Source organism: Sporosarcina sp. NCCP-2716, assembly GCF_023707985.1.
Taxonomy (GTDB): domain Bacteria; phylum Bacillota; class Bacilli; order Bacillales_A; family Planococcaceae; genus Sporosarcina.
On the sequence record NZ_BRCF01000005.1, the window covers coordinates 57672 to 115342 of the forward strand.

The 57671-nt window shown below is 53.7% G+C and carries 52 protein-coding genes and 1 riboswitch (2 of these 53 cut by a window edge); of the genes, 34 read left to right on the top strand and 18 right to left on the bottom strand.

The genetic code is table 11. The features are described 5' to 3' along the window. From NFU03_RS08850 to NFU03_RS08895, 10 genes are all read left to right on the top strand, one after another. On the top strand, positions 1–711 hold the 3' portion of the coding sequence (locus NFU03_RS08850) for an amidohydrolase (RefSeq protein ID WP_251637967.1). Its footprint begins 576 nt before the window's first position; 711 of the gene's 1287 nt are visible here — the last part of the coding sequence; its start codon lies beyond the left edge, outside the window; the stop codon is at positions 709–711. A 297-nt stretch (positions 712–1008) separates the two neighbouring features. Beyond that, positions 1009–1707, top strand: coding sequence for an MgtC/SapB family protein (locus tag NFU03_RS08855; protein WP_251637968.1), 699 nt, complete (start codon positions 1009–1011; stop codon positions 1705–1707). Between the two features lie 52 nt (positions 1708–1759). Next, positions 1760–3415, top strand: a complete 1656-nt coding sequence (locus NFU03_RS08860) for a glycerol-3-phosphate dehydrogenase/oxidase (RefSeq protein WP_251637969.1) — start codon at positions 1760–1762, stop codon at positions 3413–3415. Between the two features lie 34 nt (positions 3416–3449). After that, entirely contained in the window at positions 3450–3839 is a 390-nt protein-coding gene (locus tag NFU03_RS08865; RefSeq protein ID WP_251637970.1) for a DUF302 domain-containing protein, read from the top strand. Positions 3840–4080: 241 nt separating this feature from the next. Next, positions 4081–4377: a rhodanese-like domain-containing protein gene (locus NFU03_RS08870; RefSeq protein ID WP_251637971.1), complete on the top strand. Its 297-nt coding sequence runs from the start codon at positions 4081–4083 to the stop codon at positions 4375–4377. Between the two features lie 56 nt (positions 4378–4433). Next, a complete protein-coding gene (locus NFU03_RS08875) occupies positions 4434–4829 on the top strand; it encodes a DsrE/DsrF/DrsH-like family protein (protein ID WP_251637973.1) in 396 nt (131 codons plus the stop codon). A gap of 21 nt (positions 4830–4850) precedes the next feature. Next, complete coding sequence (locus NFU03_RS08880) at positions 4851–5972, top strand: MBL fold metallo-hydrolase (protein WP_251637975.1); 1122 nt, start codon at positions 4851–4853, stop codon at positions 5970–5972. A 28-nt stretch (positions 5973–6000) separates the two neighbouring features. After that, positions 6001–6228, top strand: a complete 228-nt coding sequence (locus NFU03_RS08885) for a sulfurtransferase TusA family protein (protein WP_251637978.1) — start codon at positions 6001–6003, stop codon at positions 6226–6228. Positions 6229–6289: 61 nt separating this feature from the next. Beyond that, positions 6290–7075 (top strand): sulfite exporter TauE/SafE family protein, encoded by a 786-nt coding sequence (locus NFU03_RS08890; protein ID WP_251637979.1) that lies wholly within the window; start codon positions 6290–6292, stop codon positions 7073–7075. A 55-nt stretch (positions 7076–7130) separates the two neighbouring features. Beyond that, entirely contained in the window at positions 7131–8009 is an 879-nt protein-coding gene (locus tag NFU03_RS08895; protein WP_251637981.1) for a DMT family transporter, read from the top strand. A gap of 65 nt (positions 8010–8074) precedes the next feature. Here the strand turns inward: NFU03_RS08895 and NFU03_RS08900 are convergent, their stop codons facing one another. Beyond that, complete coding sequence (locus NFU03_RS08900) at positions 8075–8362, bottom strand: hypothetical protein (protein WP_251637983.1); 288 nt, start codon at positions 8360–8362, stop codon at positions 8075–8077. 75 nt (positions 8363–8437) lie between these two features. Then, positions 8438–8536, bottom strand: a riboswitch (SAM riboswitch). A gap of 44 nt (positions 8537–8580) precedes the next feature. On the opposite strand from NFU03_RS08900, the gene NFU03_RS08905 reads away from it, so the two are divergent. The 5 genes from NFU03_RS08905 to NFU03_RS08925 all read left to right on the top strand — a co-directional run bounded on the left by NFU03_RS08905 (position 8581) and on the right by NFU03_RS08925 (position 13169). Next, positions 8581–8736, top strand: coding sequence for a hypothetical protein (locus NFU03_RS08905; RefSeq protein WP_251637985.1), 156 nt, complete (start codon positions 8581–8583; stop codon positions 8734–8736). Positions 8737–8846: 110 nt separating this feature from the next. Continuing rightward, positions 8847–10073 carry a DUF819 family protein gene (locus tag NFU03_RS08910; protein ID WP_251637986.1) on the top strand — a complete coding sequence of 409 codons (1227 nt, stop codon included), beginning with the start codon at positions 8847–8849 and terminating at the stop codon, positions 10071–10073. Between the two features lie 305 nt (positions 10074–10378). Then, complete coding sequence (locus NFU03_RS08915; protein WP_251637987.1) at positions 10379–10882, top strand: DUF1648 domain-containing protein; 504 nt, start codon at positions 10379–10381, stop codon at positions 10880–10882. Positions 10883–11134: 252 nt separating this feature from the next. Next, complete coding sequence (locus NFU03_RS08920) at positions 11135–11791, top strand: hypothetical protein (RefSeq protein WP_251637988.1); 657 nt, start codon at positions 11135–11137, stop codon at positions 11789–11791. Between the two features lie 178 nt (positions 11792–11969). Next, positions 11970–13169: an MFS transporter gene (locus tag NFU03_RS08925; RefSeq protein ID WP_309296265.1), complete on the top strand. Its 1200-nt coding sequence runs from the start codon at positions 11970–11972 to the stop codon at positions 13167–13169. A 224-nt stretch (positions 13170–13393) separates the two neighbouring features. On the opposite strand, the gene NFU03_RS08930 is transcribed toward NFU03_RS08925, so the two are convergent. Further along, entirely contained in the window at positions 13394–13657 is a 264-nt protein-coding gene (locus tag NFU03_RS08930) for an excalibur calcium-binding domain-containing protein (protein ID WP_251637989.1), read from the bottom strand. Positions 13658–13985: 328 nt separating this feature from the next. Here NFU03_RS08930 and NFU03_RS08935 point away from each other — a divergent pair, with 328 nt between their 5' ends. From NFU03_RS08935 to NFU03_RS08950, 4 genes are all read left to right on the top strand, one after another. Then, the gene (locus NFU03_RS08935) at positions 13986–14861 is read left to right on the top strand and encodes a MurR/RpiR family transcriptional regulator (RefSeq protein ID WP_251637990.1); all 876 of its coding nucleotides are present in this window, start codon (positions 13986–13988) and stop codon (positions 14859–14861) included. Between the two features lie 112 nt (positions 14862–14973). Next, entirely contained in the window at positions 14974–15867 is an 894-nt protein-coding gene (gene murQ / locus NFU03_RS08940; protein WP_251637991.1) for an N-acetylmuramic acid 6-phosphate etherase, read from the top strand. Between the two features lie 54 nt (positions 15868–15921). Next, the gene (locus NFU03_RS08945; protein ID WP_251637993.1) at positions 15922–17301 is read left to right on the top strand and encodes a PTS transporter subunit EIIC; all 1380 of its coding nucleotides are present in this window, start codon (positions 15922–15924) and stop codon (positions 17299–17301) included. Positions 17302–17379: 78 nt separating this feature from the next. Then, positions 17380–18450, top strand: coding sequence for a DUF871 domain-containing protein (locus NFU03_RS08950; protein ID WP_251637995.1), 1071 nt, complete (start codon positions 17380–17382; stop codon positions 18448–18450). Positions 18451–18501: 51 nt separating this feature from the next. On the opposite strand, the gene NFU03_RS08955 is transcribed toward NFU03_RS08950, so the two are convergent. Then, on the bottom strand, positions 18502–18840 hold the full coding sequence (locus NFU03_RS08955; RefSeq protein ID WP_251637997.1) for a DUF378 domain-containing protein: 339 nt from the start codon (positions 18838–18840) through the stop codon (positions 18502–18504). A 109-nt stretch (positions 18841–18949) separates the two neighbouring features. Continuing rightward, positions 18950–19453: a competence protein ComK gene (locus NFU03_RS08960; protein ID WP_251637999.1), complete on the bottom strand. Its 504-nt coding sequence runs from the start codon at positions 19451–19453 to the stop codon at positions 18950–18952. Between the two features lie 169 nt (positions 19454–19622). Between NFU03_RS08960 and NFU03_RS08965 the strand changes: the two genes are divergently transcribed. After that, entirely contained in the window at positions 19623–20069 is a 447-nt protein-coding gene (locus NFU03_RS08965; RefSeq protein WP_251638000.1) for a DUF4385 domain-containing protein, read from the top strand. Between the two features lie 80 nt (positions 20070–20149). Continuing rightward, entirely contained in the window at positions 20150–21052 is a 903-nt protein-coding gene (locus tag NFU03_RS08970) for a diacylglycerol/lipid kinase family protein (RefSeq protein WP_251638001.1), read from the top strand. 324 nt (positions 21053–21376) lie between these two features. Here the strand turns inward: NFU03_RS08970 and glpK are convergent, their stop codons facing one another. The 5 genes from glpK to NFU03_RS09000 form a co-directional block, all read right to left on the bottom strand. Next, positions 21377–22870 (bottom strand): glycerol kinase GlpK, encoded by a 1494-nt coding sequence (gene glpK, locus NFU03_RS08975; RefSeq protein WP_251638002.1) that lies wholly within the window; start codon positions 22868–22870, stop codon positions 21377–21379. Between the two features lie 138 nt (positions 22871–23008). Further along, the gene (locus NFU03_RS08980) at positions 23009–24112 is read right to left on the bottom strand and encodes a YsnF/AvaK domain-containing protein (protein WP_251638003.1); all 1104 of its coding nucleotides are present in this window, start codon (positions 24110–24112) and stop codon (positions 23009–23011) included. Positions 24113–24382: 270 nt separating this feature from the next. After that, complete coding sequence (locus NFU03_RS15730) at positions 24383–25291, bottom strand: methyl-accepting chemotaxis protein (protein ID WP_285835436.1); 909 nt, start codon at positions 25289–25291, stop codon at positions 24383–24385. A gap of 197 nt (positions 25292–25488) precedes the next feature. Beyond that, positions 25489–26244: a YflT domain-containing protein gene (locus NFU03_RS08995; protein ID WP_251638004.1), complete on the bottom strand. Its 756-nt coding sequence runs from the start codon at positions 26242–26244 to the stop codon at positions 25489–25491. A gap of 157 nt (positions 26245–26401) precedes the next feature. Then, complete coding sequence (locus NFU03_RS09000) at positions 26402–27634, bottom strand: polysaccharide deacetylase family protein (protein ID WP_251638005.1); 1233 nt, start codon at positions 27632–27634, stop codon at positions 26402–26404. Positions 27635–27873: 239 nt separating this feature from the next. Here NFU03_RS09000 and NFU03_RS09005 point away from each other — a divergent pair, with 239 nt between their 5' ends. The 5 genes from NFU03_RS09005 to NFU03_RS09025 all read left to right on the top strand — a co-directional run bounded on the left by NFU03_RS09005 (position 27874) and on the right by NFU03_RS09025 (position 33804). Then, positions 27874–29274 carry an MBOAT family O-acyltransferase gene (locus tag NFU03_RS09005; protein WP_251638007.1) on the top strand — a complete coding sequence of 467 codons (1401 nt, stop codon included), beginning with the start codon at positions 27874–27876 and terminating at the stop codon, positions 29272–29274. Between the two features lie 20 nt (positions 29275–29294). Beyond that, a complete protein-coding gene (locus NFU03_RS09010) occupies positions 29295–30392 on the top strand; it encodes a hypothetical protein (RefSeq protein WP_251638008.1) in 1098 nt (365 codons plus the stop codon). A 111-nt stretch (positions 30393–30503) separates the two neighbouring features. Next, positions 30504–31910 carry a sensor domain-containing diguanylate cyclase gene (locus NFU03_RS09015; protein WP_251638009.1) on the top strand — a complete coding sequence of 469 codons (1407 nt, stop codon included), beginning with the start codon at positions 30504–30506 and terminating at the stop codon, positions 31908–31910. Positions 31911–32085: 175 nt separating this feature from the next. After that, complete coding sequence (locus NFU03_RS09020) at positions 32086–33159, top strand: hypothetical protein (RefSeq protein ID WP_251638010.1); 1074 nt, start codon at positions 32086–32088, stop codon at positions 33157–33159. Positions 33160–33177: 18 nt separating this feature from the next. Beyond that, positions 33178–33804, top strand: coding sequence for a class D sortase (locus tag NFU03_RS09025; RefSeq protein ID WP_251638011.1), 627 nt, complete (start codon positions 33178–33180; stop codon positions 33802–33804). Positions 33805–33856: 52 nt separating this feature from the next. On the opposite strand, the gene NFU03_RS09030 is transcribed toward NFU03_RS09025, so the two are convergent. Further along, on the bottom strand, positions 33857–35284 hold the full coding sequence (locus NFU03_RS09030; protein ID WP_251638012.1) for a trypsin-like peptidase domain-containing protein: 1428 nt from the start codon (positions 35282–35284) through the stop codon (positions 33857–33859). A gap of 296 nt (positions 35285–35580) precedes the next feature. Here NFU03_RS09030 and NFU03_RS09035 point away from each other — a divergent pair, with 296 nt between their 5' ends. The 4 genes from NFU03_RS09035 (at position 35581) to NFU03_RS09050 (ending at position 41478) form a co-directional block, all read left to right on the top strand. Next, the gene (locus NFU03_RS09035) at positions 35581–36888 is read left to right on the top strand and encodes a hypothetical protein (protein WP_251638013.1); all 1308 of its coding nucleotides are present in this window, start codon (positions 35581–35583) and stop codon (positions 36886–36888) included. 31 nt (positions 36889–36919) lie between these two features. Beyond that, on the top strand, positions 36920–39013 hold the full coding sequence (locus tag NFU03_RS09040) for an ICP22 family protein (protein ID WP_251638015.1): 2094 nt from the start codon (positions 36920–36922) through the stop codon (positions 39011–39013). Positions 39014–39240: 227 nt separating this feature from the next. Continuing rightward, the gene (locus NFU03_RS09045) at positions 39241–40317 is read left to right on the top strand and encodes an S-layer homology domain-containing protein (protein ID WP_251638017.1); all 1077 of its coding nucleotides are present in this window, start codon (positions 39241–39243) and stop codon (positions 40315–40317) included. A gap of 93 nt (positions 40318–40410) precedes the next feature. Further along, entirely contained in the window at positions 40411–41478 is a 1068-nt protein-coding gene (locus NFU03_RS09050) for an S-layer homology domain-containing protein (protein WP_251638019.1), read from the top strand. 336 nt (positions 41479–41814) lie between these two features. Here NFU03_RS09050 and NFU03_RS09055 read toward each other — a convergent pair whose 3' ends face one another. The 3 genes from NFU03_RS09055 to NFU03_RS09065 all read right to left on the bottom strand — a co-directional run bounded on the left by NFU03_RS09055 (position 41815) and on the right by NFU03_RS09065 (position 47223). After that, positions 41815–43674 (bottom strand): LTA synthase family protein, encoded by a 1860-nt coding sequence (locus tag NFU03_RS09055; protein WP_251638021.1) that lies wholly within the window; start codon positions 43672–43674, stop codon positions 41815–41817. 117 nt (positions 43675–43791) lie between these two features. Next, entirely contained in the window at positions 43792–46305 is a 2514-nt protein-coding gene (locus NFU03_RS09060; RefSeq protein WP_251638024.1) for a phosphodiester glycosidase family protein, read from the bottom strand. Between the two features lie 297 nt (positions 46306–46602). After that, positions 46603–47223 (bottom strand): S-layer homology domain-containing protein, encoded by a 621-nt coding sequence (locus NFU03_RS09065; protein WP_251638025.1) that lies wholly within the window; start codon positions 47221–47223, stop codon positions 46603–46605. 170 nt (positions 47224–47393) lie between these two features. Between NFU03_RS09065 and galU the strand changes: the two genes are divergently transcribed. Further along, positions 47394–48278, top strand: a complete 885-nt coding sequence (gene galU, locus NFU03_RS09070; RefSeq protein WP_251638027.1) for a UTP--glucose-1-phosphate uridylyltransferase GalU — start codon at positions 47394–47396, stop codon at positions 48276–48278. Between the two features lie 41 nt (positions 48279–48319). On the opposite strand, the gene NFU03_RS09075 is transcribed toward galU, so the two are convergent. The 4 genes from NFU03_RS09075 to NFU03_RS09090 are packed head-to-tail and all read right to left on the bottom strand — an operon-like array spanning position 48320 to position 51682. Next, positions 48320–48661: an EamA family transporter gene (locus tag NFU03_RS09075; RefSeq protein ID WP_251638029.1), complete on the bottom strand. Its 342-nt coding sequence runs from the start codon at positions 48659–48661 to the stop codon at positions 48320–48322. Continuing rightward, positions 48651–48995: a DMT family transporter gene (locus tag NFU03_RS09080; RefSeq protein ID WP_251638031.1), complete on the bottom strand. Its 345-nt coding sequence runs from the start codon at positions 48993–48995 to the stop codon at positions 48651–48653. Before NFU03_RS09080 ends, NFU03_RS09075 begins: the two co-directional genes overlap by 11 nt. Beyond that, positions 48988–50745 carry a DUF6020 family protein gene (locus NFU03_RS09085; RefSeq protein ID WP_251638033.1) on the bottom strand — a complete coding sequence of 586 codons (1758 nt, stop codon included), beginning with the start codon at positions 50743–50745 and terminating at the stop codon, positions 48988–48990. The genes NFU03_RS09080 and NFU03_RS09085 overlap by 8 nt, the downstream gene beginning before the upstream one ends. 4 nt (positions 50746–50749) lie before the next feature. Further along, the gene (locus NFU03_RS09090; protein WP_251638035.1) at positions 50750–51682 is read right to left on the bottom strand and encodes a glycosyltransferase family 2 protein; all 933 of its coding nucleotides are present in this window, start codon (positions 51680–51682) and stop codon (positions 50750–50752) included. Between the two features lie 216 nt (positions 51683–51898). On the opposite strand from NFU03_RS09090, the gene NFU03_RS09095 reads away from it, so the two are divergent. Both NFU03_RS09095 and NFU03_RS09100 read left to right on the top strand, forming a co-directional pair. Beyond that, complete coding sequence (locus NFU03_RS09095; RefSeq protein WP_251638037.1) at positions 51899–53623, top strand: phospho-sugar mutase; 1725 nt, start codon at positions 51899–51901, stop codon at positions 53621–53623. Positions 53624–53854: 231 nt separating this feature from the next. After that, the gene (locus tag NFU03_RS09100) at positions 53855–56389 is read left to right on the top strand and encodes an S-layer homology domain-containing protein (RefSeq protein WP_251638039.1); all 2535 of its coding nucleotides are present in this window, start codon (positions 53855–53857) and stop codon (positions 56387–56389) included. Positions 56390–56740: 351 nt separating this feature from the next. On the opposite strand, the gene NFU03_RS09105 is transcribed toward NFU03_RS09100, so the two are convergent. Continuing rightward, the gene (locus NFU03_RS09105; protein WP_251638040.1) at positions 56741–57226 is read right to left on the bottom strand and encodes a YflT domain-containing protein; all 486 of its coding nucleotides are present in this window, start codon (positions 57224–57226) and stop codon (positions 56741–56743) included. Positions 57227–57429: 203 nt separating this feature from the next. Between NFU03_RS09105 and NFU03_RS09110 the strand changes: the two genes are divergently transcribed. Then, positions 57430–57671 carry the 5' portion of a MarR family winged helix-turn-helix transcriptional regulator gene (locus tag NFU03_RS09110; protein WP_251638042.1) on the top strand. It continues 220 nt past the right edge of the window, so only the first 242 of its 462 coding nucleotides appear in the window; it begins with the start codon at positions 57430–57432; its stop codon lies off the right edge, out of view.

Below are 57671 nucleotides of genomic sequence, written 5' to 3' on the forward strand. Positions count from 1 at the left end.
GACGATGCCGACTTCTTCATCGCATCGCACGTCGGAACAGGGGTCCCGCACGGCGAATTCGTCGCTGCGGCGAACGGTTTCATGGCGACGACGAAGATGGACGTCACGTTCCGAGGCCGGGCATCACATGCGGGCGCCCAGCCGGAAGAAGGGAGGAATGCCCTGCTCGCAGCCGCCAACGCCGTCGTCAACCTGCATGCGATTTCGCGGCATTCCGGAGGCACCTCCCGCGTGAACGTCGGTGAGCTGCATGGCGGCTCAGGACGCAACGTCATTGCGGATTCCGCTTCCCTGAAGCTCGAAACGCGCGGAGAGACTTCAGAAGTGAACGGCTACATGCGCGAACAGGCGGAAGCCGTCATCCGCGGTGCTGCGATGATGGCAGGTGCTGACTGCACGATCAACGTTGTCGGCGAAGCGATCAGCTGTAAATGCTCTGAAGGGCTCGCCGCCATGCTTGGCGCCGTCGCCGGGGAATCCCCGGGCATCCGCAGAGTGCACAAAGCCGATAATGCATCCGCCGGCTCCGAAGACGCGACATACTTCATGGAGCGGGTGAAGGAAAAGGGCGGCCAGGCGACGTACTGCATCTTCGGTACGGAACTCGCGGCCGGTCACCATAACGAACGGTTCGATATCCACGAAGACACGCTGCTCACCGCGGTGAATGTCCTCTACGGAACCGCGCTCGCGCTGAACGGCCGAGACTGAAGCATCCCCGGCCGGGCGCCGGGGATTTTTTCGGTGCCTGCCTTTTTTCCGGTACCTGTGCGTCACACAACTTGGAAACTATTCGGAATCGTGTCCGTTTGCCGATTAACTCCGCCAACTGGCCGATAACCGCTGCGATCTGGCCGATTTATCACCACAACTGGCCGATTTCCCGCGAAATCCCCCTACGCACCAGCCGAACTCCCTTCCATCCATGCTCTTTCTGGCGTCTGCGGGCATTGTTCAAGTACACTGGAAATATAGTAATGAAAGAACACGTGATCAGGAGGTGTGTCGATGGATTTTTGGCTGGAAGTGGAAATGCTGACGAAACTGAGCATATCAGCAGTGCTTGGTTTAATCATCGGGCTGGAACGGGAATTGAAAAGGAAACCGCTCGGACTGAAAACGAGCCTCGTCATCAGCATTGTCAGCTGCCTGTTGACCATCGTGTCGATCGAATCCGCGTATTCATTCCCGGACAGCGCGAGCGGCGTCAAAATCCAGATGGACCCGCTCCGTCTCGCGGCACAGATCGTCTCGGGCATCGGGTTCCTCGGCGCCGGTGTGATCTTGCGGCGCGGCAACGAACAGATCTCCGGGCTGACAACAGCGGCGATGATCTGGGGAGCGGCGGGAATCGGGATCGCTGTCGGCGCCGGCTTTTTCGCAGAAGCGATCTTCGGCGTGCTGCTGCTCATCCTGAGTGTCGAACTCGTCCCCCATTTCGTCATCAAGTACGGACCGAAACGGCTGCGCCGGGAAGAGATGATCCTGCGCATCAAGGTCGTCGACGAAGCCAGTATCGAATTGGTGCTCGCTGAATTGAAAGAGCAGCGCTTCTATATTTTCCAATCACGCATCAAAGACTTGGACACCGAGCACATGCTCCTGCTGGAGATCAAAGCCCGGGTGCCGGCGAACCGCCCGATCCCCGAAGTCTACAAAGCGATCAAACAGATCAACCATGTTCATACCGTGGAAGTCATCGGATGACGGCAGACCGTCTGGCAAACCGATGAATCGGCTATAAAGGAGAGACTAGACGATGACCTCATTTTCTAATGAAGACCGGGAACGCCTGCTCAACCGAATATCAGGGACCTCATATGACCTCGTCATTATCGGAGGGGGCATCACCGGAACCGGCATCGCGCTTGACGCCGCTTCCCGCGGATTGAAGACGCTGCTAGTCGAGATGCAGGATTTCGCAGCGGGCACGTCCAGCCGCTCGACGAAACTCGTGCATGGCGGGCTCAGATATCTAAAGCAATTCGAAGTGAAACTGGTTGCGGAAGTCGGCAGGGAGCGTGCGATCGTCTATCGGAACGCGCCGCACGTCACCCACCCGGAATGGATGCTGCTGCCGTTCTACAAAGACGGGACATTCGGCCAGCTGTCCACCGCGGCCGGCCTGCAGCTCTACGATTTCCTGGCCGGCGTGAAAAAATCGGAACGGCGTACGATGCTCTCAAGGGAAGAAGTGATCGAGCACGAACCGCTGCTGAACCGGGACGGTCTGGTCGGCGGCGGGGAGTATGTCGAATACCGGACGGACGATGCCCGGCTGACGATGGAAGTTGCCAAAAAAGCGCGTGAGCAGGGGGCCGATCTGCTGAATTATACAAAAGTCACCGGCTTCCTGCGGAATGAACGCGGCCCGCTGAACGGCGTGGCGCTGACGGACGTACTGACCGGCAGGCAGTACGAAACGGGCGGCACGGTGATCGTCAACGCCGCCGGGCCGTGGGTCGAACAGGTGATGAAACTCGAACCGACCGCAGGGACAGGAAGCCGGCTGCTGCTGACGAAAGGGGTACATCTCGTATTCGACAGGTCGGTGCTGCCGCTGCATCAGCCGATCTACTTCGACGCGCCGGACGGCAGGATGATCTTCGCCATCCCCCGCAATGAAAAAACGTATGTCGGCACGACGGATACGGTGTTCGATGAAGACATCAAGCACCCCGGCGTGACGCTTGAGGACAAGCAGTATCTGCTGCGGGCGATCACAAAAATGTTCCCGGAAGCGTTCATCGGCATGCGCGATATCGAGTCGACATGGTCGGGCGTCCGGCCGCTCATCCGGCAGGAAGGCAAGGGGCCATCGGAGATCTCACGGAAAGACGAAGTGTGGGAATCGGACAGCGGCCTCCTGTCGATCGCGGGCGGCAAACTGACAGGCTACCGGAAGATGGCGCAGGAGATCACCGACATGGTCGTGCGGAAGCTGAAGCCATACGGCATCGAAGCGGGCCCATGCATAACGAAGGATCTCCCGCTGTCCGGCGGCGATTTCAGCCGTCCGAGTGAGTACCCGGCGTACGTCGAGGACCGGGCACACGAACTGACGAAACTCGGCCTGTCCTACCAGGATGGGCTCAATATCGCTTCCATGTATGGCACGAATACGAACCAGGTCGCGGAACTCATCAGCCGCGTCAAACCGTCAGCGGATCTCCCGCTCGCGATCCGGCTGACGCTGCAGTATGCGATCGACTTCGAGATGGCGATGACGCCGTCCGATTACTTCATCCGCCGGACAGGCGCCCTGTTCTTCGACATCCGGTGGGCGGAACGATGGAAAGAAAAGGTCACAGACTACATGGCGGATGAATTCAAGTGGACGGCAGAACAGAAGGAACGGCACGCACGCGACCTGGATACAGCGATCGCAGAAGCGAAAGGCACCGTGTCCGGCTGAAGGGGACATCAGGCTGATTAAGGAGGGAGTAATCATGGATACGTATGTGAAAACGACGGATAAAACGAGGGAAGAAGCGGTCGGAGCGCTGGAAGCTGCATTGAAAGAAGCGAAATTCGGTGTCCTCTGGAACTTTGACATGAGCGCGACGCTGGAGTCAAAAGGGATCCAGCCGCCGGCGCCGTACACCATACTCGAAGTGTGCAAACCGTCCATTGCCGAACAGGTGCTGAGCGAGGAACTGACGGCCGGTTCGTTCCTGCCGTGCAAGATCGCCGTGTTCGAGAAGGACGGGCGCGCCACGATCAGCATGCCGCTGCCGACGAAACTGCTGGCAGGGTTCGGCAATCAGCGGATGGACCAGATCGCTGCAGAAGCGGAGCAGCAGCTGAAAGCGTGCATAGACCAGGTCGCTGGCTCATAAGCGGATGGATGACAAACGCATCATAATACTATGGAAAACGCCATGCACTGACGGGTCCGCCCCGATGTCTGGCGTTTTTTTAATGTCGAGGGACATGCGGCTCCATCGCCTTGAGAATCGATGGAGCAGTCCAGTTGACAGATAGGAATCCGCCATGTAATATACGTAGCAGGGTATACAAACCCGTTTTATTTTTAATTAAAATTATACCCCTAAGGGTAATTTTGAAAGGATGATCTCCATGAAAGAGATTTCTGCGGAAGAAGTGGCACAGCTAGTGGCAGACAAGGTGGCTCCAGCGATCATCGACGTACGCGAAACAGAGGAACTGGAAAGCGGCAGGATCCCGGGAGTCATCCATATCCCGCTAGGCCTGCTCGAGTTCCGTCTGCAGGATTTGGACAAGAAGACCCCTTACATCGTCGTCTGCCGTTCCGGCGGCAGAAGCGGCAGGGCGGTCCAGCTGCTGGAAGAGCGCGGTTACACGGCGACCAATATGATCGGCGGCATGCTCGAGTGGACAGGCCCCGTCGAATGACGCTGGCCATCTTTATCAAATAAAAACAAAACAGCTTAGGGAATGAGGAAACCAACATGACAAACCGAACAGCGATCATCGCATCGAACGGCGGTATTTTCGACGCCTACAAAGTCTTCAACATTGCGACAGCTGCCGCAGCAAGTGAACACGAAGTGGCGATCTTCTTCACATTCGAAGGGCTGAACCTGATCCACCGAGAAGCGTCGCAGCAATTGCCGCTGCCTGAAGGGAAAGAGCATTTTGCAGAAGGATTCCGCCAAGCGAACGTCCCGGCTATTCCGGAGTTGATCGGCATGGCGCAGGAACTCGGCGTGCAGTTCATCGCCTGTCAGATGACGATGGACGTGATGGGACTTGCGGAAACCGATTTCGTCGATGGCATCAGCGTCGGCGGAGCTGTCACGTTCCTCGAATTCGCGAAGGAAGCGGACGTCACGCTGACGTTTTAACCAATAGGAAGGAGCATGGACATGACAGTACGGATCATGACACCCGCAGAAGCGGCACAATACAGTATTGATAAGAAACCGCTGTTCATCCTCGATGTGCGGACGGAAGACGCATTTGCGGATTGGAAGCTGGAAGGCGGCTCATTCAGCTACTTGAACGTCCCGTATTTCGACCTGCTGGACGGGGTCGAAGGAATCGCGGATCAGCTGCCGGACGACCGGGACATCCTCGTCGTCTGTGCAAAGGAAGGATCGTCCGAAATGGTGGCGGACATGCTGTCGGAAGCCGGCATCGGCGCGGCCTATCTTAAAGGCGGTATGCAGGCGTGGAGTGACTATTTGCGGCCTGTGAAGATTGCGGAACTCGAAAGCGGCGGTGAATTATACCAGTTCGTCCGGCTCGGCAAAGGATGCCTGTCGTACATGGTGATCGATCAGGGACAGGCTGCAGTCATCGATGCGACGCGGATGGCGGATGTGTTCCTTGCGTTCGCAGCTGAAAAAGAGGCCGTCATCACGCATGTTTTCGACACTCACCTGCACGCCGATCATATATCCGGCGGACGAGCGATCGCGGCTGCGGCCGGCGCGGCGTATTATTTGCCGGCCCGGGATGCGGCGGAAGTCGTGTTCCCGTTCCGCGATTTGACGGACGGTCTTCGCGTCACGATTGGCAAGACGGGCGTCGAAGCGCTGTCGTCGCCAGGCCATACGAGCGGTTCCACGTCGTTCATCGTCGGCGACCGCTATTTGCTGACAGGCGATATCCTGTTCATCGACTCGATCGGCCGGCCGGACCTCGCCGGACTGGCGGAAGACTGGGCGGGGGACTTGCGGAAGACGCTGTACTCTCGCTACGGTGCGCTTTCCGGTAATCTGACCGTGCTGCCGGCTCACTTCATGGAGATGGACGAAGTGAATGAGGACGGCAGTGTCGCAGCACCGCTCAAGACGCTGTTTGCGCAAAACCATGGACTTAACGTCGCGGATGAAACCGAATTCCGGTCCCTCGTCACGGAAAACCTGCCGCCACAGCCGAACGCGTACCAGGAGATCCGCAAGACGAACATGGGCATCCTGACGCCCGCTGCGGACGAACAGTCTGAAATGGAAATCGGCCCGAACCGCTGTGCCGTCAAGTGAATTCATTGGATAAAAGGAGAGAGTTGAAATGAAAGCAGATCACTATTTGGACGCAATCGGCCTGTCATGCCCGATGCCGATCGTCAAAACAAGAAATGCGATGAAAGAAGCGGAAACAGGAGAGATCCTGGAAGTGAAAACGACGGACAAAGGGGCGAAAGCCGACCTGACCGCGTGGGCGAAGTCCGGCGGCCATGAGCTGCTGGAGCAGACGGAAGACGAAGGGGTCTTCACGTTCTTCATCCGCAAAGGGTGATTGAAATGAAGGAAGAAGGGGGCGGCGACGTCTCCTTTTTTCATGGAAAGGGGGATCTGGCATGAGTTTCGGGTTCATCATCGTGCTGTTCGTCATCGGGATTGCCGGGTCGTTCCTGTCCGGCATGGCCGGAATCGGCGGCGCTATCGTCAAATTCCCGATGCTGCTGTTCATCCCGCCGCTGTTCGGGCTGACGGCGCTGACCGCGCATGAAGTGAGCGGCATCAGTGCCGTGGAAATCTTCTTTGCGTCGATTGCCGGCGTGTTCGCCTACCGGAAAACAGGGCTGCTCCACAAACGGCTCATCCTCTACATGGGCGGCGGGGTGCTCGCGGGCAGCTTCATCGGCGGGCTTGTGTCCGGCTGGCTGGCGGAAGAGACGGTGAGTCTGGTCTACGGCGTGCTCGCTGTGGTTGCGGCCGTCCTGCTGTTCATCCCCCGGAAAAAGACGGAGGATCGTCCGGCGGATGAAGTCACGTTCAACCGGTGGCTTGCCGCGGGACTTGCATTTGCCGTTGGCATCGCGTCGGGCATCGTCGGCGCAGGCGGGGCGTTCATCCTCGTGCCGATCATGCTGACCGTACTCGCGATCCCGACACGGATCACCGTGGCTTCCTCGCTTGCGATCACATTCATCTCCTCGATCGGCTCAGCCGCCGGGAAGATTGCGACCGGCCAAGTGCTGTGGGGACCGGTCATCGTGCTCATCGTCGCTGCGCTGATTGCAGCCCCGCTCGGCGCAAAAGCCGGGCGGCGCGTGAATCCGTCGGTGCTTAAGTGGATCCTCGCCGTGCTGATCCTTGCGACTGCGGTCAACATCTGGAGCGATCTGCTGTTCGCGAAATAGCGCAGGTTGTATGCTAAACTGGTAAGCAGATCGTTTTTTCAGACCGGAGGCTACTATGACAAACCGCAACAAAGGGATTTACCTGCTGCTCGCATCAGCACTCGGATTCTCGCTTATGACGGCATTCGTCAAATTGGCGGGCGACGTGCCGACAATGCAGAAAACCATTTTCAGGAACGGCGTCTCGATGATCATCGCGTTCTTTTTCGTCATGCATTACAAAGAGAGCCTATTCGGCAAACGGGAGAACCAGGGCCTGCTTCTGCTGCGTTCGGCACTCGGGGCTGTCGGCATCATTCTGTTCTTCTACGCGATCGATCACCTCGTGCTGGCGGATGCGGATATGCTGAACAAAATGAGTCCGTTTTTCACGATTTTATTCGCGGCGGTCTTCCTGAAGGAGAACGTCAAACCATTTCAGCTGTATAGTATTCTGGCAGCATTCCTCGGCACGCTGTTCATCATCAAACCGTCCTTTTCACTCGATATCGTACCGTATGCTGCAGGTATTTTATCCGCTGTGTTCGCAGGCGGCGCCTACACCGTGCTCCGGGCACTCGGCGACCGGGAACGGTATTACACCGTCGTTTTCTATTTTTCAGCGTTCACGACGGTCATCCTGCTGCCGTTTGTCGTACTGACCTACGCGCCGATGACGATGCAGCAGACGGTCTATCTGCTGCTGGCGGGCGTCTTCGCAACCGTAGGGCAGTTCGGCATCACGCTCGCGTATAAGTTCGCGCCGGCAAAAGAGATCTCGGTGTTTAACTACTCGACGGTCATCTTTTCGGCGGTCCTGGGCTTCATGCTACTCGGACAGATTCCGGATCGGTACAGTTTCATCGGCTATATCATTATATTCGGCGCATCATTTTACATGTTCATGAGGAATCGGCGAGGCGAGGAAGTGCCCGCGGAACTCTCGAAAAAGTAATGGTTACGTGCAAATAAAACCCCCATTTCCGCGGAGTCTATCCGTGGGAGTGGGGGTTTCGTCGGTTATTCGGTAAATTGGCGGGCGTCCGGTCCGAAGACGTCCGTCAGCAGAGCCTGTTTCCGCTGTTCGATCTGCCGCAGCAGCTCATCCGCCTGCCGCAGCAGTTCGGCAATTTCCGCCAATTCTTTGCGGAGCGCCTTCTTCGACAGCAGGTCGCCTTGATCGAAATAATCGATTTCCGCCTGGACACGGGCAAGCGTCTGGTGGCGTGCCATCGCTCCCGCTGAACTTGCCGGTTTGCGCGCCAGTGTCTTTTCCTTTTCAGCATACAGCTGTTCAATCGTTTGCATTTCATTCACTCCTCTAAAAATTGGCGAACAAAAAACTCTTCCCCCGAAAGAGAAGAGCTGCAGCGTGCAGTTTTCTCCTCATCGGCCAGGTTTCCCTGTTGGCAGCAGCACCTTGCGAAGCGCAGGTTGCTGAGACGTCATCGGGCCAAGTCCCTCGGTCTCTCTGGATAAGAAAAGAGTCGTTCATTCAGTTAGGACCAGTGTAGCACGGATATGGGATGGCGGCAATGGGAGGGGAGGTTGACCGCGCCAGCGAAATCGGCCAGATCGGCATGGGAATCGGCCAAATTCGGGTAGTTATCGGCCAGATGGCGAGTGATATCGGCCAAATGCCGCCAACAATCGGCCAAACTGCCGAATTTATCGACAGATGAAATATATTGAAAGTAATATCAGAACTATACCGTGCACAGGCACCGGTTTTCGTATGTTAGAATATTCACAGAGTGCTGGCAGGTCCATTACAGAGAAGGAGGAGAAAAAAATGAGCCATTCACTCATCCAGCCGGATGATACACTGACATTGTGGGGAATTATCGTCGTCTGGGCGTCGGTCAGTATCTATCTGGAACAGCGCTACAGCTGGGCGTCGAAAGTATCAGGTGCCATCATTGCATTGGTCGGTGCGATTTTTTTATCCAACACAGGCATCATTCCGACCGAATCCCCCGTGTACGATGCAGTCTGGGCAGTGATCATTCCGCTGGCCATCCCGCTGCTGCTGTTCCATGTAAACATTAAGAAGATCTGGACAGAAAGCGGCAAGCTCCTGGTGTTATTTTTGATCAGTTCGGTCGGTACGGTGGCCGGAACGATCATCAGTTTCTTTCTGTTGAAAGAGCATATCCCGTATTTGGATAAAATCGGCGGCATGATCAGTGCTTCCTATGTCGGCGGGGGTGTCAACTTTGCGGCGATGGCTGGCAAGTTTGAAGCACCGGGCGACTTGGTGTCCGCCACAGTGGTCGCGGATAATCTGATGATGGCGGTGTATTTCATCATCCTCATGCTGGTTCCGACAATCGGGTTTTTCCGAAAACGGTACACCACCCCGCATGTCGATCAAGTGGAAAGCGGCTCCGCTTCAGAAGACGGGAAGACACTTGCAGAAGGGTTTTGGAAACGGAAAGATGTCTCCCTTAAGGATATTGCGATGGCGGTCGGGACTGCTTTTTTCCTTGTCATCGTGTCGTTCAAATTGGCGGATTTCATCGGGAGCTTGATACCTTCGGGCGAGGAGGCATCCGGTCTCTTAAATGTAGCCCATGCCCTGTTCGGTGATCGTTATTTGGTGCTGACAACCATTACTTTCGTTGTCCTGGCGCTGTTTCCATCCTATTTCGAGCGCATCAACGGCAGCCAGGAATTCGGGACGTTCCTCATCTATCTGTTCTTCGTCGTCATCGGAATTCCGGCGTCCATCCCGCTCATCGTCCAGAATGCGCCGCTGCTCCTTGTGTTCGTATTCATAATCGTAATGGTGAATATGATTGTTTCCCTGGTAGGGGGAAAACTGATGAAAGCGAATTTGGAAGATATTTTGCTGGCAAGCAACGCCAATATTGGCGGTCCGACGACGGCTGCAGCGCTGGCGATCGCCAAAGGATGGAAAGATTTGATCGGTCCGATTCTCGTCGTCGGCACGCTCGGCTACATAATTGGCAACTATATTGGCACGATGCTCGGCCTCTGGTTCGCTTCATTGATCTGACAAAGGAAACGCTTCGCCGTCGTGCGGAGCGTTTTTTGACGACAAGGAAGAGGTCGATGAAGAGAGGCATCTTGAGTTTATGAGCGCTTTTCGAAGTTTATGAGCGATTCTGCGAGTTTATGAGCGCTTTTCGAGATTTATGAGCGAATCTGCGGATTTATGAGCGCTTTTCGGGATTTATGAGCGGAAACCAGGATTTATGATCAATTTGTACGTATCACGCCCAGGCACGGATCGAATGAAACTTTTTGTCCGACATTCCGTAGAATGAAGAAAGAACAAACGGGCCGGGGAGGCAGATTTGCATGATGGGCACAAAAAGATTCGACGTGGAAACGGAAAAAACGATGCGCGACAGGGTATGCGACTGGATCGGCCTGCTGCTGTTCGCCCTGTCGATCGGTTATACGGTCTTCTATTGGAATGCGCTTCCGGATGAAGTGCCGATCCATTTCAATGGATCGGGCGAGGTGGACGGATATGGATCGAAATGGGTGCTCTTGCTCATGCCGATGATCGGTGTCGGCATGCTCGCACTGCTCGGTTTTCTCGAGCGGCATCCCGAATGGCATAATTATCCGCATCGGCTGAACGAAGAGAATGCACGGCAATTTTATACCCATAGCCGGACGATGCTGAACAGGGTGAAGAACATTACGTTGGTGTTGTTCGCGCAGATCCAGGTCGATATCGTCCGCGTACCGCTCGGTGCACGCGATGGTCTCAGTACATGGAGCACAGGGTTCCTCATCGCTTTGCTGCTGATTATTATCATCGCAGGGGCTATACGGCAGGTGAAGATTAAATGAAAACGACAGGTGTCGGTATGTAACGAATTCGGGTTGCGGAGAAAACACGTGAAGATACATAGTAAGCAGAGACGCCAATTCACTTTTGAATTGGCGTATGTGCTTTGCAATTCAAAGGTAGCGACACTTAAAATACATAGGAGATAGAAAGAATAGGTTGTTCAAGCTAACATAGCTTCATAAGAAATCGATTTGCGCCGCTAACAGTCTGAATTGTTTGGTATAATAGAAACGCAAAGCGAGGTGTGTATTGTGGTTGAAAGTCAAATTGAATACTATGAAAGAGAATCGAGAACTTTTAATCCTATTCAGCACGTTGCGAGACGTCTTCAGGATATGGAAAGTAAATCGGACTATGGAGCAATGGTGGCTTCCAAGTGGAAAGAAATCGTGAACCAGACGCTTCAGAATGAAGTGTATCCGGTAGTTCATCCAATTGGGCAAGAGACTTTCTCGTTATACGCAGAATTTCCCACTGGGGTATTTGAATATGCGCTAGATATAGATGGTGCTACTTCTCTCATAAAAGAAGAAAGTAGGAAACCGAAATGTTTTATGCCTACTGAAATTATATCTTCTGTCGAAGAAGGTAATATTAATAAAGACGTACGTACTATAAAGACCAATCATAAGAATCCTATAATGGTGCTTCAAAGTCTGTATATTACCGGTGGCCAGCCGTATTGCATAAATGGAAATCATCGAATATTCGAAGCGCACAGACATAATGAGAGGCAAGTTGAAGTATACGTGTTTAATGAACTTGAATTCATTCCGTTTTTCTATGATATGTGGAGCAAAGCCATCTACTTTTTAGAAATGGATTATTACCATGTGATGCACAACGAAACGAACGTTTTACACGATGAATATACGGCGTATGCTTATAAATTTACTAGTCAATTGTAATGGAACCTCCAGTTCATTCAAACACTTTTACGACTGCCGTCATTTAAAGACAAAAAAATGAAAAACCCTCATCCCCCTACGGTTTTTCTGAAACGAAAAGGAGCTAAAATAGATGATTAGTCCAATTTAAAAATCCCCCTGATAATCAATAAATTTAAGTAAACCAGGGGGAATTAAATTGAATAAAAACTTTTCATTACTAGTAATCGGGCAGTCACTAGCAAATATCGGTGATGTGCTGTATATGGTGAGCATTATCAGTATGATTTTTACATTAACGGGATCTGCCACTGTCGCATCGTTAGTTCCGTTCACTGTGACGACTTCGATGTTTTTGTCGACTGTTTTGACGCCTCTTTTAGTCGGTAGAGTTAACTTGAAGTGGTTATTGTCTGGCTCTCAACTTGGAAAGACAGGGTTGATCCTTGGTTTGGGATTATTGGTCGTCGGAATTTCAGAATCGAATTATTATGTGGTGTTTATCATCATCGCTGGGATCGCACTTCTTGACGGTTGCGCCAATCCGATTAGACAAACGTTGATTCCGCATTATGTCGAGTCCCAGAAGCTGCTAAGAGCAAACGGGATAGCAGAATCAATTACGCAGTTCATCCAAACGGTTATGTGGTTTGTGGGCAGTTTGTTTTTAGTCATTATGAGCCCGCAACAGGTTATTTGGCTTGTTGTTTTGCTATTCGCATTGTCGAGTATGCTATTAACGCTGCTTTCAAATGTAGAACAACCAGCTGAGGAACATGAAAGTATGCTCTCCCAACTGAAAGAGGGGTGGCACACCGTATTCAAAACTCCCGTCTTACGAAAAATCGCCTTGATGGAAATCATGGAAACACTGGCGGGAACGGTTTGGATAGCAGCCATTTTATACGTCTTTGTCAGTGATGCATTACAGGCGGACGAAAAATGGTGGGGTTTTGTGAATGGCTCTTTCTTTTTAGGATTAGTCGCTGGAAGTATGTATTGTATAAAGAACTCCGATACGATTGAAAGCAGGATCGGCAACGTACTGTTTATAGGTGCCTTGTCTAGCTGTTTGATAAACATTTTTTTCAGTATAACGAGCAATCCGTTTCTCGCATTAGGTCTGTCGTTTGGTTTCGGATTATTTGAACAAATACGAGGGATACCGATGCAAACAGTCATTCAAACGAGTGTGGCAAAAGGAAAGTTGTCCACTGTTTATACGTCTCTAGGAGCAATTTCCACCGGAATATTTGGCATAGGTTCCGTTGTTATGGGAGTGCTGGCTGATTTGCTTGGGGTAAGAAGTGTTTTTCTGTTTTCGGGGTTGCTTCTTGCGATTGTTACGTTGCTTGTATTTAGGAACAAGCTTTTATTTATTCGAAATACAGCACAATAAAATAATTAGGCGATAGAAAAATTTCTTCTTTAATAAATGATGAATTGTTGCGGATAGTGAGTAGAGTTGAACAAACTCCTATCGTAGAATTGGTGTGAATTCCCAGTAATCAAGTGGTTTATTGAGAAATAAAAATGCCCTGGCATAATCGCCTGGGCATTTTTTCTTGTATTTATTCCGCATTACACAACGAGGTGCCTGCTTCCTTTTAAAAAGGGCGGACCTTACCGCTCACACGCAATCCCGTCTTTGTCACGATCCAAGTTACTGTTCATGTTATAAAGGGCTGCGTTCGGTGTCGGCGCATATTTCGTTTTGCCGCCTTTGTTGCGGACCTTGGCGTCTTTTGCCACGCCGCCTTTGTAAGCCTTATTGAGCGCCGTGCAATTTTTATATTTTACAGGGGCAGCATCTGCCGTATGGACAGGGATCAGTGCAACACCGAGAGCCAGGACAACAGCGGAAAGCAGGGCAATGGTTCGTTTCATTCTACTCACTCCATTCATTCTTTTTTCCTAGTATACAAGGATTAGGAAATGATGGGAAGTCTTTTTTTGTAGAAACGCCTGCTGAATGCGAAAAGTGGAAACGATTCTGAATCATTTCCGTTTGCCGATTAACTTCACGGAATGGCCGATAACTCGTCCCATTTGGCCGATTCATCTGATGAACTGGCCGATTCAGCAGGCCATCTGGCCGATTACGCCCGCCATTCGTCCGATTCCACCCGTCTCCACCTATCTCCTGCCCGCGGACACCATACCATCACCCATCATCCAAAATACACATTGTCAAAAGGACGCGGGATGCTTCATAATGGAAACAACTGAACTATTGGCAGGAGATGAGGACATGCTGGGGCAGATCAGACGGCAGCTGAGCCGGTTTTCGAAAACGGAACGTAAAATAGCGGAATATGTGCTGAATCACGCGGAACTGATTCCGACGATGACGACGAAAGAACTGGCGGCCAAAGCTGACGTGAGTGAAGCGTCCGTTGTCCGGTTCACGAAATCGGTAGGAATCGGCAGTTTCAAAGCGTTCAAGATCCTGCTCGCACAGGAACTGGTCAACCAGGAGGAATACATCACCGATTTCTCGATCACCCAGAAAAAGGACACGCCGTACGAGCTGTTCCAGAAGGTAGTCCACGTGAACCGCGGGGCGATCGACTTGCTGCTCGCTTCCATCGAGAAGAAGGAATTGGAAAAGGCAGTGAAGACCTTGCAGAATGCACGGCGCATCTTGTTTTACGGCGTCGGCGGATCTGCCGTTGCTGCGATGGATGCCCACTTCAAGTTCACGAAACTTGGTTACCAGGTGGAATACCATGCAGATTTCCACTATATGCTGTCCGTCATTCCGTTCCTGAGTGAAAATGACGTGTTCGTCGCAATCAGCATGTCCGGAGAGACGAAAGACGTGTTAGAGTTGGCGCGCTTCGCCAAGCAGCAGGGAGCCGTACTTATCGCCATCACCAATCTGAATAAATCGCCGCTGTGCAAAGAGGCGGATATCCAGCTCGCGACGCCGAACGTGGAGAAGGACTTCCGTGTCGGAAGCATCACGTCGCGCATGACGCAATTGACCGTCATCGACGCCCTCTATATCAGTCTTGTGAACCAGATGGGGGAAGGGATTATCGACCGATACCAGAATGCCCGGGAACAGGCCGTCAAATTGAGAAGATAATAATTTTTGAATAAAATGAAACTAAGTTTCATATATTCTAGATAATCTATTGACTTGTAATTTCCGTGAGGCGTACAATGGAGTGGACAATCGATAAAAGGGGAGTGATCAGGTGCTGGAAAAACTGGGTACGGAGAAACGGAATCCGGACACGACGCAGCTGGATAAAATGGCTGTGGCCGATGTGCTGGAGGCTATGAACAAAGAAGATGCTTCCGTGACGGAAGTCATACATAACCAGCTCGGCAGCATCGAAAAGACAGTGGAAGCTGTCGTGGATTCATTTGAAAAAGAAGGGCGCCTCATCTATATCGGCGCAGGCACGAGCGGCCGTCTTGGGATTCTGGATGCCGTCGAATGTGTGCCGACGTTCGGCGTATCACCGGATATGGTGGTCGGACTGATTGCAGGTGGATTGAAAGCGTTTACGAAAGCAGTCGAAGGTGCGGAAGACGATCCGGAGCTCGGTAAGCAGGATCTGAAGGACATCGGACTGAACAGCAATGATACCGTCATCGGCATTGCAGCAAGCGGCCGGACGCCTTACGTCATCGGAGCATTGAAGTACGCACAGCAGACGGCGGGGCATACGATCAGCATCAGTAACAACGAAAACTCGGAAATCAGCCGCTTTGCGGATATCGCGATCGAACTTGCGACCGGGCCGGAAGTGCTGACAGGGTCGACCCGCCTGAAAGCGGGGAGCGCACAGAAGATGGTGCTCAACATGATTTCGACAGCTGCGATGATCGGTATCGGGAAGGCGTACGAGAACCTGATGATCGACGTCCAGGCGACGAACGAGAAACTGCAGATCCGTTCAAAACGGATCGTCATGGAGGCGACAGGTGCCGACGCGGACACTGCGGAAGCGGCGTACGAAGCGTCCGGACATCACGTGAAAACAGCGGTCGTCATGATCCTCGCTGACTGCACAAAAGAGGAAGCGGATGAACGGATCCGGAAGACAAAAGGATTTGTACGAAAAGCGATGGAGAAGGCATAAGGGGATTTTCCAAGCACTACATTGAATATAGGGAGAGAAAGGGAGGGTGCACGAATGAGAAAAGAGCAGCAAATGGCGAATGGCATACTGGAGCATGTCGGCGGACGGGACAATATCCGCAAGATCGCTCACTGTATGACCCGCCTTCGTCTGACATTGAAGGACGACAGCAAGGCGAACATCGAAGCACTGAAGAAAGTGGACGGCGTCATGGGGGTTGTCGTCGACGAAACACTGCAGGTCGTCATCGGACCGGGCACAGTCAACCGGGTGGCGGATGAAATGAGCCAGATCACCGGTCTTGGCATCGGGGAAGAATCCGAGCCAGAATACGACAGTCTGACATTTGAAGAGAAAGCGGCACTCGACCGCGAACGCATGAAGGCGAAGAACCGCACGCCGTTCAAGAACTTCCTGCGACGCATCGGGAACATCTTCATCCCGCTGATTCCTGGCCTCGTCGCTTCGGGGATCATCAACGGGGCAGCGAACTTCGCGAAAAACGCAGGCGTCGACCCGGCGCAGACATGGATGCAGATCCTGCTGCTTCTCGGAACGAGCGTATTTACGTACTTGGCAGTCATCGTCGGCTGGAACACGGCGAAGGAATTCGGCGGCACACCGGTGCTCGGTGCGATTGCCGGAATGTTCCTCTTCAATCCGTTCCTTGCTGAAATCACCATTTACGGTGAACCGCTCGTCGTCGGACGCGGAGGCCTGTTCGGGGTCATTTTCGCCGCCTGGCTCATGACGTTCGTCGAAAAACGGGTGCGGAAGATCATGCCGGCTGCGGTCGACATCATCTTCACACCGCTATTTACGGTACTCATCGTCGGGTTCTTCTCTCTGTATGCAGTCGTGCCGGTCGCAGGGTTACTTGCGGATGGAATCACGAAAGGCCTTACGGCAGTTCTTGACGTCGGCGGTGTCTTTGCGGGGGCTGTCCTTGCCGGATTCTTCCTGCCGCTCGTAATGGTCGGACTGCACCACGGTCTGACACCGATCCACTTGGAACTCATCAACACGTACGGCAACACAGCGCTGCTGACGATCCTTGCAATGGCAGGGGCCGGGCAGGTCGGCGCAGCGATGGCGATCTTCGTCAAGACGAAAAACCGCCGTCTCCGCAACATCATCAAAGGAGCGTTGCCGGTCGGATTCCTCGGTATCGGTGAACCGTTATTGTACGGGGTCACCCTGCCGCTCGGCCGTCCGTTCATCACCGCTTGTATGGGTGCGGCGCTCGGCGGCGCATTCCAGGCGGTCATGCACACAGCAGCCACGGGAATCGGAGTATCTGGTATTTCACTGATCCCGCTGATCGCTGACGGCAAGTACCTGTTCTATTTCCTCGGATTGCTCATCGCTTACGGCGGCGGCTTCCTGTTCACGTACTTGTTCGGCTTCAAGGAAGAAATGGCACGCGATATTTAACAGGGTTGAGCATCCATCTCCAAGGGAATTGGAGATGGATGCTTCTATTTTTATCAGATGAAAACGGAGGAGATACATATGATCGGATTGTCCGTCTATCTGGGGACGAAACCATTCACAGAGCACGAAACGCGTATCCGGGACATGCATGCGGCGGGATTCCGCTCCATCTTCACATCACTCCATATACCGGAGAACGAATCATCCGCCTATAAGGAAGAAGTCCAAAAGCTCGGTCGGCTTGCACAGGAACTCGGCATGGAACTCATGGTGGACGTCAGCCCGTCCGCGCTCGAAACACTCGGTCTCACTTGGGATAAGGCAGGAGAACTGACAGACTGGGGGATCAGCGGACTGCGTCTCGATTATGGCATCGCACCGGAGACAATCGCCGCGCTGTCGCAGATTATGCGGATCGCATTGAATGCGAGCACTGTCACCCACGAGGAGCTCGATGCCATGAAAGCCGCCGGACTGCGTCTCGAATCGGCGGAAGCATGGCATAATTTCTACCCGCGTCCCGAAACAGGACTCGGAAAGAAAGAGTTCACCAAGCGAAATGAATGGCTCCGCGATGAAGGCCTGCGCGTCATGGCATTTGCACCGGGCGATGGCGACTTGCGCGGCCCGCTGTTCGAGTCCTTGCCGACATTGGAGAAACACCGTGGGCAGTCCCCATTTGCCGCCTGCCTGGAACTGCTGGACGAGTGCGGTGTGGAGAAAGTACTCATCGGCGATCCCGGCCTGAGTGATGCGTCACTCAAACAATTCAAAGCGTATTCAGAAGGCATTATCCCGCTCCGGGCAATCCGGACAGCTGAAGCCGATACGGAAGCGGCAAAACGGGCGGAAACCGTGCATACAAACCGCCCGGACAGCGCACGCGACGTCATCCGCTCGACGGAATCCCGGCACGCCGCAATCGCTTCAGGGCTGTCCGTCCCGGCAGGCTGGTACGGACGCCGCCGCACCGGCACGATCACCGTCGACAACGAATTGTATTTGCGGTATCAGGGCGAACTGCAAGTGACGAAAAAAGACTTGCCGGCGGACGAGCGTGTCAACGTCCTCGGACATTTGGTGGAAGAGGATATACCGCTACTGCCGTTCATCGGCGGGAACCAGAAGTTTTCAATTGAATGGACGTAAAGCGAACTCCCCCAGCATACGTGCCGGGGGAGTTCGTCTGTTAACGGTTCCTCAACGACCGCTGTCGTCGTCCGTTTCCCTGCGTCGTCTGCCGGCAGGATCCGAAAAGTCCGGTTCTTCCCCGAATTCCGTCCGGAGGTTCGGATTCGTATACAGATCCGGATCCGGTTCGCTGTCCGCCACGTAAGCTTCGTCTTCATCTGTACGGAACAGAAGGCCTAAACTGATGATGCCGCTGATGCCGACGAGCGTGTACACGACTCTGGCCAAAAGCGAGTCCTGACCGCCGAACAGCGTAGCGACCAAGTCGAACTGGAACAGGCCGATCAGTCCCCAGTTCAGCGCGCCGATGATGACGAGTGCCAATGCAATCCGTGAAATTGTTCCCATGAGGTCCACTCCTTTTCGAAATTAGGAAGGCTTCCGCTAGTTAGAAAACGATCCATCCTTACTATTTGTCAAAAAGTGAATTTCATACATGGGAACCGATCAGCGCGCCTCACCGCCTCGCAGTACGGTGAGCGTGATGTATGGACTGTTCAAAATACAGGTCTTTCTGCTGCTGGGCAGAATGGCTGAGAAGCGTCATGAGCCGACCGTGCTGCAGGCGGATGGATTGGGCGGAAGTGGGCACGGTCAGTTCTATTCCAGATGAAAACCTCAAGATCGTCTCCTTTTTTCCGGCGGCCTCCGCTTCGAAATAATGGTTGAACACCCAAGTGCATGTCTGGTGCCTCGAAGAACTTGTCGGGAAGACGCCGACGTCGGCGGACAAAAGGAACGGCACTTTCTGCCTCGATTGCAAGACGATCCGGGCTTCCTGCTGGCGGGCCAGTTTTGTCGAACCGTTCCGAAGACAGGCGACGTTCAGCAGCTCGATCGGGGGTTTAGCCGACAAGTACGTCCCATGTGTCGTCACGACCATCGAGCGGCTGCCCTCTTCATCCTCATATCCAAGCAGAGCAAGCGCCTCGCTGTCCAGCAAATAACTGTCACACATCATTGCAACCCAACTCCTCACCTATGTAGTACTTCCATCATACAGCACTTGAAAATATTTGAATAGATAGAAAAATGAATACGCTTGAAAGCTGTCCGTCCTCTGTGCACAGTTTCACCTATATCACCGAGGGGTAATTCATTGGATAAAAGATGAAAGGTGCGGATCGCGTATGCCGTTCGATTATGAACTCGATTACAGTCAGCTGGATCTCCGCAAAAATCCGGAATTGTACCGGGTCGGAAAAGGGGAACAGGGCGTCTTGCTGGTGGAACCGTACAAAGGTGAAATCCTGCCTTATTGGCGATTCAAGACACCCGATATCGCTGCAGAATCCGCTCAGAAAATATATGACCTGTTCGAGGACTACCGTAAGGCAGATGATTTCGTCGGCATGGACATGGCGCGGAAGTTCATCCAGATGGGCTACACACGGGCGAGACGGTACACGAATCACAAAGGAGGAAGGAAATACAACGAAGACGGTACTGAGAAAGAACGGGAAATCGATCCCGTCAAAGCGGAATCCGCCGCTGTGTTCAAAGGCTGGTGGGATAAAATCCGTGCGGATGAAGATTACTTGCGAAGAAAAAAAGCGCATCAGAAAAAGTATGGATGAGAAGGGGAGAAGCGGCCGGAAAGGTGCATAATACAACAATAAGTGACGACAAAACCGATTCCATCCCTAGGAGGGAGACCATGTATAAGTTTCAGAATGCCCTGCTGCTGTATAACGTGAATGCAGGCGAAGAGGGGGCAGACGAAAAACTGTCCGCTGTTGTGCCGGAGCTGGCAAAGTTCATAAAAGAATTGACGATCATCAGGCCGGACGACCAGATGGAGGCGCGAGCCATCTGCAGGCGGGCAGGACGATACGAATTGTTCATCGTCATGGGCGGGGACGGGACAGTCCACCAGTGCCTTGACGTCATTGCCCAGCTTGAGGAACGGCCGCTGCTGGCTATTTTGCCGGGCGGAACTTCGAATGACTTCTCCCGGACCGTCGGCATGCCCCAGGATTTACAAAAAGCAGCAGAGTCGCTGGCAACCGGTGACATTGTTGAAACAGACATCGGCAAAGCAGGAAATCAGCATTTCGTAAACTTTTGGTCAATCGGTCTCGCTGCTTTGACTTCCCAAAATGTGGACAGCGGGCAGAAAAAAAGTTTCGGGCCGCTCAGCTATATGGCGAGTGCGTTGAGAACGCTGAAAGAGGCTGAAACTTTCTCTTATACGGTCGAGACGCAGGACGGTCAGCTGAAGGGGGAAGCCATTGCCCTGTTTGTGATGAACGGAACGTCACTTGCAACAGCTCCCATTCCGGTTGCAGATATTAGTCCGTACGATGGAAAGCTGGATCTTCTCATCTTCAAAGCGACGAACGCCGCTGCCCTCCTTGAACTCCTGTCGCTCCGGCGGGAAGGCGCAAACAGCGATCAGCTGAAAACAATCGATTATCTTCAAGCCGACTCCCTGAGAATCGAAGCGGATGCCCTCAAGCAAGTCGACATGGACGGGGAACTATATGAATTCCTCACGGGTGAAATCCGAGTCCTCGCGAGACACCTCAGGCTGCTTGTCCCATCCGGCCAGGAGGACTGACATGTCCATCCGAATTGCGAGGAAGCAAAGGAAATGATCATAACTCACAATTACTGTCCCTGAACTGCTTGATTGCGCTCACCAATCGTACGAAGATGCTCAGAAATAAGGAAAAACGCTCATAAATCACAGGAACCGCTCATAAAAGTGGAAAAACGCTCATAAACAAGGAAAACCGCTCATAAAAATGAAAAACCGCTCATAAATCGGTGAAACCGCTCATAAACTGCATGAAACCGCTCATAAATCACAAAACCGCTCATAAAACCTGCTCACTAAAAACACGCACCGGCCGCCCGGTGCGTGTTTTCATACGTTTGACCCTCAAACAAACGCCTGCGCCGCCTTCACGGCTTTCTGCCAGCCGCCGTACAGCTCATCGCGTTCTTCCGCCGGCATGCCCGGCAGGAATTCCTGATCGAGCTGCCAGCGTTCCGAGATCTGGGAGCAGTCTTTCCAGAACCCGACGGCGAGTCCGGCGAGATAAGCGGCGCCGAGTGCGGTCGTTTCATTGATCGATGGACGCTCGACAGGTACATCGAGCAGATCCGCCTGGAATTGCATGAGGAAATCATTCGCCACGGCGCCTCCGTCGACGCGCAGTGATTTCAGGGAGATGCCGGAGTCCGCTTCCATCGCATCGAGCACATCCTTCGTCTGGTAGGCGAGGGATTCAAGCGTCGCGCGGATGAAGTGCTCCTTCGACGTACCGCGCGTCAGCCCGAAGACTGCACCGCGCACTTCGCTGTCCCAGTGCGGCGTCCCGAGACCGACGAAGGCCGGGACGACATAGACGCCGTCCGATGACGTCACCCGCGCTGCATAGGCTTCGCTCTGTTCGGAGCTGCGGATCATCCGCAGCCCGTCGCGCAGCCACTGGATGGCGGAACCGGCGACGAAAATGCTTCCTTCGAGCGCGTAATTGACCTTGCCGTCCAAGCCCCAGGCGATCGTCGTCAGCAGCCCGTTGTCGGACTCGACCGCCTCCTCGCCGGTATTCATGAGCATGAAGCAGCCGGTGCCGTACGTATTCTTCACCATGCCCTGCTCGAAACACGCCTGCCCGAACAGCGCCGCCTGCTGGTCGCCTGCGATGCCGGCAATCGGCACGGCTCGGCCGAAGAACTTGCTCGGCTCCGTATGTGCATATATTTCGGATGACGGCCGGACGTCCGGAAGCATCGTGCGGGGGACATCGAGCAGCTCCAGCAATTCGTCATCCCACTTTAGCTCGTGGATGTTGTAAAGCAGCGTGCGGGACGCATTCGAGTAGTCGGTGATATGGGCAGCACCACCGGATAGCTTCCAGACAAGCCACGTGTCGATCGTACCGAACAGCAGCTCGCCGCGCGCCGCCTTTTCCCGGGCGCCTTCCACATGATCGAGGATCCATTTCACTTTCGTTCCCGAAAAATATGGATCGATCAGCAGGCCGGTCTTCTTGCGGATCATCTCAGCGTGGCCATCCGCCTTCAGCTGATCGCATATGTCCGCGGTCTGGCGCGACTGCCAGACGATCGCATGGTAGATCGGATTGCCGGTCTCCTTATCCCAGACTACAGTCGTCTCCCGCTGGTTGGTGATCCCGATGCCGGCGATCTGGTCGGGTGTGAGATTTTTCTCGGATAAGACGCCCGCAATGACGGACAGGATCGAACTCCATATTTCAGTCGCATTGTGCTCCACCCAGCCGGATTTCGGGAAGTACTGGCGGAATTCCTGCTGTGCAGTGAAGACGGCTTCACCTTGTTCATTGAACAGAATGGCTCGTGAACTGGTCGTTCCCTGATCAAGCGCTAGCATATAGCTCTCTTTCATGTGCTAACCTCCATTCTCCGCGGTATGCCGGAAGCGTCCGCAGACACGTTTTTTTCCAGTGTAGCACAGGCCGGTCATGACAGCCTGCCGCAGAATCGCAATAAAAAACCCCTGTTCAGCGTGAACAGGGGAGGGGGATTACCATTTTCCGTCAGTCTTGTCAGTGCGCTTGCCGTCAAGGGAATCACGGACATCGACCGAATCGGTTTCGCCTGTGCGGTTCACTTCGACTTCTTCGCGTTTCAATGTTTCGTCAACACGCTCGGTATCCGTGACAGTCTTCTTGTTGATGACCAATTCTTCAGTCACGACCGGTCTCTTCGTCACTTCCACACGCTCTTCCGTGACAGGGACGCGGATTGTCTCTTCGTCGAACGTTACACCGTCAGCTGCTGAAACGCCTCCAGTGCGTGCTGTCTGATCAGTAACAGGGCGTCGTTCGATCGTCACTTCTTCGTGTTCGACCGGGATGTCGGTTTTCACGCGTTCTTCGACGACGTTCTTTTCAAGTTCGACTTCACCGGTTTGGACTCTCTGCTTGTCGAATTCCAACTTTTCTTCATGGAGATCGACTGTTTCAGGCATTGACTCAGTCGTTTTGTTGTAAGCCCCTTCGCCGTGCAGGCGCTCTGTCCGGACGTCACCTGTTCCGGCGCCGGCCGTCTTGTCGTAGTCTCCGTGAAGATGGTTGGCTGATCCGGTGTCAGTGCCGAATCCGCCTGCTGCTGTATCGGACAGGGACGGATCGCTGAGCGGTGTCGTTTCCGGAGGCATGGCGTCTGCTGTTTCGCCTGGTGCAAAGATATTTGCCCCGAGGTTCGGATCAGATGCAGCATCCGTACCTGTCACCCCGCCTGCGACTCCTGCTGAGGTGCCGTAGCGGCCGGTGTTCTTACGGTGCAATTCACCTGCTTCGCCTTCGTCCACGTAGAGGACCATGCCGCCGTTCTCCAATTCACGTGTGTACCGCTCTTTTTCCGCCTCGCTCAGTCCGAGGTCGCCGAGCATATGGTGTACATGGTTTTCTCCGGACATGAAGTTCATGAACTTGTCCATCCAGTTGCCATCCGTCGTCTTCACTTCTGCATCTGTGCGGCTTCGTACCATCTGGACATCTCTGTCGTCCTTCGCGATGACGTAAATATTGTCGTCTGGTGTTCCTGATGCTTTCAATTCCTTGATTTTTGCATAAAGCTCATCTTCTGTGTGGTAAGTTCCTACAAATCGCTTGTCTTCATTCATGGGTAGTTTCCTCCTCTGATTTAACTTGCTGTTTTTGTTGAATTGCTGCTATACGGATTGAATACCCGGGGGATAGCAAATGAAAACATGAGATTGTGAAATGTGGGGAATCGTAACGGAACTGTAACAGAAGAAAGAGAGACAGCGCCGTTTGGGGATTGCCTGCCGCAACAGGAGGTAGGGGAGGGCCGTCCTCCTATAAGGATGATGAATTCGTAAATGGAAAGGGAACACGAGCCCTTAGTGAGGCACGTGTTCCCTGGTATGTCCTTATACGATTTCCGAAACTCTCAGTGATTGGTGCTCGAGTGCAGAAGCGGAAGTGGAGAGGGCGGTGAATTCGTCCATCATCGATTCGACTTCACGTTTGCACTCGTCGATGCTTTTCTGCGCCCGCACGGTGCCGTGGCTGATCAGTGCCACTTCCTTCGTGATCGAGTCGATGCCGTCACGGACTTCAACGATGGAGGCTTCCACATTGGAGGATAGTTTGCGGACCTCTTTTGCAACGACATCGAAACCTCTGCCGTGCTCGCCGGCCCGCGCAGCCTCGATTGCCGCATTCAGCGCAAGCAGATTCGTCTGTGCGGCGATCGCCCGGATCGTCTTGACGATGCCCTGGATATCGTCGGTATGCTGCTGGAGCAGCGCCAGCGTATCGGTGTTTTCGTGGGATACTGCGGAAATGTCTTCGATCCGGTCAAGCAGCTGCTGGTTGCTCGTGCGCCCGACATCCGCTTTTCCGGTAAGTGCCTGCGCCATTTCATTCAGCTCTGAAACGACTTCCAGAGCGAGATCCTGGCGCCTCGTAATATCCGTCGCCACTTTCGATACGCCGAGCACTGACCGGCCGTCTTCGCTGAAGACAGGCATGTAGGTCGCTTCAAGCCATATCGCATCCCCGTTCTTCGCTTTCCGTCTTACTTTACCTGACGACGGCACGCCTTTCCTAAGTTCCTTCCATAGTTGTGCGTAGGCCGGGCTCACCGCATATTCGGGGTAGCAGAGCTGGTCGTGCTGCATGCCGATCAGCTCCTCTGTCCGGTAGCCGACAGCATCGGCAAAGTTCTTGTTCACGTAAGCGATGCGGCGGTCCAAATCGAACCGGATGATCGCCAGGTTGTCTTCCAGAGACTTGACGACCAATTCATCAGAGACATTCTCAGCAACAGCTTTCACGGCATTTCCTCCCGTTTTCCGATAATAGTTTCATAGTGATTGAGAGTTATTGTATCATATGGACTAAACTATAGGTAAAGAATTTTAAAATAAATCCTGTATCTGTAAGAAGGATGAGGCGAATTATGTACATTTTCCGGTGGTCAGCATGGAAAACCAGGCAGGGAATACATTTTCCCTTGCCTGGTTTTAGATTATCAGAGTTTTTTACTGTCGTCCGGACCTTCGCCGCGTTCATAGAAGAAGTCGCCGCGCATCGGCTGTTCCTCCAGTCCGGGATCCGTGTTCACGGATTCCTGGAACTCTTCACGGCGGCGCTGTTCGTCCGGATCCCTGCCGAGTTCGCCGGCGAAGTCCGTGATTTCCATCCCATTCGTCAACGTATCATCGGCCGCTGAACTGTATTCAGGATAGGCCATCCGCGTCTCTTCGGAATGGAGGCGTTCGGAGCGTCCCTGTTCAACGGCAGGGGTGGTGTCCCCGAACGCAGGCTGTTCCGACGGCCGGTTAACGCCGTCTCCGGGCGGTGCGACCCATGTCTCCGCCCCGTCTTTCGCCGGGTCGCCGTATACTTCGGTCACACCGCTGCGGACACCGGTTTCCTTGTGCCGTCCCGTTCCTCCTGTTTCCTCTTCCACATACAGCAGTATGCTGCCGTCATTGACATCCTGGTAGAACCCCGCGCGTTCGTTATCGCTGAAGCCGAGTTCGTCCATCAGGCTGCGCACCCGGTCTTCGCCGGTCATGAAGTCCATGAATTTATCGACGAGAGATTCGTGTGTCGTCTGGATTTCCGCGTCTGTCCGGCGCTGGAGCATCTTGACGTCATCCTCGCTTTTCGCGACGACGAAAATCTGGCTGTCATCGTACCCTTTCGTCTTCAGTTCCTGCACAGCAGACAGCAGCTCCGCCTCCGTCCCATACATTCCGATGAATCGTTTGCCTCTTTCCATAGGTGAACGCCTCCAATTGGTTTCCGCTTTGCTTTGATTACAGATGAAATACCCCCGAACGGCATGCCGGAAACCTGCTCTGCCTGCCGGATCGCCCGTCGTGAATGGAAGCACAAAAAGGCAGCCGCCCGCGAAGGACCGCTGCCTCTCTCCATATTCAGTAAGCGCCGTACAGTTTCTTCTCGAAATCCTTGAGTGAGTGGGCAGGGGAGATGCCCTGCCGTTTCAGTTCATACCGGTTGTCGCCGAGTTTGACGTTGCCCGGATTTGTCGTGAAGGCCATCCGGATACCGGAGGCGGCGATCGCGTTTTTGCTCACCGTGTTGAACTGGCCGAACGGATAGGCGAGGTACCGGATGTTCGGATCCTGCATGTTCCACGCTTTCGACACTTGGAAACGCCCGAGTGCGATATCGTCCTTGATCTCATCAGCTGTGGAAGTCGTCAGGAACGGTTCGCGTGTTGCAGGTCGCCGCAAGTGCATTCCGTGCGTATGGTGCTGGAAAGTGAATACGTCCGCTGTCTCGCGGATCTCCTTCAGGCCGACATACTGGAAGGCCTGATCATCCCAATTTTGCGCCTGTTGCTTGATGCGTGAAGTGATCAGGAAGGCTGTTGCTTTGAATCCACGCTCAGACAGCACCGGGTAGGCGTATCTCTGGAGGGACAGCAGTCCGTCGTCGAACGTCAGCAGCACCGTCTTGTCCGTCAGGTTCTTGCGCAAGGCGAGCCAGTTGTCCAAGTCTTCAGGCGCGATCGTTTTCCAGCCATTCTTCTTCAGATAATCCATCTGCTGCAGGAACGGCGCATAGTCGATCACCATATTGTTCTGCGCGAACGGCGTGGCGGCCCGCTTCTCTACTATATGATGATACATCAGGACCGGTACACCCGGATCGGCTTTGGCCATCGTCTTCGGGATGAACCCTCTTCTGCCGCCGAAGTCCACTTCGATATGCGTTTTCGTCTGTGAAAGCACGGGCATCCGCTGTCCCGGATTGACGTATCCGAGCCGGAAACCGCCTTTCAGTGCACTTGCAACCGACACCCGCTGCTGCGTGATCATTGTCGTCCGTCCTTTCGGCAGCGCGCCGGATTTCGCCGGAGCAGCAGCCGGCTGAATCAGATGGACGGGCACGGCAAGCTTGTCATTGCCGAACGTCAGATAGGCGTAGCGCTCGTCCTGCGCGGCTAGCTCATAGGGGACATTCGCCATGAACGTCGCGGTTCCGGTCAGCTGGCCGCCTTCCACGGCGTAACCTCCGGTCGATTTGGACAACGTGACGAACGGCGCCGGAGCAGCCGCGTGAACACCGGATTGGCCGGCGCAGAGAAGCAGACAGACGAACAGACCCATCCGGAGAACGGATCGGTATTTCTTTGAAATCACATGCAACATTCCTTTTTATCTATTATTTTTCCACAGACGTTACTACGAATCTACCAACCAGTGTATCATATCAGACACATGTTTTTGGATGGATTTAGAAAAAGATTGTCAGAAAATAAGGGAAGGAGACGGCGGCCGGATCGGGCATGGCTGATTTCGGGAATAGGTACCGGACAAAAGCCTGCTTATGGTATACTTCAACACAGCATCCACCAACTAATAAATTTGCGGGGTACCTTATGATTTTCAATTCATTCGAATTCATCTTTCTGTTTCTGCCGATTGTCTGGGCAGGGTTCTTCCTGATCGGAAAAGCGGCGCCGCCGTTTGCTAAAACGTGGCTCCTGCTCGCTTCGCTCTTCTTCTATGCGTACTGGAACCCGGCGTATCTGCCGCTGATCGTCGGCTCGATGATCGTAAACTATATCATCGGCGTCTTCCTCGGCAGAAACAAATGGCTGCCGACCCGGAAACTCATCCTGACAGTCGGCATCCTGTTCAACGTCGCATTGCTCGGCTACTTCAAGTACCGTGATTTCTTTGCGGAAAATATGAATTTGCTCTTCGGAACGGACATCGAACTGATCCAGGTGCTTCTGCCGCTCGCCATCAGTTTCTATACATTCCAGCAGATTGCGTATTTAGTCGATTCGTATCGGTTGGAGACGAACGAATACAACTTCCTGAACTACGGGCTGTTCGTCTCGTTCTTCCCTCAGCTCATCGCGGGTCCAATCGTCCACCACGGCGACATGATGCCGCAGTTCAGCGACCGGAAAACGTACCGGGTGAACTATGAAAACATTGCGAAGGGACTGGTAATCTTCGCGGTCGGGCTCTTCAAGAAAGTCGCCATCGCGGACACATTCGCCGCCTATGCCAACAGCGGTTACGGCTCCGTCGATACATTGACGATGATCAGCGGCTGGGTGACATCACTGTCGTATACGCTGCAGCTCTATTTCGACTTCAGCGGATATTCGGATATGGCGATCGGACTGGCGCTGTTCTTCAACATCCGCCTGCCGATCAACTTCAATTCGCCGTACAAGGCGCTTGACATCCAGGACTTTTGGCGGCGCTGGCACATTACGCTGTCCGGGTTCCTGACAAAGTACATTTACATCCCGCTCGGCGGAAGCCGTAAAGGCGTCCCGCGCACCTACGTCAACATCTTCATCATCTTCCTGATCAGCGGGTTCTGGCACGGGGCCGGGTGGACGTTCGTAATTTGGGGGATCCTGCATGGTCTTGCAAGTGTGATCGCCCGAATCTGGAAGCGTTCCGGCGGCAGGCTGCCGAAACTGTGGGCATGGGCCGTCACTTTCCTGTTCGTCCACTTTGCATTCGTCATCTTCCGGGCGCCGGACATGACCGTTGCCATGCAAGTGTTCAAGGCGATGTTCGGCTTCGAAGGCCTTCATCTGACAGGCGTATTCTCAGTCTTCAATGTGTCACTCGGGACGCTTGCGTTCTATTTGGCGATCGGACTCGGGATTGCGCTGTTCGCGAAAAACTCGGTGCAGATCATGGAAACGGAGAAGCGGACGCCGCTCCTTACGGTGTTCGTCATCATGCTGCTCTATTACAGCGCCATGCAGCTGCAGCGCGTCAGTGAATTCCTGTATTTCAACTTTTAACACAACGCAGACGGAAACAATTGGCAAGGAAGGTGATTCTTCTGTCGGATAAAAAATTCTCCCGCGTGACGGTTGCCGTATTTCTCGTCATGGCAGCCATCACGGCGGGCTTCAATTACTGGATCGACCCGCTCTGGCATTACGGTCATGCAAATGCGTACAACAGCGTCCAGAAAGTGACGAACGAGCGCGAACAGAAAATCGCGATGCTCCATTACGGGCGTCACGACTACGATACACTGCTGATCGGCAGCAGCCGGTCGACTTACATCCACCCGTCCGCTTTCGAGGATTGGGATGTCTTCAATTTCTCGGTCGCCAACATGTCGATCCGAGAAGTGCACAGCATCATGCTGTACAGCCAGTCCCAGCTCCCAGGCCTGAAACGATATCTGATGGGCGCCGATTTCTTCAAATCGAGCGAAAAGGAAGCGGGGGCTCCGCGTTCTCTCGCCAATTACGAAAAGAAGATCGCGCAGCCGTTCTACCGGACGAAAAACCTGCTGTCACTCGACTCGCTCGACATCTCGATCCAGAACTTCCTGAATTCGGCGACGGACACGATCGACGAAGAACGGATGTACAACCGTAAAGGGGAGGCATTCGCGAAGAAACTGACGAAACAGGAAGTCGATGAAAGCACGAGCCTGAAGATCGAGCGGTTCGAAGAGGAGTTCTATGGAAGCAACTACACGTATTACAAGGACTACCCGATGATCCTCGAAAAAATCAAAGAAGCAGCGCAGCCAGGGGAATTGACGGTCTACACGACACCGATCTCGACGGCGCTGTTCGCTTCACTCGTCAGCACGGGGCTCTACGAAGATTACGAACGATGGATCCGCGACCTCGTCTCCGTATACGGCGGCGTCTGGAACTTCATGTATCCGAATACCATCACGAATGACATCACGAATTACCAGGACGGCCACCATTTCTATCCGGAGATCGGGACGCTGATCGCGAAACGGATCCAGCATCCGGACACGGCGGAAGTGCCGGCTGATTTCGGAGTGTTCGTGACCGCGGATAACGTGGACGAGCATTTGCAGCACGTCCACGAGCTCATGTGGGAAGCGATGATCGGAACCGATGGTGGGATGAAAGAAGCGGAATGAACGGTTTATTCATCTCTGTAGTGAGTCTATAGTATCGATGAACAGGTTTATGGTTATGGTTCTTTGGGTACATACCTGTAATCAAATCGATAAGTATAGGAGACCATTGTGATGCGCGAGAGAGTATACAACCTACAACAGACTATCCAGTCGCTGCAAATCCAAGGGAAATACGGAGAGGTGATCGAACCGTGCTATCAGCTGCTGCAGGCGGCGACGGACGCAGGGGACCGGCAGCTGCAGATGGAGGCCTACGCCAGTTTTGCGCTATGCTTCTACAAACTGGGAGATACGAAAGATGCGTTCCATTATATAGAACAGCACGCAATCCTTTGTGAGAACCACGGGACGAAGGAAGACTATATGTATTCCTACCATATTTTCCACCTGCTGTACGCGTACACGGGCAATTACGGCCGGGCACGCCATGTCCTGGAAACGGGCATCGAGCTTGCGGAACAGCTGGAGAACCGGAGGCTGGTCAGCGAGAACAGCAGTGAGCTGAGCTTCGTACTCTGCCAGCTCGGGGAATATGCGGAAGCTCTCGAGGCCGCCAAGCGGGGAGCACGGATTGCAGCACTCGAAGACCCTTATTGCCCGTACCTCGTCCTGAAAGCGACACTCGCTTCCGCGCGGGCCTGCATGGGGCTCGGAGACTTCTCAGCGGCGGAAGGACTTCTGGAAACGGTGATGAGGGACCCGCTGCTCCCGTCATATGATGCGGAAGTCGTCCAAAGCTGGCGGCTGCTGGCGGATATCCAGCTGGAGCAGGGGAAGACGGAGGAATCACTTGCGAGCCTGGAGCAGGCAGCAGAGCGGGCACAGACCTTTCAGGATCATCAGCAGCTGAAACAGATCTTGCAGCAGCAGATCCGTCTGTGCGGGAAGACAGGCGATTTCGGCCGGGGATTCACCATCCAGCAGAAGTACATCGGGCTGCTGGAAGATCTGCAGCGTCAGGAAATTTCGAACGAAGCGATGAAACTCGAAATGAAAGTGAAACTGCGGGAGCTGGAAAAGCAGGCGAATACCGATTTCCTGACAGGGGTCGCTAGCCGCCGGGCTCTCGAGGACACCGCCAGGAAATGGCTCGCTGATCCAACCGAGACAATGCAGAACATCGTCTGCATCGCATTCGACATCGACAACCTGAAAAAGGTCAATGACACCTACGGCCATCCGTTCGGCGACCAGGTCATCCGGAAAGTGGCCGCGACGTGCAGCTCCCTTCTGCGTAAAAACGACAGGACGGGGCGCATCGGCGGTGATGAATTCGTCGCCATCCTCCGGGACATCACTTTCCAGGACGCCTGCAGGACAGCCCGCAGGATGCTCGACGCTGTAACGGCAATCCGTCTCGAGTGCAACGGGGAATATGTCCCGCTGACGCTGAGTATCGGCGTGGCGGAGAGCCAGAACGGGCGGATCACCGACTATTCCATGCTGTATCACAAAGCGGACATCGCGCTCTACAAAGCGAAGAATGGCGGGAAGAACCAAGTCGTCTGTTATAAATGAAAGAATGAAAAACATCCGTATTCCGTCTTCGGATGGATATGATCGGCGAATCTCCTCCTGCCATCCGCGAAGCGGCTGACAGGGGGTTTTTCTTTTATCAGAATAACAGATTACGAGAAGGCGATTCAGGGAATACGACGGATACTACGACTGATCGATATGGGGGCGGAAATGTGTGGGAAAAGGGAGAATTGTACTGATTGCCGGTGTGCTAGGACTGTACGGGGCTGGCACGGCGGCGGCTGCTGAAACGGAAAGTATGGGGCCGGCAGTTGAATTGGAGGAACTGATTGACTGCCAGTTCGAAACGGATGAAACCGCCGATCTGGAGGAGGTCATAGGATTCCCGGAAGACGGGGAAGCGGTGTCGGATGAGGAGTTAGTTCTCATTGAGCCAGATGCAGCACTGGCCGAGCCGGAACCCGAACCGTCGGCGGAGGATAATTTATCAACAGAGGCAGCACCTGAGGGTATGATACTTTCAGATGAGCAAGTTTCAGACAGCACAGGAGAGACGGCGGAAGAAGGTGTGTATCCGGCATGCCAGGAATCGGCAGCGGAACCTGCAGACGAAGACACGGCAGAAGACGGGACAGAGCATCCCATGAAGGAAGAGGACCTTCCTGCAGCCGGAACTTTGGCAGAAGAATCGGAGAGCGGGCCAATCGAGCACGGATCGGAGGATGAAACAGCGTTCACTGAATCAGAAGACGTTGCTGCAGCAGTTGAGGAACAAGAGACGATCTCCGATTCGGCTGAAGAACCCGAACCCGATCCAGAGCCTGACGAAGACACGGCAGCTGGTCAACCTGAAGGTCAGGTCGACCAAAACGCTGACGCACATGCAGAGGGAGACACTGTCTCGACTGCGAGTGCGGGCGGTCCAATCATCGAAACGGATATCGAGATCGAGACGATTTCTCCTGCATTCCCCGCGAAGCCGTCCGGAACTGTTGACCTGGACACGGACAGCAGCCGAACAGAGCAAGGAGTGAATGGAACTGTTGGAAATAGCGGAAGCGGCCCGAACCGCGGCGGGCAGAACGGAACAGCCATCAGCCCATCCCGTTCAAACGGCACGCTCGGTATGCCGAATTCGGGAAGGGACACATCCCGTAATGGCCTGGACCGGCTTCCGAAAACGGGCGGTCCTCTCGGGAAGACAGAACTTCTCTATGTGAGCCTTATGCTCATCTCTGCAGGCGTTTCGCTAAACTGGTTTTCACGAAGGAAACGATCGGTGCAGTGACAAGGAGGGATAGCATTAATGAAGAAAACGGCACGATGGATGGGGAATTTCCTGTTAGTGGCGGGCATCGGGCTGCTCATCTGGCAATTCGCAGGCAGCAGACAAGTGGATAACAAACGGAATGAACAGCTGGAAGCGTTCGCCAGCTTGAAAGCGGAAGCCGGTGAGCGGCTGAAGGCTGACCAATCCGGAGCCGCCCAGCCCGGCGAAGCGGCTGCGGCCGGCAACAAGGAACTCGGGGATATCGAAGGGGTGCTTTCCATCCCGCAGATCGATATCCGCGTACCCGTCGCCTATGGAGCGACACCGGAAATACTGGACCAGGGCTTCGGGGCCATCCCGAATATGGATGAGCCGGGTGAGCAGGACGGCAGCTACGCCATCGCCGGCCATCAGTCGCACGTATTCGGAGAGTTCTTCAACCGGCTCGATGAGCTGGAGACCGGCAGCAGGTTCGCCTTTGAAACACCGGCTGAGGAACAGACCTATGAAGTGTACGATATCCAGATCGTCGATCCGGAACAAGTAGAAGCGATAGCACGGGAATCAGGGAAAGCGAAACTGTCGCTCGTCACCTGCTACCCGAAGAACAGTGACAAACACCGGCTGATTGTAATGGCCGAGCGGGTCGATCCGTCTTCATGAAAAAGAGAGTCCGGCATGCAGCTGAACTGCGTGCCGGACTCTCTTTTTTGATTCACAGATCAACGACATTGCTGATCTGGTAATAGCCGAAGTCGTCAGTGATGATCGTATACACCTTCCGTTTCTCGAAGAAATTCTGTTCCCCTTTGCTGTCCGCCACCGAGTAGGACAAATACATCGTCAGGAGTGCACGGTCTTCCTGGATATCGATATCCAGTATCTCACTGTCGTAGAACTCATACATCCGATCGTCGGCAGCGACTTCATCCACAAACTTCTCAAATGCGCCGGCAGTCGGCGTACCCGGCAGCAAGTAGCCGGCGATGGCGGAGAACCCTTCCTTGTACACTAACGAATTCTCATAGTCCATGCGGAAACCGGAGAGGAAGTTGTAGAGTTCATCCTCGCTGAACCCGCTGTCGTACGAGTAGGAATCATCGCTGCCGGAGTCCTCGCTGTCATTCCCATAGCCGTCTTCATAGGAATCATCATAGAAATCCGTATAGTCGTCGTCATACTCATGGCCGCTGTCAGAGTTTGAGCTTGCCGTATAGCTGTCATAGACGCCGAACAGGGAAGCGACCGCTGTTTCGCTCATCGGCGAAGCCGCCCATTGGTTGATCAGACTGAGCACGCTGTGCATCGGAATGGAGAAACCGAACGTATTATTCTCTTTGTACAGCAGTGAATTGATGCCGATGACTTTCCCTGTTTTCGCATCGAGCAGAGGGCCGCCGCTGCTGCCTTGGTCGATCTGCGCGTCGATCTGATAAATCTTTTCGTAGATGAAATTGAGTTCCATGTCGCGGTTCAGACCGGTCAAGTAGCCGACGGATGCGGAATTCTCAAAGCCTTGCGGACTGCCGAGAGCGATCACTTCCGTCCCGATCGGGGATTCCTCCGTTTCGCTGATGAGAGGAGGAAGCTGGGCATACGCGGACGACCGGATCAGGGCGACGTCGTATTTATCCGAAATCCCGATCACTTTTCCGGCAGCGTCTTTCCCGTCGGAGTTGCGGACGACTACATCCGTGTAGCCGGCGACGACGTGTGCATTCGTGACGATAAGTCCGCCTTTCTTATAGAGAAAACCGGAACCGAGTCCGTCGCGTGTGAAGATGGTGAACACCCGGGGCAGGGATTCTTTGATCACCTCTGTCTTCTCTTTCTCTTTTGCCGGATTTTGCTGTTTTCCCTGTTTGGCCGGGCTCTGCTGGGCTGTCACCGGAAGTTTCTGCTGCTCTTCCGCCAGTGCAGGCGGATCCGATTCGGTTGAGCGGGAGTCTGATACTTTCAGAAGTCTGCTGAAATCCCAATCGGTGGCGTAGCCGATGCCGGCTGCGGAACCAGCCAGCAGCAAAATACAGGTGAGGACGACCGGCAGTACCCATTTGGCGGGCGCTGACTTTGTCGGTTTCCCGCAACTGGAGCAGAATTTTGAATCCGTATCGTTTTGAGTGCCGCAATGTTTGCAGAACATGAAAGGTATCCTCCTTCATTATAAGAAGTAACTGTTAATTTGATAGTACCATAGATTTGGTCATTTTGAACTAGCAAATTTCCTGCTTTTCATTGTAAGTAAAAAGAAACGCAGAAAACTATCTGGATTGTTACCTGAGTGTAAATATTTATTTACAATGTAAAGACTGTCATGTCAGAGTTGAGTGATAATTTTACGAAAGTGAAATGTTTAAATGGATATGCGGTGGGTAGAGGCCGGAATACGGGAGTTTAGAAAACTAAACTTCGATTCGATAAGTAAGAGGAGGTGAACATGTGAGAAACGCATTTGCAGTCTTATGTACTAGTTTACTTCTGTTTTGTCTGCCGGGAGCCGTTTTGGCGGATGATGGGAAGGAAACGGAACCTGCTAAGGAACGGAGAGGTCTCGTCGGCGGTCTGCTGAACCAAGTGAAAAGTACGGTCGATGAAACGCTGACTTCCACGGGGCAGCTCGTCGAAGAGACGGTAAAGTTCACCGGAGACACGGTGGACCGGACTGCTAAGTTCACGGAAGATACGGTCAAGACAGTGACGAAGCCATCAGGCAAACGTCCGGTCAAGGAGATCGTGGAAAACACGACGAACTTTGTCGGGGAAACTGTGGAAAGCACGGTCCCTGTCGTTGAAAAAACGACCGAGACTGTCCAGAAAGTGACGGAAGAGGCGGTCAAGGTGACGAAGCCGCTCCCGAAAGTGCCTGTCGTCACGCCTGTCGTTGACAAAACGACTGCAACGGTGACGGACCTGACAGGAAAGGTGACAGAAACGGCGGATGAAACGGTCGGGACGGTAGTCGAAACCGTGACCAAGCCGCTGAAGAAGCCGTCTGCTGAAAAGCCGACTGTCCGCCCGGACGAACCGTCTGCTGAAGAAGGTGCTCCGGCGCCGTCTGTACCAGGGAAACCGGATCAGCCGGCAAAACCGGATCAGCCGTCAACCCCGGCTGAGCCTCCAACGGTGAAACCGGATGAGAAGCCGCAAAACGGAAGACCGGTAAAGCCGGAAGCTCCAGAAACAGGCAAACCGGTTCTCCCTGAATCGCCCGGAGCAGATGAAAAGGCGGAAGAGATCATTCCTGCCATCCCGCTCGAAAAGCCTCAGAAAGCACCAGCAGCCGACGCGACCAACAACGCTGTATCATCGGTTGAAGGTACAGAAACAGCTGACAGCCGCACGGACGTTGAACAATCGCGTGATTACAATACCGATGCCGCAGCTGATCAGGTTCTGCCGCTTGCTGAGTCATTCTCCATGGAGAGTTCCGGGCAGGCAGTAAAAGCAGAAGAGCGCGTTGTGCAGTCTGATGAAGTGACAACAGCTGCAGTTCCGCTGAAACCGGAAACCTCGGCAAAATGGAAGCCCGCGGTCGAATGGGTGACAGGTTCATCTTCCGTCAGCATTACGCCATCAGTGTCGGTATCTGCAGGAGGTGGCGTTCATGCGATCCCAGCTGACGACTGGCAGATCGCGGTCGATAATATCCGCCAGAAATGGTATGTGGAAGACATCATAGGGACACTGCAATGGGTCCATTCACCACCCGGACAACCACCCCAGTCATCTCCTTTTTTATACGTGTAATACAAAACGATAAAAAAGGAGAGATTCAATCATGAAAAAGAATTGGACAAAACTCGTAGGGATGACCGCTTTCGCAGGATCACTATTTGTAATGATGCCCGCAGCCGGTTCAGCAAATGACGGAGCAGAAGGAACCGATACACCAACTGAAGAGACGAAAGTATTGGACATTCAGCTGGATAAAGTTCCGATCGTCGGGGATGTGAAAGTGCAAATCCCTAAAACTCCGAAAGAACCGGAGGATAAGTCACTCGTCAATGTACAGGTGAGCGAGGGCATTGTGAAGAACGTACAGGCTGAAGTGGCGCCTGTTGTGAACAAAGAAGGAGAGCAGAAGAAATCCGTTGTTTCGGTCAATGCGGACACTGTCGTGACGAACGAAGTCCAGGCAGACGTGGTGACGAAGCAATCCTCTTCTTCCGATTCAGGTGAAGAAGCGAAGAAATCCCTCGTTTCCGTGGAAGCTGACAAACTGCCGGTCGCCGGCAAGACGACAGTCGACGCGGTGACGGAAAAGACGAGTGAAACGGAGGGCAGCACGACGGACAGTAAAGGGGTCGTGCAGGCAGATCTGAAGGATTCCCCACTGCTCGGCGATACTCACGCAGGTGTCGCTGAAGAGCAATCGGTGACGAATGCAGATGGATCGGCTGAACGGAACCAGTCTGTTGTCGAAGTGACTGTCGACGACTCCCCAATTCTCGATGATACTCACGTCGGTGTTTTGGATAAACACGAAGCGGTGAACGCAGACGGTTCATACACGAAAGATGAAGGCATCGCAAACGTAAATGCCGACAAAGTGCTCGGCGTTGTGGTGAAAGACGCAAACATTGGGGTACTCGATCACCATACAGCTGAAAACACGGACGGCAGCTCTACGAAAGATGAAAGCGTCCTGGACGTTGATATCGACAACGTGCTCGGCGATTTGGTGAACGACGCACATGTCGGTGTGCTCGATAAGCATGAAGCTAATAATGCCGACGGTTCCTCCACAAAAGATGAAGGTGTCGCAAACGTTGATATCGACAACGTGCTCGGCGATGTGGTGAACAATGCACATGTCGGTGTGCTCGATAACCACAAAGCAGAGAATGCAGACGGTTCCAGTTCATCAGACCGCGGTGTTGTGGATGTCATCATCGACAATGTCCTCGGACTCGGCGGCCTGCACCTCGGTGTTCTCGACAAACACAGCTCGAAAACCGAAGATGGATCGAAAAGCAACAGCGGGCTTTTGCAGCTGGCTCCGCTGGACAAACTTCTTGGCAATACGTCCATCAATCTGATCGGTAAAAAAGAACAGACGACAGAAGAAGGGACCGCCAAAAAAGAAGGAGTCGGAATGATCACCGTCGACCTTCCGATCCTAGGAGCGATCGATCTTGATCTGCTGACGAAATCGACTTTCACGCCGGCCGCTGCAGCAAAGCCGGAAACTCCTGCTCCAGGACCGGGTGAAGACAATGGCGGCACCCCTGTTCCGGACGAAGACGGAAACGGTCCTTCTGACGGTGACAATGGGACGACCGATCCCGAAGGAACAGAAGACGATGATTCAGATAATACCCCGGTCCCCCCGTCAGAAAAACCTGGGGACTCAGATGACAATGTCACTCCCCCTGGAGAAAATCCCGGAACACCCGATGACGGCACCACCAATCCGGAAGGGAATCCGGACGATGGAGTCACAAATCCGGAAGACGGTGTAACCGATCCGGAAGGGAACCCGGATGACGGCGCGAACGGGAATGAAGGAAATCCGGATGGAACAGAGAACGACCCATCCAATCCGAACGACGGAAGCAATGGCACGACATTGCCTGAAGGCGGTTCTGACAATCCAGAAGGACAAGACGGAAACTCGTCAGGAAATTCTGCAGGCACTCCATCCGGCGAAACCCAGAACCAAGGTTCGGAACAGGAGAATATGATGCCTGCCATCAGCCAGACGGATTCAGGTTCTTCCTGGAATGCTGTAGACCGCGACAGTGTCTCAGCTTCCTCAGTCATCCCGATGCTGCCGAAAACAGGAGGCATGCTTGACGCATTGAGCCTCACCCTGCTGGCCGCGCTGACAGCGATTGCTGGATTTGCGCTACGCAGATGGGCAGTACGATAACAAACAGAGAAGGCTGCTCCTGATCAGATCGGCCTTAGAGCAAGAGGACAATCTTCAAAAGAAGCACCGCCCCGACCGGACGCGGAACGGGTGGTGCTTTCGTCTGTCTGTATCCTAAGTTATCCGTGTAAAAAGTGCGAACTCTCACATATTTACATAGAATAGTTGGTAATTCAGGAAGCGGATAGTTACAATTAGATTACAAAAAGTTCAAAGGAGGACAACAAATGAAACGACTGCTCACTTGGGCCGCCGCCACTGCCTGTGCTGTCATGCTCGCCGTACAGCCAGCCGCCGCAGCTGCCAGCTTCCCGGACGTCCCAACGACGAACCGGTTCCATGACGAAATCCAATACTTGGTCGGCAAGAATATCATCAGCGGGTATTCGAACGGCAGCTTCCAGCCGAAGAAAAACGTTACCCGGGGAGAAGCTGCCATCATGATCGGCCGCACATTCGAGCTGAACGGCACGAAGCGCGCAACGAAATTCAAAGACGTACCCGCCCAGAACGGGGCAAGCGGCTACATCGCTTCTGCCACTGAAAAAGGCATCATCAGCGGATTCGCCGACGGCACTTTCCGCCCGAACCAATCCATCTCCCGCGGCGACATGGCCATCATACTGAGCCGTGCATTCGGGCTTGAAACTGGTTCGGTCCAAGAATACAAAGATATCAGTTCCAATATGAAAGCCTACCACGCAATCCGTAATATCGCTGGTGATTTCATAACAACAGGTTATGCGGACTCCACGTTCCGTCCGAACGGAACTGTAACTCGCGAACAGTTTTCCGCTTTCCTGGCGCGCGGTCTGAGTCCGGTATATAAACAACGTACCGTCTCGAGCAGCACCTACATGCCTAACATGACAAAAAAGTATACGTTCGGCACACCGCAGGGTGACATGACAATGGAATACAAAAAGACTAAGGGACAATTTGTTGAGTATAGCTATACAGGGTTTTTCTGGGTGCTGGAAAGACCAGCGACAAAAGAAGTAAGCTATATTAATATCGAAGAAACGTCTACGATGCTTGTAACAGCTTATCCATTCTCCGAATACTATCGTGACTTGGTGTATCCAGTGAAGTTAGGGAAAACTTGGCAGAATGGACCGGCGGATCAGGACATCGCGAAGATAACCGGTGTTAATAAGACGGTGAAAACACCTTATAAAACTTTCACTAACGCCGTCGAAGTGACCGAGAAAGGCTGGAAGAATTACTATGTAAAAGGTATCGGTGTGGTGAAATCCATCGATACTTCCGGCAAAACGGCAAGGGAATTGAAGGCAATCCAATAATGTATGCAGGCACCGGGTGGAATCCCGGTGCTTTTTATATTCCCGGAAAAGTTTGCTATACTGGTAGTACTTATTTCGAGGAGGAATGAAACTATGAAACGATTAGCGATGTTTTCGGCAGCTCTGGCATTTTCAGCCGGTCTCGCTGTCCAGCCAGTCGCAGCCGCAATATCATTCCCGGACGTGCCGGGTTCCAGCCGCTTCCATGATGAAGTGCAGTACCTGACCGGCCAGTCCATCATCTCCGGCTACCCGGACGGCAAGTTCCAGCCGAAGAAGAATGTGACGCGCGCTGAAGCCGCCATCTTCATCGGCCGTATGCTGAAGCTGGACGGGACGAAGCGTGCGACGACATTCAAAGACATCGGCAAAAACCAATCGGCGAGCGGTTATATCGCTTCGGCGGTCAAAGAGGGGATCCTGAGCGGTTATCCGGACGGGACTTACAAGCCGGACGCCTTTATTTCCCGCGGCGACATGGCGGCCATCCTCGACCGTGCCTTCGATCTGCAGTTCAATTCCCGGTTCCTGTTCGCGGACGTCGGGCCGAACATGAGGGCTTCCGAGTCCATCCGCAAGATCTCAGCCGCGGGCATCACAGCCGGTTATCCAAATGGCACATATCAGCCGACAGGCACCGTTTCACGTGAGCAGTTCTCCGCATTCCTTGCACGCGGGCTGTCAGCAGAATTCAAGCAGCGCGCGGCGATCGCCGATAGTTTCGCCCACAATAAGACGAAGCAGTATACGTATACCGGGCCGAACGGCGACCGTCTGCTGACGTATGTGAACAGCAACACGAAAGTGAACGGATCCCGTCTCGGGTTCGTCTGGCAGGAAAAGGACGTGAAGACCGGCGAAACCGAGTTTTTTGTGGAGGATGAAAGCTACCAGGGATTCGCGACCGGCCTGCTGCAGTCCGACTACTATGTGGAGCTGCTGTATCCGATCGAGACAGGCAAGTCCTGGAGTTATTATCAGGAAAAAAGCACGTATACCGCCGTTCACAAAACGGTTGTCACGAAGTATCAGACGTTCGCAAATGCCGTGGAAGTGACGACATCGACCGGTTATAAAAACTATTATGTCAAAGGGATCGGCCTGGTGAAGGTTCTCGATAAGAACGGCCAGACCGTGTCTGAACTGAAAGCGGTGAAGTGAGCCGGGGTGTGAGTGTACGGGTTAGTGGAGATGTGCTCATAAATTCGGGAAAGCGCTCATAAAACGTGAAAAGCGCTCATAAAACTGAGAAAACGCTCATAAATCGTGAAAAACGCTCATAAAACTGGGAAAACGCTCATAAATCATGAAAAGCGCTCATAAAAGTGGAAAAACGCTCATAAATCATGAAAAACGCTCATAAAGCCCGAAAAACGCTCATAAACCCGTGCCGCCAGTACCGCCCGGCCGCATCCTCAGCCACACAACCAAAAAAACCGCCAGCAACCCCATTCACTTCCCGGGTCACTGGCGGTTTTTCAATTAAATTCATTCCATTCACTTTACAGCCTCTTCGCCATACCGCTTACCAAACAGCAGGTCATACTGCAGCAGCTGGTATTCCTTGCTCAGCTTTTTCGCATCTTCCGGCGTCTCGCGGTGCAATCTGCCGTCCGCGTCGATTTTCAGCTCGCGCGTCAAGGCGGGCAGCTTCGAACTGAACTTCTCCAGCAACCCGTAATAGAGCGGCTGTTCAATACCGGCCATTTTAAACACTGCTGGGCCGAGCTGGTTCGGGCTCAGACGGTCGATCTCAGGGATCGGCGCATCGAAGTTGTTCCACATGAGCAGCGGGGTCGACCGCGTCTTCTCGAAGTCTTCCAGCCCCCATTGGCTTTCGCCGGCGCCGCGCGGGACGTAATCCGCGATTTTATACAGCCGGTAATCCTGACCGATCGCCGGCAGATGATCCCCGAAGAACACGACGGCTGTCGGTTCATCGGAATCCTGATAGTGCTCGATCAGCTGCTGGAGCGCTTTGTCGGCATCATAGACACCCTGTGTATACGAGCGCAGCAGCACGTTGTAGACGTCATCTATACCTGCGGGGACGGTCGTCTTCACGTCGAACGACTCGTATTTGTCCTCGGCATAGCCCGTATGGTTCTGCATCGTCACCGCGTAGATGAACATCGGGTCGTCCGACGCTTCCGTCCGTTCGATGATCGTTTTCGTCACTTGCTCATCGGAGATGAACGGCCCCTTGTAGATCGGATCCTTGAACGACTTGTCGTCGAGGAATTCATCGAACCCGAAATGCTGGTACACCGTTTCCCGGTTCCAGAACCAATTGGCATACGGGTGGATCGCAAGCGTCCGGTAGCCGAGCCCTTTCAGGTAGTTCGGCATCGCAGCGGGCTGGTCTTCCTTGACGTATTGCTGGTACGGCACGGAGCCGACAGGCAGGAACGTGTTCGAAAAACCGGTAAGCACTTCGAACTCGACGTTGCTCGTCCCGCCGCCGAACGTCGGTGAAAGCAGCCATCCTGTCTGATGATCACGGATGAACGGCATCGGATCGGGGTCGAATTGGATCTTCTCAAGCAGCGTCGGATCCCAGAACGATTCATTCATCACGAAAATGATGTTCGGCTTCTTGCCATCGGCCGTCCCCGTTCCGTTTTCAGCGGCCTCCTTCTTCAGCCGGTCCGTGATCCCCTCGATTGCAGACTTGCTGTAACCGCTCGGCGCAAGGACGATGGCGCTCTGCATGTTGAGCACGAACGCGCCGTAGAATCCATTCTCCTTGTAATTCCGCTCCTGATTGAAGGTGATGTTGGAAACCTCTGCGTCTTTCAGCAGCTGCTCCATCCCCGGGAACGCCCGGTAGAAGATGAATGCAGACAGCCAGACCGCTCCGAAGGCTATGTGGAGGATCCGCACCCACCACGGCAGCCGCATGATCGGTTTCGGCCGTTTCCTCAGCATGTAGATGAACAGCCCGATGAGCGCAGCCAGTACGATGACAATCGCAGCAAGGCCGGTTCCGACATTCGCTTCCTTGTAGATGTTCGGCAGCAGATTGAAGACGTTATTGTACAGCAGCAGATCCCACGGGTACAGGTTCTCTCCGAGGAAGCTGAATTTGAAATAACTGAACACCGCGAGCAGGACCGCGATGACATTCGCCAGCAAGAAACTGATGACGAACCGGTTGATGAGTCCGAGCAGCAGCAGGAACAGGGCATAGACGATGAGGACATTCAGCAGATAAGCGCCCATCCGCTCCTGGCTCCAGAGCGTCGCTTCCTCGAAGGAGCCGAGCAGGAACGCCTCGATGCCGATGACGAGCACCGGGAACCAGATGAGCGCGTACCCCATCGCGAGGAAAGATTTCAAGCTGAACGTGAATTTCACTGGGAGGCACCTCTTTCTTCCGGGTAGGATCATTCATCCATTGTAGCATATCCATGCGTCCGGACGGCATTTCGGGAAAATGAAACCCCTGCAGCCAAGGCGGCTGCAGGGGTACTGTCAATTCACTTTGAATTCGGTATAGCTGTCTTTCACCATGGAGACGCCTTGTGCGTTCTTCGCGAAATGCGTGACGACGAGGCGGTAGTTCTTCCCTTTGCCATAGCCGGCAGCCGGGGCCTGTACGGAGACGCTGCGGCCGTCTGCGGAAGGGGCGACCCGGACTGCCTGCCGGACGCCGAATTCATCTTCGGCGTAAACATAACGGTTCGTGAGGAACTTTTTGTCCATCGGCTGTGTGAACTTCACGGTGAATGTCTTATCCGCCGCTTCTGTGCGTACGCCTGCAGACGGCTGGAAAGCGCGTTCCTTGCCAGGTGCAGCTGTATAGATGGCCTGCAGCTGATCGAAGAGGAGGAAGCCTTTATCTTTTTTCGCGGCAGAACGTTCAGCCACGTAGATTTTATCGAGCGTATAAGGTGCAGGGGTGGCAGCAGGGATATCGGCTGTGACATACTTCCAGCCGGTCCAGTCCTGGCCGTCCTCCGGTGTGAAGTTCACGACGACTTCCTTGCCGTTCGCGTCACGCAATGAACCGCGCAGCCAGTGCTCATTGCCGTCCCCGTATACCCAGATGCCGAGAGATTTCGGTTTGGACGCAAGCGGCAGGCCGCCTGTCCAGTTCAGGTAAGCTGCAGAAATATCGTCCTTGTTCGCGGTGAAATCATAATTGAGACGGATCGACGACTTTCCTTCGTGGGCCTGGATCGACTTCTCAAGGGAAAGGGAAGCACCTGCCCGGATACCTGTGGCCGTCAGTCCGGCAGCCGTTTCGAACGTACTGAGCGAAACCGGCTTGTCGGTGACCCTCACCTGGACGGTCTTGACTGTACGGCCGTATGTGGCCGTGATCGTGCCGGTCCCTTCCTTCCCGCCTGCGATGAACGTCTTGCCGTCCAACTTACCGATATTGCCGGAAGCGGTCAGCGTGATCGCATCGGGATTGAAGATGACAGCCTGGTCCTTCGATTTGCCGGAAGCCTGGATGGCGACGGACTCACCTGTGCCGGCGATGATTGCTGAAGGGGACAGGACGATTTCATCGATCTTGTCCGTCACAGTGACCGGTACATCCACTTTCGCATTTTCATACCCGACAGTGACGGTGCCGCTGCCTGCTTTCTCGCCGATGAAGCGGTTATCGGCGATCCGGCCGATGCCGTTCGAGACAGCGAGCAGTTCGACCTTGCTCTGGTCGATCGTCCGGACATTCAAGTACTGATCGAGCGCCGCGGTCACTTTGAAGCTGACGGATGCGCCGATCCCGACTTGTCCGGCTTGTGCCTGACTCGCTGAGATGGTGGCCGCCTGTCCGTATGGAGCAGTGCTGACCGCTTCCAGGATCGCGGCTACGGAACGTTCGGTCGAACCTGAAGGGCGGTTGGCGAGCGTCGGATAGGTGTTGCCCGGTTTGCGGGTCACCATTGTCGTCGAACCGCCGCCGTCCAGGTTGAGCGCATTGTATGCACCGATCGATACGAGATGCTTCGCGAACTCCGCCATTGTCATGCCGGAGCTGGTGCCGCGTAATCCGGAATCTGCAGTCACCAAGTAGACATACTGTCCTGTCTTATCCGTGGCGACTGCTGTACGGGCGGTTCGCTGCCTTGCTTTCTCACTGTTCGGGTCGATGGTCATATCCACTTTGCCGTTCTGCACGAGAAGCGGCCCCGAGGCGAGCATGAACTTGGCGTCATTCCACTCCTTGTCGACCGAATACGAGATTGATACGGTATCGCCTTTCTTCATATCGCGGATCTTGTCCACTTCCTTGCCGTGAGCGGAGAGGACGAACCCTTTGCCGCCAGTCGGGACGGAAGCGGCTGTCGTCTGACCGAACGGGCGGATGCCTGTTACGGTACCGGTCACTTTCTCACCAAGCGCCATGCCGCCTTCCGCTGATTTGGAAGTCGTGACGACGACCTCGAGACCGGTTGAATTCGTCCGGGTCCGTTCATACGGCCAGCTGGACGTGTAAAGGATGCTTTCGTTGTCACTGCGTTCCCGGTTGAGCGACGTCATGACGACCGACTTCCCGTTATGCTCGATTGTCGGTGAAAGCGTATATGTACCGATCTTCCCCCGGTTGTCCTTCGTCATCCCGAAAGCCGCCGGTGTATGCATGAAGTCATTGTAATTCGTGGAAACAGCGCCGATATGCTGCACTTGGCCGTCTTTCGTCAGCAAGTAACTCGGCAGCCCATTCTTGAAATGGAACAGGGATGCATTGACCGCGCCGACGACATGGTGATTGACTTGCGTATGGGCAGTGGCGAGCGATGTGACGGTCGCGAGTTTGTTGATCGGCGTATTCAGCCCGATATCCACCGTCGTATAGGGTTGTGCAAGGTTCACGTTCAGCTGGTTCACCGTCTGCGGATAGCCGTTCACGGTCACCGACTGCTTCGAATGATAGACACCTTGTGAGACTGAGGCTGCTTCCGCCTGCAGGAATGTCGTGCTGAACAGGGCGATGGCGGCTGCGCCGGAGAGCAATTTGCGTTTCAAAGACATGGAAAAACTCCTTACTTCTTTTGATACGTCCAGTATACGTGAATTTGGCAATAGAAGGATATAGGACTAACAATCTATACAAAGTTTCCAAGTGAGGAAAAAATGACAAAAAGAAGCCTGGAGACACAGGGGGTCTCCAGGCTTCTTTTTCGGCCTCAACAATTCTTGCTATATTCGATAAAACAGGGTTTACCTACACGTATTATCTTACCACACTTTCGGGAGAACACAAACACATTCGATAACTTTTTTTCTGCAGGAAGCAAGAGGGAAATCGGCCTTATTTTTTCTTCAGACTTACACGACTTCTTCCACTTCAGGCGGTTCAATTTTCGAAAGCCCTTCCACTTTGTAGATGAAGATCGCAAATTCGCCGCGCGTGATCGGATCCGTCGCACCGAATTTAGTGGCAGACTTCCCGGACGTGATATTGTTTTCAACGAGCGCGCCGACGTATGGAGCAAACCGTCCGTTTACATCAGTAAACGGCAGGGGGGAAAGCGACTCTTCCAATCCATAGGCTGAAGCGATCACTTTCGCCATCTCGTTCCGCGTCATCGTTTCCGACGTGCCGAACTTCGTTATTGTTTTACCGGAGATCACTCCGCGTGCGGCAAGTGCGTTGACAGCCCATGCGCGGTTTTTGGGGACATCCGTGAATCCGGCGTCAGGCTGGCTGCTCGATTCCGAGAAACCGAGCGCTTTCGCCACCATGACGGCCGCGTCGATCCGTTTGATGGACTGGTCCGTGCCGAATGCGGTCTCGCTGACCCCTTGGGCGTAATTATGGCTGATCAGATACTCGACTTCAGTCTTGTAGCGGGCGCCGACGTCGGAAAACGCTGCGTGCGAGACCGAAGCCTGCATGGAAAATGCCAGTGCGCCTGCAGCGGCCATGGCAATCAGTTTTTGTTTCATGTTGGGGATTCCTCCTTCATTACAGGTGCTTTGACTTAGTGTACTAGGTTTCAGGAGCGGCGCATAGGGGGCGAATGGCATATCGTTGGCAACTGCCCGCTCTGCTGCGCGACAGCCGGGCGTTGTGTGCTATACTGCATGTATACATGACGATTATTCAGGAGGATTCCATGAAAACAGTGAAAAAAGTGATCATCCCGGCGGCGGGCCTCGGTACACGGTTCCTGCCGGCAACGAAAGCGATGCCGAAAGAGATGCTGCCGATCGTCGATATGCCGACAATCCAGTACATCGTCGAAGAGGCGATCGAGTCGGGCATCGAAGACATCATCATCGTCACTGGTAAAGGCAAGCGGGCCATAGAAGACCATTTCGACAATGCGCTTGAATTGGAAGAGAATCTTATACAGAAGGAAAAATACGATCTGCTGGAAAAAGTGAAGGAGTCGGCTGCGGTCGACATCCATTACATCCGGCAGAAAGAGCCGCTCGGTCTCGGACATGCCATCTGGTGTGCGCGGAACTTCATCGGGGACGAACCGTTCGGTGTCCTGCTCGGCGATGATATTATCCGGAGCGACAAGCCGGCGCTGAAACAGCTGATCGAACAGTACGAGGAAACGGGATCCAGCATCATCGGCGTGAAGGAAGTACCGCATGAGGACATCCATCGCTACGGCGTCATCGATCCGATCACGACCGACTCCCGGCTCATGAAAGTGCGTAATTTTGTCGAGAAGCCGAGCCAGGACGAAGCACCATCCGACTTCGCGATTGTCGGACGTTACGTACTCACCCCTGAAATTTTCAGCATCCTGGATGAAAAGCAGATCGGCAAAGGCGGCGAGATCCAGCTGACCGACGCGATCGAGAAGCTGAACACGAAAGAGGACGTCTACGGATATGCATTCGAAGGGCGCCGCTTCGACGTCGGAGAGAAACTCGGGTTCATCGAAACGACGATGACATTCGCTCTGGAACGCGATGATTTGAAGGACGATGTGCTGGCGCTGATCGAACGGCTGCTGGCGGATTACAAAACAACAGCGGAATAAAAAATGTCCGGCAGAAGTAATCTTCTGCCGGACATTTTTCATTATAATACGAGACAGACAGCACCCAGAATGATGAGGACGATGCCTGCGACCTTGCGTTTCGTGATCGGTTCGCCGAGCAGGAAATACGACAGGACGAACGTCCAGATGTATGTGATGGATGTGAGCGGGAACACGACCGTATACGGCATATAGCGGAGTGCGATAATATTCAGGATTGCACCAGAACCGTAACTCAGCAGGCCGATGACCAGCCGTCGGAAAAGCGCGGGCCGGTCGTTTTTCAGATCCGTCCCCGAAGCGAGCTTCAGGAAATAGCCTCCGAATGCCCCGCACCATGTCATGACGAGCAGCATAAGCGCAAGCAGCCAATTAATGGTCATCACCCCCTACGAGCCAGACGCCTGCGAGGATGAGCACCGTTCCCCCGATGAGCGGGAGACTGAGCGTTTCATCCAGGAACGTGACCCCGTAAAAGAGCGCGATCACATAGCCGACGGTGAGCAGCGGATGCAGCACAGACAGCCGGCCGTAGCGGAACGCGACCGTCATGAGGACGGCGCCGATCCCGTACAGCACGAAGCCGAGCCACAGATGCCAGTCGAGCAGGCCGCCGCCTGCAGCGAGTTTCCAGAAGAACTGACCGGTCGCTGAGCTGAAGGCGGCGAGTATCATCAGGATGATGCCGATCGGGGAAGTCGTCCGTGTGTCAGTCATCGGCGGTCACCTCCGTCTGTATCGGTTTCAGTATCGGGTCGAATCGGACAAAGCTGATCAGCAGCAGCGGCAGCATGATCATCGAGTTCGCGAGCAGATAGCGGAAGTCCTGCGCCGGAATCCCGACGAACACCGCTCCCGTATTGAGGGCGACCGGCAATAACAGCAGCCAGGCCCGCCAGTTGTTGCGCAAATAGGCGATGTACGTGAAGAGCAGCGCGAGTACTGTATAGAAAGCCGGGCGCCATAGGAATGGGATTGATTCGTCCGCGTCTTTCAAGTAATTATAAGCATTCAGCCGCCGTTCTTCGTTCAGCACGGGATTCACGAGGCCGTACTGGTTATTTCTATAGATATGCGTGACGTATTTGCTCGTGTAGCCGTCTTCCGGCTCATTGATCTGCCAGGCGAGGGACGTTTGCTTGAACAGGGCGTCCGCCGCGATACCCGGATTCTGCTTCACGAGCTGGAGATACGTCCGTCCGTAGCGGCCCCAATCGTCGTAGATCGTGAACCGGTCGTAGTCGCCCCACGAGAACTTGATGGAGTCGACGCTGTACGGATTGTATTTCTCATGCCATTTGGCGATCGGGAAAATGCGGTTCACATAATCGCGCTGCTTGTCGGTCATGTCTCCGTCCTGCGTGACGATCGCGGCGATCTGCTGTGTCGGAAGGCTCAGCATTTCCTGTGGGTCGGACGGATGAACTTCGAGTTTCGTATAGACCGGGTTCACAACGATCTGATAGATGAGCACCATGGCGGCGGCGACCGGGAACAGCTTCATCCAATACGGCCTGTACATGAGCAGCACGAACGCCGTCACGATGAGGAACACCGGGAAACCGTTATGCCGGAAAAACATCACCATGAAGCCGGTCAGGGAATAGAGGGCGATGAACGGCCAGCTGGCGAGCACGCGCCCGCCCGTCCGCACGATGCGGAACATGAGGATCGTGAACAGGAACAGGGCCGCACTGTAGGCGACGTCTTTCCATAACGTGATGGAAGAGATGGCATGGACCGGGCTCAGCGCAAACAGGATGAGCACGAGCCAGATCGCCCATTTCGGCAAGCGGGCTTCGTCGAGCGCCCAGCCGGCGACCCCGGCAGCTGCGCTGATGAGCACGATCTGGAAGATCGCGACGATCGCGGGGGACTCCCAGATGTCGAGCAGCAGGCCGATGAGCATCGTGTGAATGACGGGGTGCCAGTCGGTGTATTTATGTGTCAGCGCCTGATCCCACTGCGCCAGCGAATCCGGCGTCATCGCCCCGGGATAGAACGCGGCGAGGAAATAGGCCGACACGAGGGCGGACGGGAGCGCATACAGCAGGATCATCCATTTCGAAGCCTTGCGTCCCGTCTGCACAAGCGTCACGGACAGTCCGGCATGGATCACCGTCGTCACGATCGCAAGGACAGCGAGGTATACGCCGAGCCAGACAGCGGTGATAACAGCCGGGTGGTTGTCCGTGAGGAACGGCTGCTCCCCCCGGATGCTGACGGCGATGAACAGCGGGAAAAGGGTGCCGAATATCATATAGCTGATCCGCTTGGCGCGAGTCAGCTGCCGGTACACCGGCCAGAAACGGAGTGCAGCGTAAACAAGCGCTGCCATGACGGCCGCAGACAGTAGGATAAACGGAACCGGCACGTTGCGGACCGGGGTGAAGAAGAACAGCACTGACCCGCCGAGATACAGTCCGAGCGCCGCAATGACCGCCCAGCGCAGCAATTTCATGGGCATCCGGTCACCCTCTTTCCGTACGCTCAGCGATCCGGTTCAGCTGCAGCTCATAGTTCTTCCGGTGCGTGCCCGCAACCGTGTCGAGGATAAGACCGCATGCGAATGACAGCATCGCGAGCATGACCAATCCGACAGCAAGGATGGCGGACGGAACTTTATCAATGAAACTCGTCTGTACATATTCCACGATGACGGGTGTCCCGACCGCGAGGCCGAGAACGAGGAAAATGGCTGCCCACACCGAGAAGAACAGCAGCGGTTTGTAGTCCTTGAACAGTGTGAAGATCATCCGCAGCACTTTCAGTCCGTCGGTCACCGTGTTCAATTTGGACTCACTGCCTTCCGGACGGTCGCGATAGTCGATCGGCACTTCCTTGATGAGGAACCGGTTGTCCAGTGCGTGGATGGACATTTCCGTCTCGATTTCAAAACCGGGGCTCGTCACCGGCATCGACTTGACGAACAGCCGGTCGAATCCGCGGTAGCCGGTCATGATGTCCGTAATGTTGCTTTTATAGAGCTTGTTGATGAGGCCTTTCACCAAGTTGTTGCCGAATCCGTGGAACTTCCGTTTGTTTTCATCGAAATACGTACCGTTCGATAATCGGTCGCCGATGACGAGATTTGCTTCGCCCGCCTCGAGGACGGCAAGTATGTCATGAACGAATTCGGCTGGATATGTATCATCCCCGTCCACCATGATGTAATAATCCGCTTCGATATCGCGGAACATTGAGCGGACGACATTCCCCTTACCTTGACGGGGCTCGAAACGGACAACAGCGCCATGTTCGCGCGCAACCTCGGATGTCCGGTCGGATGAATTGTTGTCGTATACATAGATGGTCGCCTGCGGCAATTCGCGCTTGAAGTCGTCGATTACGCTGCCGACCGTCTGTTCTTCGTTGTAACAAGGAACCAATACTGCAATTTCCATATAGACTCTCCTTCGTATTCTCGTTGTCGCCTGTTGCAACCTAGTGTGCATTTTACCATGAACGGGACCGTTAATACAGTTTATCCCGTTATCGGACCGTGCATCCGGCAGTTGACCGTGTCTCCCGAACTTTTGCTGTTCACAGGGGAACGCCGTATACTGTAAGGAAACGAAACGGCAAGTTGCAAGATTTCATCTAAAGGAGAGAATACTCAAATGGCAGAACCGAACACAACATACGGGCTCTGGCGCCGCACTTTGCAGCCCGGCCCTCTTTTAACGGAATTGGAAGCGATCAGCGGGGATGAACAGGAGATTGCCGAGCGGTTCTACCGCTTGCTGGAGTTCGGGACAGGCGGCATGCGCGGGCTGCTCGGCGCGGGGACGAACCGTATGAATGTGTACACGATCCGCCTGGCAGCGGAAGGACTCGCTCGGATGATGGAGGAACACGGTCCATCGGCAAAGCAGCGGGGAGCCGTCATCGCCTACGACACCCGGCACCAGTCGAAGGAATTCGCTTTTGCGACAGCCGGCGTGCTCGGTGCACATGGGATACGGACGTACGTCTTCAGCGAGCCGCGCCCGACGCCGCAGCTGTCATACGCCGTCCGCGAACTGAATGCCTTCAGCGGAGTCGTCATCACCGCAAGCCATAACCCGAAAGAATATAACGGCTTCAAAGTGTACGGGGAGGATGGGGGACAGCTGCCGCCTGCAAAAGCGGATGCCGTCACCGCCCATATGGAAACCATTCCGGATCTGTTCGGCATTGCGGCCGAGGATGCGGACGGGCTGCAATCCGCCGGTCTGCTGACACTGCTGACGGAAGGCAGCGACGAAACGTATCAGGAGCGGCTGAAACAGCTCCGGCTCGGAGACTTCCCACGCGACGAAGTGAAAATCGTCTACACGCCGATCCACGGCACGGGCAACGTCCCTGTCCGTCAGGCACTGGAAAACTTCGGATACACGCACGTCACCGTCGTCCCTGAACAGGAACAGGCCGACCCCGACTTCCCAACTGTCGCCTATCCGAACCCGGAGGAGGAGGAAGCGTTCAGGCTCGCCATCCAGCTTGGCGCCAAGGAGGATGCGGATCTTCTGCTGGCGACCGACCCCGACGCAGACAGGCTCGGTGTGGCCGTAGCACTGCCGACGAGCGGCTATGAGCTGTTGACGGGCAACCAGCTCGGAGCCCTGCTGCTGAACTATATACTGGAGCAGCGGAAATCGGCAGGCACGCTCCCCGAAAACGGACTGCTGCTGAAGACGATCGTGACATCCGAAATGGGTCGCGAAATTGCAGCACTCTATGGCGTCACAACAGAAGACACGCTGACAGGCTTCAAATACATCTCGGAAAAGATCGAAGAATATACGGAAACGGGCGAGTTCGAGTTCCTGTTCGGCTACGAGGAAAGCTACGGCTACCTGGCGGCGGATTTCGTCCGTGACAAGGACGCGGTGCAGGCTGCAGTTCTTGCTGCCGAAGCTGCAGCGTACTACAAGAGCCGGGGAAGTTCCCTGCATGCGGAGCTGCAGAAGCTGTACAGCCAGGTCGGCTACTACCGGGAAGGGCTCCAGTCGATCACGGTCCCCGGCAAGGAAGGGGCGGAAACGATTGCCCGGCTCATGGACTCGTTACGTGAAAACCCACCCGGACAGCTTGCAGGACTGGAGGTTACAAGTATTGAAGATTACGGCACAGGGGTCATCCGCATGGCGGACGGAATGGAGAAGCCAACAGGCCTGCCCCGGTCGAACGTCTTGAAATTCAGATTGGAAGATGGTTCCTGGTGCTGTGCACGCCCTTCCGGTACAGAACCGAAGTGTAAATTCTATATCGGCGTCTGCGCAGAAACCGGCATGGAAGCTGTCAAGAAGCGGGATGCCCTGGAAGCTGTGATGAAGGAGCTGGCATCCGAGCGTTCACTCTGAGAGAAACGGCTGTGTCCGATCAATGGATGCAGCTGTTTTTATTGGATAATTGTGTGTATAAATATGAAACTATGAAACTTTATGACAGTCTTATTACGAGATTGGTAAAATTGTCTTCTTTCCGTAATGTTTACCGCTATGCAGTTCAAGGGTATTATCATATAATAGAATTCTATTCTAACAACACAAGAATAGAATTCAATTTCCGTATGGAAAGGAAGTCTTTATATTATGAAAAAAGCATCTAATTATTCTAAGTTCGTGGCAAGTGCAGCAACAGCAACGCTTGTCGCTTCAGCAGTAGTACCCGCAGCATCTGCACAAGAGATGAAGTTCACGGACGTCGGCGACCGTTACCAAGAAGCCGTCAGCTATTTGTCAGCTAATGACATTACACAAGGTATCAGCGCAACGAAATTCGGCACGCAGCAAAGCATCAAGCGTGTGGACGTCGCTGTCCTCCTCGCAAAAGCTACATTGACAACTGAAGAAATCGAAAGCGCACCGGCTGCCGGCTTCTCGGATGTACCAGCACGTGCAGTGAAATACGTAAACGCCCTGAAAGCAAAAGGGATCGTCAACGGGAAAACGACGTCGACATTCGGTGCAGACTCTGCAATCACACGCGGTGAAGCAGCAATCATGCTATCGAAAGCGTACGGCATCGAAGGCGACACAGCGAGCGTCGCATTCGGCGATGTCAGCTCACGCTACAAAGAAGCAGTCGCTGCCCTCGTCAGCAACAAGATCACGAACGGGAAAACAACCAGCCGTTTCGGCACAACCGACTCGATCACACGCGGCGAACTGGCCATCTTCCTCTACAAACTCGAAACACTCGACGCAGCACCGGCAACTGAACTGAAAGTCGACAGCGTCGAAGCCGTCAGCGCCACACAAGTCCAAGTGAAATTCACGGACGCTGTAAACCCTGCAACGCTGTTCACAGACAGCAAGAACGGCGAATTCAAGGATGGCGTGTTCACGATGTCGTCTGTAGGGAACGCTCCTGCAGCTGGTACAGTGACAGGTATGCTTTCTGAAGATGGAAAGACATTGACTGTTACAACTAAAAACGTAGTAACGGGCGATTATACAATTGTCGTAGATAAAGTGAAAAACAAGGATGGAAAAGACATCGCGAAGTTCTCTCAAGTGGTGACAATCCAAGCAGATTCGAAAGCGCCTGAGCTAGTGAATGCGAAGCGTGTAAATTCATCCCAGTACAATGTGAAATTCTCTGAACCATTGTCCTCTATTGGAACTGTTACGTACAAGGATGAAAACGGAAATACTGTAGCAGATGTTGACAACTCGTTCCAAGCAGGCGATGCAGAAGTATTGTTCACACTACCGGCAGCAGTGCAAGCTGGCAAGTCTGTCACTGTCCAAATCGTAGCTGCAAAAGATATGGCAGGCAATCTGATTTCACCGAATCCAACGACACTGACTCTTACAAAAGGTCAGCCGGATGGCGTAGCACCGACCGTGACAGCTGTAAACCAGACAGGAATCAACCAATTCACTGTTAAGTTCTCCGAGGAATTAGTCGGAAACCCAACCGTTACAGTTGGTGGAGCTGCTGTGAAATCAGTCGAGAAAAGTGAAGAAAATCCACTCGTCTATGTTGTGACGGCTAATGGTAACTTGACTGATGCTGCGACAGTATCTGTTTCTGACTTCTCCGACTTGAGCGGCCAAGCAGGCCAGACTTATTCTAAAGTCGTTACATTTACTGAGGACACTGAAGCACCAGTTGTTTCTGCAGTAAACGTGGCAACTGATGACGCAGATGGGATGCAATATGCAGAAATCACTTTCAATAAGGGTGTGCAGCTGAAGTCAACAGGGTCTGGTGAAACTCTAGTAGTCCCTTCAGTGAAAGTCGAAGGGAAATACGTGAAAGACAATATTACGTATAAAAATTACAGCTCCTCATCTGATGCAGCGACCCTTAAAAAAGATTCCGAAAACAAAATCGTACGTGTTGCGTTGAAAGACTTGCTCAAAACGAATGACGTTGAAGGGGCGGCATATGATTTAACATACACACTCACAGGCGTTGAGTCGCTGAGTGGTGTAGCCCTTGCAGAAAATAAAGGCGCGTTGAAATTCACTCGCCAGGCTGACAGCACTCCGGAAAATACAACAGTGGCTGAAGTGAAATCTGTCCTTCTCGATAAAGATGACAACAACAAAGTGAACGTAACATTCAAGCAAAAAGTTGATGGCGCGACAGCTACGAACAAGGCGAACTACTTAATTAGCGGAGCGGAGATTGAGGACGTTACGCTTCTTCCAGACAAAAACGGAGAACAGGTTGCGGTCTTGAACTTAAAAGCGGGTTCTAGCACGTTTAATGGCGAACGGAATATCCACATCTCCAACATTAAGGCCCTTGGTTCTACAAAAACAATGGAGCCATTGAAGAGCACTGTTACCTTGAAAGAAAACGTAGCGCCTACAGTTACAACGGCTAAAATTACTGGTACTAAGGAAATCACGTTGACATTCTCTGAAGCGGTCAAAGGTGGAGAGAAAGTTGACTTTGAGCTCTTGGTCGGAGGCAAATCTGTCGCGACTAAAGTTACGGCTAATGCAGTTATTAATGAGGGAGAAAATACCGCTAAAATCTCTTTGGATAACGCATTATCCACTGCTCAGATCAATGAAGGAATTACATTGAAAGCTGTCGATACGCTTGACATCACAGACATGGTAGGCAACAAGCTATCAGTCCCAACACCAATCTTGGTAACTCAATAATCTTCAAAACGGAAGGACTCTCCGCAAACCGGAGAGTCCTTTTTTTATTGGGAAATGTTATCAAAAATGACGAACACGCACAAATCTCTCATGAACGCGCGTAAACACCTCGCGAACACGCGTAAATGCTGCAGGACGACGCGCAACCCTTGTTTGAACGCGCGCAATCCGCCGGGAGAGCGCGTAAATCCAGTTCCGCGCGTAAATTGCCCGCGAGCGCGCGTAAAGCACCCAGCACCGCGCGTAAACACGGCCTGAACGCGCGCATTCCATCCGGGAACGCGCGCAAACCCGAGTCCGCACAGAAATCCCCACAAAAAAAGCGGCCTCGGCCGCTTTTTTCCTAACTTCTCACATTCGATCCCGCACCGACATATTTTCCGCCGTACGTTCATTGATATGGCGCTCGCGTTCCACAACATCGTTATGGTCCGGCAGAATCGCGCCGGTGTCCATGCGTCTGCCGATGTCTTCGGTCAAGTTGCCGCGGTCGCGGTCGGCTTCATCCCAAAAATCGCCTTTGTCGACGTAGAGGAGGAAGGAACCGTCCTCGACAGCGGCGAGATAGCGGTCGGCTTCGTCTTCTGTCAGATCCATCCGGTGCAGTGCTTTGCGCGCAGGCTGTTCATCCGTCAGGAACGACGAGAAGCGGTCCCACCAGGATGCTTCGGTTTCCTGGATTTCCGCATCCGTTCTGCCACGCACGATCGAGACATCGTCCTTGTCTTTCGTCACGACGTACATATTCTCTTCGGCGATTCCAATGCGATGGAGCTCGCTGATCTTGTCGAGCAGTTCGGTTTCAGTTTGAAAAACTCCTGCAAATTCGCGGTTCATCGATGAATTCCTCCATTCCAAGTAGCGTGCTGGATTGCTTAGTTCTTACCGTCTGGATTCCCGTTCCTTCCCATTTGAAACTAATTCGTTCGTATGCGAAACAAAACGGTTGCCAAACACAATCAAGGAGAGTAGTATAGTTCGAGTGCGAATTGTTTCGATACGAAATACCGACAAATCAACTAATGTAAGGAGGGTCCAAGATGGAGAATGCATATACCAGCCCGATCCTGAGCACGTTTTCAGCTATCAATCAAGCGCTGTTCAAGCTGTCGAAGGAAGATGCCGAGCGGAACGGGCTGACCGTTCCCCAGCTGAAGGCGCTTTACCGGGTAGCCTCGAAACCCGGTCAGGGACTCGTCGAATTGGCCGATGCGCTGAAGCTGACGAACAGTACCGTAAGCGGCATCGTGGACCGGCTCGTGAAGAATGGCCTGTTCACACG

Bases quoted from the DNA above. Each gene is read 5' to 3' on its own strand.
- NFU03_RS08855 (WP_251637968.1), top strand. From the start codon at position 1,009: ATGGATTTTTGGCTGGAAGTGGAAATGCTGACGAAACTGAGCATATCA.
- NFU03_RS08860 (WP_251637969.1), top strand. From the start codon at position 1,760: ATGACCTCATTTTCTAATGAAGACCGGGAACGCCTGCTCAACCGAATA.
- NFU03_RS08865 (WP_251637970.1), top strand. From the start codon at position 3,450: ATGGATACGTATGTGAAAACGACGGATAAAACGAGGGAAGAAGCGGTC.
- NFU03_RS08870 (WP_251637971.1), top strand. From the start codon at position 4,081: ATGAAAGAGATTTCTGCGGAAGAAGTGGCACAGCTAGTGGCAGACAAG.
- NFU03_RS08875 (WP_251637973.1), top strand. From the start codon at position 4,434: ATGACAAACCGAACAGCGATCATCGCATCGAACGGCGGTATTTTCGAC.
- NFU03_RS08880 (WP_251637975.1), top strand. From the start codon at position 4,851: ATGACAGTACGGATCATGACACCCGCAGAAGCGGCACAATACAGTATT.
- NFU03_RS08885 (WP_251637978.1), top strand. From the start codon at position 6,001: ATGAAAGCAGATCACTATTTGGACGCAATCGGCCTGTCATGCCCGATG.
- NFU03_RS08890 (WP_251637979.1), top strand. From the start codon at position 6,290: ATGAGTTTCGGGTTCATCATCGTGCTGTTCGTCATCGGGATTGCCGGG.
- NFU03_RS08895 (WP_251637981.1), top strand. From the start codon at position 7,131: ATGACAAACCGCAACAAAGGGATTTACCTGCTGCTCGCATCAGCACTC.
- NFU03_RS08900 (WP_251637983.1), bottom strand. From the start codon at position 8,362: ATGCAAACGATTGAACAGCTGTATGCTGAAAAGGAAAAGACACTGGCG.
- NFU03_RS08905 (WP_251637985.1), top strand. From the start codon at position 8,581: ATGGCGGCAATGGGAGGGGAGGTTGACCGCGCCAGCGAAATCGGCCAG.
- NFU03_RS08910 (WP_251637986.1), top strand. From the start codon at position 8,847: ATGAGCCATTCACTCATCCAGCCGGATGATACACTGACATTGTGGGGA.
- NFU03_RS08915 (WP_251637987.1), top strand. From the start codon at position 10,379: ATGATGGGCACAAAAAGATTCGACGTGGAAACGGAAAAAACGATGCGC.
- NFU03_RS08930 (WP_251637989.1), bottom strand. From the start codon at position 13,657: ATGAAACGAACCATTGCCCTGCTTTCCGCTGTTGTCCTGGCTCTCGGT.
- NFU03_RS08935 (WP_251637990.1), top strand. From the start codon at position 13,986: ATGGAAACAACTGAACTATTGGCAGGAGATGAGGACATGCTGGGGCAG.
- NFU03_RS08945 (WP_251637993.1), top strand. From the start codon at position 15,922: ATGAGAAAAGAGCAGCAAATGGCGAATGGCATACTGGAGCATGTCGGC.
- NFU03_RS08950 (WP_251637995.1), top strand. From the start codon at position 17,380: ATGATCGGATTGTCCGTCTATCTGGGGACGAAACCATTCACAGAGCAC.
- NFU03_RS08955 (WP_251637997.1), bottom strand. From the start codon at position 18,840: ATGGGAACAATTTCACGGATTGCATTGGCACTCGTCATCATCGGCGCG.
- NFU03_RS08960 (WP_251637999.1), bottom strand. From the start codon at position 19,453: ATGATGTGTGACAGTTATTTGCTGGACAGCGAGGCGCTTGCTCTGCTT.
- NFU03_RS08965 (WP_251638000.1), top strand. From the start codon at position 19,623: ATGCCGTTCGATTATGAACTCGATTACAGTCAGCTGGATCTCCGCAAA.
- NFU03_RS08970 (WP_251638001.1), top strand. From the start codon at position 20,150: ATGTATAAGTTTCAGAATGCCCTGCTGCTGTATAACGTGAATGCAGGC.
- glpK (WP_251638002.1), bottom strand. From the start codon at position 22,870: ATGAAAGAGAGCTATATGCTAGCGCTTGATCAGGGAACGACCAGTTCA.
- NFU03_RS08980 (WP_251638003.1), bottom strand. From the start codon at position 24,112: ATGAATGAAGACAAGCGATTTGTAGGAACTTACCACACAGAAGATGAG.
- NFU03_RS08995 (WP_251638004.1), bottom strand. From the start codon at position 26,244: ATGGAAAGAGGCAAACGATTCATCGGAATGTATGGGACGGAGGCGGAG.
- NFU03_RS09005 (WP_251638007.1), top strand. From the start codon at position 27,874: ATGATTTTCAATTCATTCGAATTCATCTTTCTGTTTCTGCCGATTGTC.
- NFU03_RS09015 (WP_251638009.1), top strand. From the start codon at position 30,504: ATGCGCGAGAGAGTATACAACCTACAACAGACTATCCAGTCGCTGCAA.
- NFU03_RS09025 (WP_251638011.1), top strand. From the start codon at position 33,178: ATGAAGAAAACGGCACGATGGATGGGGAATTTCCTGTTAGTGGCGGGC.
- NFU03_RS09030 (WP_251638012.1), bottom strand. From the start codon at position 35,284: ATGTTCTGCAAACATTGCGGCACTCAAAACGATACGGATTCAAAATTC.
- NFU03_RS09040 (WP_251638015.1), top strand. From the start codon at position 36,920: ATGAAAAAGAATTGGACAAAACTCGTAGGGATGACCGCTTTCGCAGGA.
- NFU03_RS09045 (WP_251638017.1), top strand. From the start codon at position 39,241: ATGAAACGACTGCTCACTTGGGCCGCCGCCACTGCCTGTGCTGTCATG.
- NFU03_RS09050 (WP_251638019.1), top strand. From the start codon at position 40,411: ATGAAACGATTAGCGATGTTTTCGGCAGCTCTGGCATTTTCAGCCGGT.
- NFU03_RS09060 (WP_251638024.1), bottom strand. From the start codon at position 46,305: ATGTCTTTGAAACGCAAATTGCTCTCCGGCGCAGCCGCCATCGCCCTG.
- NFU03_RS09065 (WP_251638025.1), bottom strand. From the start codon at position 47,223: ATGAAACAAAAACTGATTGCCATGGCCGCTGCAGGCGCACTGGCATTT.
- galU (WP_251638027.1), top strand. From the start codon at position 47,394: ATGAAAACAGTGAAAAAAGTGATCATCCCGGCGGCGGGCCTCGGTACA.
- NFU03_RS09075 (WP_251638029.1), bottom strand. From the start codon at position 48,661: ATGACCATTAATTGGCTGCTTGCGCTTATGCTGCTCGTCATGACATGG.
- NFU03_RS09080 (WP_251638031.1), bottom strand. From the start codon at position 48,995: ATGACTGACACACGGACGACTTCCCCGATCGGCATCATCCTGATGATA.
- NFU03_RS09085 (WP_251638033.1), bottom strand. From the start codon at position 50,745: ATGCCCATGAAATTGCTGCGCTGGGCGGTCATTGCGGCGCTCGGACTG.
- NFU03_RS09090 (WP_251638035.1), bottom strand. From the start codon at position 51,682: ATGGAAATTGCAGTATTGGTTCCTTGTTACAACGAAGAACAGACGGTC.
- NFU03_RS09095 (WP_251638037.1), top strand. From the start codon at position 51,899: ATGGCAGAACCGAACACAACATACGGGCTCTGGCGCCGCACTTTGCAG.
- NFU03_RS09100 (WP_251638039.1), top strand. From the start codon at position 53,855: ATGAAAAAAGCATCTAATTATTCTAAGTTCGTGGCAAGTGCAGCAACA.
- NFU03_RS09105 (WP_251638040.1), bottom strand. From the start codon at position 57,226: ATGAACCGCGAATTTGCAGGAGTTTTTCAAACTGAAACCGAACTGCTC.